The sequence below is a fragment of the Catenovulum sp. 2E275 genome, from assembly GCF_025515275.1.
Lineage (GTDB): Bacteria > Pseudomonadota > Gammaproteobacteria > Enterobacterales > Alteromonadaceae > Catenovulum.
In genome coordinates this window covers 1-57671 of the sequence record NZ_JAOPFU010000020.1, presented here as the reverse complement: position 1 = coordinate 57671, position 57671 = coordinate 1, and the positions used below count along the sequence as shown (strand labels likewise).

The window sequence follows — 57671 nt, the reverse complement described above, 5'->3', positions numbered from 1 at the left end:
AGCATCGGCTGTTTGCTGATAAAAATTGGTACGGCTGGTTGCTAAAATCATATCAACAAAACGGCGGATAATTCGGTCATCATCTAAATTCGCGACAGCATCTAACTCAGTATTGATTTTAGCGGTGAGTTTTTCCTGCTTGTCTTGGCTGAATTTTTTATCTGGTGAAAATCTTAACTTAAATAATTCAATTAACTGATTCGCTAAATGCGGGTAACTTGAAAAAGTATGCTCAATATAACTTTGGCTAAAACTGGTGCCAATTTGGCGCATATATTTAGCATAAGCCCGTAAAATCGAAATTTCGCGGCCAGAAATCCCAGCTTGTAAAACCAAACGGTTAAAACCGTCATCTTCCAATTCGCCAGCCCAAACGGCATAAAAAGCCTGCTGAAATAACTCACGGGTATGCGCAAAATCACCAGATTCATCTATTTGCATCGACATAGAAAAATCCAAAATCCAATTTACTTGGGTGTGTTCATCCGTTAGTTTACTGCTGATTTGGTACGGTCTTTCATCAATTACTCTTAAACCAAAGTTTTCAAGCATCGGCAAAACATCAGATAAGTAAATGGGTTTATCCAGATGAAAAAGTTTAAGCCGAATTTGGCTAGCATCCTGCTGCGCTTCTTGCGGTTTATATAAAATCATACTCAAAGGGCAAGCTTGATTTAAGCTTTCCAGCTTTTCAATATCAACCAGCGCTGTGTTTGGCAGTTCATTTTCTTTATAACTACGCGAAAATGCCTGCTCATATTTTCTGGCGATAGCTTTACCTTTTTCTTCACCATATTGAGCTAATAAACTGCGCTCTAGTTTATCTTCCCAAGATTTGGTCAGCTCAATCATATTGGTTTGCAGTTCAAACTCATTAATATCAAAACTATTATCTGCCACTCTCACCATATAATGTGTTCGAGCCAATGGCGATTCAGATAAATAGGTATAAAATTCAACCGCTTTGTTTGAGCCAAAATAATCTTTTAATAATTTTTGCATCTCCATTCTAAGCTTTGTGCTATAGCGATCTCTTGGCACATAAGCCATGCACGAAAAATAACGTCCAAACATATCTTTGCGTACAAATAAACGCGCAATGCCCCGCTCCTGCATTTGCATTACCCCTAAGGCTATTTGGGTAATTTCTTCCTCGGTTGCATGCAGTAACTCTTCTCTTGGATAGGTTTCTAAAATATTTAAAATAGCTTTGTAAGCATGTGAATTGGGTTTAAATCCAGTTTGGTTTAATACTCGATTTACTTTATCTTTAATCAGCGGTATATCAAACGCGCTGTCATTGTAAAAATCAGACGAATACAAGCCAATAAACCTGTGTTCACCAATCACTTTACCGCTTTTATCAAACTGTTTAATCCCGACATAATCTAAGTGTGCGCTGCGATGTACCTCTGATAATGCATTAGTTTTAGTTAAAATCATTAACCGATTAGTCAATGCCAGTGCTTTTGCATTAGCCGGTAAACTCGCCAGCATTCGGCTATCATCTCCTGTACTGCCTCGCATTAATCCTAAACTGGTTTGTTGCTTGCGACTTAGCTGATAGCCGCCTTTCACTGCATCAAGTTGATACTCCCGATAACCTAAAAATGTAAATTTGTTATCTGCTAACCAATTTAAATACGCCAGCGCTTCTTTTTTTTCTGCAACATCTACGACTGTCGCCGGTAGTTTATCGACTTGCTCAATAACCTGATGGCATTTATCTAACATGCTCTGCCAATCGGTCACGGCTAAATCAACCTGACTAATTACCCGACAAATCTGAGCTTTAACCTCATCAATAATCCGGTTGTCAGACTGGCGATCTATTTCGATAGAAAAAATAGTATAAGTTTCAATAGTGCCTTGTTTTCGGCTTGGATTAAGCGCGGTAATTTGGCGGGATTTATCACGTTTAACTATCACGGTTTGGTATAACAACCAATGTGCCGTAATACCTAAACGATTCAACGCCATACGAATAGAGTCAACTAAAAACGGCTGATCATTTGTCACAATTTCAACTATGGTATGGCTGCTTTGCCAGCCATGCTGGCTTAAATCTGGATTAAATACCCGAATCTGGGTATTTTGCGGCATATCGTCCGTTTTAGGCTGCGCAGAACTCCCCGTTGCCGATAAAGTTTGCCACAAGCTCATCACCGCGCCATATAAATCACTGTCGTTCCGGTTGATTAAATCATCTGCCGCAATATCCCGATAAATTAAGCGGGCAAATTGACTAATTAAGTTAGCTTGATCTTGCGTTAACTTTTTATGAATAAGTTTATCGACATTTTCAAGTAACACAGATTGGCTTTTATGGGCTTGTTCCATTTAAATCCACCTTTGGCTTTTAAAGATAAACATTGTGACGATTTAACCTAAGTTGCACATAATAAAATTCAACTGTTGATAAATTTACATCAACATTTTTTATACGCAGCTAAGATTATTTAAGGTTAGATTAAGTTTAGGAAAAGATTAAGATTTTTGAAGTAGGTTTAGTTAATCCATGCGAATGCTTCCCCAAAAATCACCCTTTATCTCGCATATTTTTATCTGCTAGAGCTTAGCGTTAGTACCAAATCATTTGGATGGATTTTGAGCACAATGTATTTTTTTTAAACTTTTTAGCATTAAAATATTGACCTGTATAAAAAACCAGTATACTGTATATCCATACACACAACACTGTATGGATAACTGATTATGAATACTTACATTTTGACTGATGCTGTAAATAAAACTCGTTTTTTCTCAACAAATTCAAACACTAATGAATTTGAAATGCGTTTTTGGCAAGCTATTGCAAGATTGCAGGAAAGTAACCGATGGTTATGTGTTGTCGCACCAAAACGTATGCCGAATAAACAGCTATTAACTGAAGCAGGTATAGAGCTGAATCGTATGTTAGTTATCCATACGCATGCTGGTGACGATGTAGCAAAAATTACTCAAAAAGCCTTAAAGCTTGGTAAATGCTGTGCGGTAGTGGCTTGGTTTGATCAATTAGATAAACAAGAAAGAGAAACCATTATCAACACAGCCGCAGATTCTAAAGCGGCTTGTGTCATGGTAAAACCAACCTATGTTGGCATTAATAATACAAAATCGACAATTAAAGTTGCTTAATAAAAACTAAATAACCTGCAAGTTGATCACAAGCTAAGTTAACAGATATAAAGCTTAACACCCTTGGGCCTTCGGGCCCTTTTTTATTGTAACTCTACTTTTTTCGGTCGTTATTTATGGCAAAAATTTCAAGTCTGTTATTACCCACTTGAGATAACAATGCAAATAGCAACCTTTTCCTTTATAACACACCGAGTTCTTTTAGCCTTTCCATTAAATAGCTATGGGCGGTATAGCGTTCTGACAATTTTACATTTGGGTTAGCGTGTAAAAACAAAGGCATAGAAATTCTGGATTTTGTTTTATCTGCGCCGCTTGGGTTAATCACTCTATGTGTCGTTGATGGAAAATAACCATTTGATGCTTCCTGCAACATATCGCCAATATTAATAATTAAATAACCAAAATCACTGGGAACTTCGAGCCATTCACCCTCCAAGCTTTTTACTTGTAACCCAGGCTCATTGGCTGCGGGTAAAATGGTTAATAAATTAATATCTTCATGAGCGGCTGCTCGAATTGCGCCTAATTTCTGTTCCGTTGGTAATGGTGGATAATGCAAAATTCTAAGTAGCGTATTTTCGCAATTTTTAATCATGCCGGATAAAGGCTGTGAATAATATTGAGCGACATTTGCCGGTGAATATTGTTCTACCCAACTTAATAATAATTCAGCTAACTGGTTAGCTTGTTGATAATAGCTTTGTGTAATTTCACGCAGTTCAGGCGGACATTGACCCCAAGGATAATAATGAAAATATTCTTTTAAATCCTGAACATTTGCCCCTTTGGCTTTTTCTGCTTTGTGGGTAGAAAAGAAACCATCCTGCTTCGGTTGAGTAAATTCAAACTTAAATTTATCGTTTGAATCAAAAAAGCATTGCCAATTCTGATATAAATTTTCAACTAAGCTTTGTGATAGCGGATGATTTTTTAAAACGCCAAATCCGGTTTGTTTTAGCGACTCAACAAATAATTCTGCTGCATCTTCACGGTTAAAATCAATTGCGTTTAGCATTCACAAACTCCATTAAATTAAAGCAATTGCTACACTATCCCCAACCAATAGGTATTGAGCAAATATAAACAGCCCCACGCCATAAAACCAGCAATTACATCGTCGATCATAATACCAAAGCCGCCATGCATATTTTTATCAAACCAGCTAATAGGCCAAGGTTTTAAAATATCGAAAAATCTAAATAAAACAAACCCTAAACTAATCAAAATCCAGTGAGCCGGAAACATAAATAAAGTGATCAGTAAGCCAACAATTTCATCCCAAACAATAGCTGGATGATCATGTACATTAAGTGATCTGGCCGCATAGCCACAGATCCAAGGGCCAATCAGCATAAAAAACAAAGTAACGGCAAAATAAACCCAAACAGAGCTTAAACTTAATAATAAAAAAAGTGGAATAGCTGCCAGTGTGCCAAATGTACCGGGCGCTTTAGGTGATAAACCAGAGCCAAAACCAAAAGCTAAAAAATGAATAGGTGAAAAGCAGTTAATTTTTTTCAGTTCGGGACGAATCGAAAATTTAGACAAAATGCTGGTATCCTGTTTGACTGAATTGGATAGGTTGTTGATTAAGTGTCACGGTAAGTTCAGGGGTTGCAGTTATCTCACCAATGCAAGTGACGGCTAAATTAAGTGACTGAGCATGCTGTTGCAATAAATCGAGTTTAGTTTGTTCAAGCGTAAAACAAAGCTCATAATCATCGCCACCGGTTGCGGCCAATGTACGGGCTTGCTCAACACCAAACTGTTCAATTAAAGGCGCTGAACAAGGCAGTTTTTCAAGCTCAATTTGAGCACCACAGTTTGACGCTTTTAAGATATGAGTTAAATCAGCTAATAAACCATCCGAAATATCAATTGCACTGTTTGCTAAACCGGATAAAGCTTGGCCTAATTCGACTCTGGCCGTTGGATAATTAAACCGACTTAATAAAGCTTGTTCAATAGCTGGTGTTTTTGGCTGCGCCGTTGCCAATAACAATGCTAAAGCACCGGCAGCATCACCTAATGTGCCCGAAACACATATTTTATCACCCGGCTTTGCCCCACTACGTTTTAATGCGGTTTGATGATCAACTTCCCCTATTGCATTAATTGTAATACTCAGCGGCCCTGATGTGGTATCGCCGCCAATTAAATGAAATTGATGTTGATTAGCTAACTCAAACAAACCGCGGCTAAATTCAGCCATCCAGTTTTCATTTTGGCTGATTTCTTTGGGTAAACAAAGCGCTAAACTAAACCATTTAGGGTTAGCCCCCATTGCGGCTAAATCACTTAAGTTAGTCGCTAAGGCTCGATAAGCTAGAGCATGAGGTAAAATATCGGGTAAAAAATGGGTACCGGAAACTAAAGTATCCGTGGTAATCGCAAGTGATGAATTTTTGAGGGTAAAATTTGGGACAACCAAAGCACAGTCATCCCCTTTATCCAGTTTTACACACTCTGGCGTGTGGCCGAGATTAAAATAGCGATTAATTAAATCAAATTCGGCCATTGAATACTTGAGCGTTATTTACCGTGAGGACGAAGCACTTTAACGGCTTTATCTAAAACACCATTAACAAATTTATGGCTATCGTCAGCTGCAAACGTTTTTGCAATTTCAATCGCTTCGTTAATCACGACACGATATGGTACATCAGGACAATGAACCAGTTCATACGTTGAAACTCGTAAAATTGCCTTTTCAACCATATCTAACTCGTCAATATCACGAGCTAAATAGTCTTTATAAGCTTTGTCTAAGTCGGCTGCATTTTGAGCCGTGCCTAAAACCAAAGTACGGTAAAAATTAACGTCAAAGCTATTTAAATCCACTTCTTCAAGGGTTGATTCAATAATATCTTTGATCATATTTTTAGAGATTTGCCAGCCATAAATTGACTGAGTTGCTAACTCTCTTGAACGTCTGCGATGTGAAGGTTTCAAGCTAAACTCCTAACCGGCAATTATAACTGGCTAACCAGATTAACCATTTCTAATGCACTTAATGCAGCTTCGCCGCCTTTGTTACCCATTTTGGTACCTGCGCGCTCAATTGTCTGCTCGATTGAATCAGTTGTTAATACACCAAAAGCAACCGGAATGCTGTACTCTAAAGAAACCTGAGCTAAACCTTTGTTACACTCGTTAGCAACAAAATCAAAATGAGGCGTACCACCACGAATAACCGCACCTAATGCAATAATTGCATCGTAGTTTTTACTTTCGGCTACTTTTTTAGCCACTAAAGGTAATTCATAAGCACCTGGGCAACGAACAATGGTAATGTCTTTTTCGTCAACTAAACCATGGCGTTTTAATGTGTCTATTGCACCTTCTACTAAACTTTCAACAATAAAGCTGTTAAAACGAGAAACAACAATAGCGAACTTTTTACCTTGTGCTGGAAATGCACCTTCAATAACTTGCATTCGATTTTACCTTAAATTCTGCTCTAAAATATTGAGCGTTATTCTAACAAAAATTTTGTCTAAGCTGTGAACGATAAATTGCAAAAAGCGAAAATAAATTACAGATCTCCGCTTTTTGCGGCTTAATTTGAATAAATCTTACTCAAATTGTTTATTCATCAAGATATTCAACTACTTCCAAACCAAAACCCGCTAATGAGTGATATTTTTTCTGTGAGCTTAATAAACGCATTTTTCCCACATTTAACGCAGCCAGAATTTGTGAGCCCACTCCAACAGTGCGTGATGTTTCGCGCCATGTATCTTTTTTAGGTAACGTTTTACCTTGCTCCTGTAACTGATAACCTTTTACTTTAGCAATCAGTTCATCTGGTGTTTCATTTTTACCCAATAACAATAATACTCCGCCCTCTTGTGAAATACGCTCAAGCGACTTATGCAAAGTCCAACTTTTGCTTTCATCACGGGTAGAACCAAGTAAATCGGCAAAGGTATCTTTAACATGCACTCTCACTAAACTAGGTACGTCCGGCGTTAAATCAGTATTTTTTAGCGCAAAATGCACCTGTCCATCAATGGTGTCTCTGAATGTGACTAAATCAAATTCACCAAATTGAGTCGGTAATTTACACTGTGCGATTTGCTCAATGGTGGTTTCTGTATTGTTGCGGTATTCAATTAAATCGGCAATTGTGCCAATTTTTAAACCGTGCTTTTCAGCAAATTTTTCAAGTTCTGGACGACGAGACATTGAGCCGTCTTCATTTAAAATTTCAACAATGACCCCCGCAGGCTCTAATCCGGCTAAACGGGCTAAATCACAACCTGCTTCGGTATGACCGGCGCGGTTTAATACCCCACCATCTTGCGCCATAATTGGAAAAATATGTCCAGGCTGTACTATGTCTTCCGGTTTAGCATCACGAGCGACCGCAGCGCGAACCGTAGTTGCTCTGTCGGCAGCAGAAATCCCAGTAGTCACACCTTCAGCCGCTTCAATTGACAGCGTAAAATTAGTGCCAAATTGCGCTTGGTTACGATCAACCATTAACGGCAGTTCAAGTTGTTCACATCGCTCTCGGGTTAAAGTTAAACAAATCAAACCTCTGCCGTGGGTTGCCATAAAATTGATGACTTGCGGGGTACAATGCTGCGCAGCAACAATTAAGTCACCTTCATTTTCTCTGTCTTCATCATCCATTAAAATAACAATTTTGCCCTGACGAATATCGTCAATAATTTCTTCTGCTGAATTTAATTTCATCAATGATAAACCTTATTTAATAAACCCGCTTTTTGCTAATAATTCCATAGTCACACCAGATTCTGGCTCACGTTGTGCTGTCATCAAACGTTCTAAATAACGGGCAATTACATCCACTTCTAAATTTACTTTGCTACCAATTTGCCAATCACCAATGGTGGTTTTTTCTGTGGTATGCGGAATTATGGTTAACCTAAACTCATGTTGTTTAATTTCATTCACGGTTAAACTAATTCCATCAACCGTAATTGAGCCTTTTTCAGCAATATATTTAGCTAAATCTTTAGGTGCACTAATCCAATAATCGGTCGCATTGGCATTTGGTAAAATACGGGCAACCTCACCAACACCATCAACATGCCCACTCACAATATGCCCACCCAAACGGCTGGTTGGTAAACAGGCTTTTTCTAAATTTATTTTGGAGCCAACCGATAAATCAGCCAGTTTAGTCCGGCGAATTGTTTCAGCCGAAACATCTGCCGAAAAATGGCTATTGGTAAAATGGGTTACGGTTAAACACACCCCAGATACGGCAATGCTGTCGCCGAGTTTAACATCAGTCAAATCCAGTTCATTGGTATTAATTACCAATTCAAAATCGCCAGCTTTTGCATTAATTGCGTTAATATTGCCAACTGCTTCAATAATACCTGTAAACATAAATTATTTTGCTCTTAGTGTAATTCTTAAATCTGGGCCAATTTGGCGAACGTCTTTATATTGCCATTCGATTGCTTGATTTAGCTCAGTTAAATCAGCAATATCTAATAAACCTTTGGTATTTTCACCTAATAATTTAGGTGCCTGATAAATAATCAGCTCATCGACTAAATTTTGTTTAATTAATGCGCCTGCCAATTTAGCGCCCGCTTCAACCCAAATCTGGTTAATTTGTAATTTAGCTAATTCTGCCATCACCGCTGTTAAATCAACTTTATTTGATTCACCGTTTAAATGAATAAAATGGGTATTTTCACTCCAGTTATGTTCAGCGGCATATCTTTGTTGCTTATTACCAACTAAATAAACACAAGCGTTATCATTAAAAATATTTAAATCCGGCGTTATTTTAGCTTGATTATCAATCACAATTTTAACTGGTTGTCTGAGTTTATCAGCCGGATAATCTGGTTGATAAAAATCACTTTCGCGAACATTTAAGCTTGGATTATCCGCTAACACTGTGCCAGATCCGGTTAAAATAGCACAAGCTTGCGCTCGGTAATTTTGCACATCTTTTCTGGCCTGATAACTGGTAATCCATTTACTTTCGCCCGATGCCATTGCAGTGCGCCCATCTAAACTGGCTGCCAGTTTAAGCTGAACAAATGGCCGCTTATGGTTCATTCGCTGATTAAACCCCGGATTGATTTTTTGGCAAGCGTCTTCTAAACAACCTGCATGCACCGCAATCCCAGCATCTCTTAACATTTCAATACCGCGCCCGCTCACTAAAGGATTTGGATCTTCCATCCCTACAATCACTTTAGCAACTTTGGCATTAATTAATGCATTGGCACAGGGCGGCGTTTTTCCGGTATGGCTGCAAGGTTCTAAAGTTACATAAGCGGTTGCCCCTTCTGGGCTTTCACCATTAGCTTTAACTTGATTCAATGCATTAATTTCAGCATGAGGACCACCAGCCTGAATATGAAAACCTTCACCAATAATCTGCCCATGTTTAACAATAACACAGCCAACACAAGGGTTAGGTGAAGTGGTATAACGGCCTTTTTCTGCAAGTTTAATCGCTCTGGCCATGTATTTTAAATCATCGGGGTAAAATGCACTCATAAGTCGCTTTTCTGCAATTGAAATTTAAGTGTACTTAGCTTAGCTCTGTTTAACCGATTTATCATCCAAACCAGCAATGGCTTCACCAAACTCTTTAATATCCTGAAACGAGCGATAAACCGATGCAAAACGAACATAAGCAACTTGATCAACTTGTTTCAGTTTTTCCATTAATATATTACCGATTAACTTACTTTCAACCTCGCGTTCACCGGTTGCGCGCAGTGCCGACTCTAATTGGTTAATCAGCGTTTCGATTTGTTCGGTACTAACGGGGCGCTTTTCGAGCGAGCGCATTAAACCTGCTCTGAGCTTGTTGTCATCATACGGTTCACGTGAACCATCGGTTTTGATAACCCTTGGCATCACAAGTTCTGCGCTTTCAAACGTGGTGAACCTTTCTAAGCAGTCAAGACACTGACGACGACGCCTAACCTGATGGCCTTCTGCAACCAGTCGGCTATCAATCACTTTAGTTTCTTGGGTGGCACAAAATGGACAATGCATAAATCATTCAGCTTGATAAAAATCAGGCCGCAAAAGCGGCCTGATAAAATGTTGTCATGCGTTTAGTTTAGCGATTATGCGTAAACCGGTAAACGCTTACAAATATCTAATACGTTTTGTTTAACAGTATTAATTGTATCTTCGTTTTCGATATTATCTAACACATCACAAATCCAACCAGCTAATGCTTTTGCATCATCCGCTTTAAAACCACGGCGCGTGATTGAAGGCGTACCGATACGTAAACCAGAAGTCACAAACGGTGAACGAGGATCGTTAGGAACCGAGTTTTTGTTCACTGTGATGTTAGCACGGCCTAAAGCTGCGTCTGCATCTTTACCTGTGATGTCTTTGTCGATTAAATCAACTAAGAATAAATGGTTTTGAGTTTTACCTGAAACCACTTTGTAGCCACGCTCTTGTAAAACAGCAACCATAGCTTGTGCATTTTCAACAACTTGTTGTTGATAAGCTTTAAACTCATCAGACATAGCTTCTTTAAATGCAACCGCTTTTGCTGCGATAACGTGACATAAAGGACCGCCCTGACCACCAGGGAAAACAGCGCTGTTTAATTTTTTGTAGATTTCTTCATCGCCTTTAGCAGACAAAATTAAACCACCGCGAGGACCAGCTAATGTTTTGTGAGTTGTTGTAGTCACTACATCAGCAAAAGGCATAGGTGACGGATAAACACCAGCTGCAATTAAACCAGCAACGTGAGCCATATCAACTAATAAATAAGCGCCAACTTTGTCTGCGATTTCACGGAAACGAGCCCAGTCAACAACTAATGAATAAGCCGAAAAACCACCAATAATCATTTTTGGTTTATGCTCTAAAGCTAACGCTTCAACTTGTTCGTAATCAATCTCACCCGTTTCTGGGTTTAATCCATACTGGATTGCATTGTAATGTTTACCAGAAAAGTTTACGTGAGCACCATGAGTCAAGTGACCACCATGAGCAAGGCTCATCCCTAAAACGGTATCGCCCGGTTGTAATAAGGCTTGGAAAACTGCACCGTTGGCTTGAGAACCTGAGTGAGGCTGAACATTGGCATAGTCTGCACCAAACAATTCTTTTGCACGATCAATTGCTAATTGCTCAACAACGTCAACATGCTCACAACCACCATAATAACGTTTGCCTGGGTAGCCTTCAGCATATTTGTTAGTTAATTGAGAACCTTGAGCTTCAAGAACACGAGGGCTAGCATAGTTTTCAGAAGCGATTAATTCAATATGTTCTTCTTGGCGAACTGTTTCGTCTTGAATAGCTTGCCATAATTCAGCATCAAAATCTGCAATGTTCATGTCACGTTTTAACATGGTTTCTCCTGTTAGAAAGCGCAGTAAATCATAAAAGTGCGCATTGTATAATTTTCTTCGCCGGATGCCTACTGTTTGTTAAGTGTTTTATTACAAGCATTAGCTGAAAAATATTCAATTAAACAAAAAAGCCCTAATGTTTGCACATTAGGGCTTTTTTACATCAAAACAAGTTAAAAGATTAAACTTATAAACCTAACTTTTGTAATTCTTTTTCAGCAATTTTAGCTGGTAGGGGAATATAACCATCTTTTTCCACTATATACTGCCCAGGTTTTGATAAAACCATAGTTAAAAATTGGGCGGTTAATGGGTCAAGTGGCTTGTTTGGGTGCTTATTTACATACACATATAAAAAACGGGCTAACGGATATTTACCAGCTACCGCGTTTTCCATCGTTGCTTCAACATAATCATCACCACGTTTGGCTAAAGGTACAGCTTTAACCCCAGAGGTACGATAACCAATACCAGAATAACCAATTGCATTTAATGAAGATGATACGGATTGCACAACTGATGCTGAACCCGGTTGCTCGTTTACATTATTTTTGAAATCACCTTTACATAACGCATGTGATTTAAAATAACCATAAGTACCAGATACAGAGTTACGACCAAATAATTGAATATCTTTACGTTGCCAGTCACTGGTTAAGCCTAAATCACCCCAACGATCAACACTGGTATTAGCACCACATTTTAACGTCGATGAAAAAATTGCATCTACTTGTTTAACCGATAAACCTTTAATTGGGTTATCTTTATTTACAAATACTGCTAAAGCATCAATTGCGACTCTAACCGCGGTTGGTTTATAGCCAAATCTTTCTTCAAACGCTTCAATTTCTTTTGATTTCATCGCGCGGCTCATTGGGCCAAATTGCGCAGTACCCTCGGTTAATGCTGGTGGCGCAGTAGATGAACCGGCAGCCTGAACCTGAATAGTGACATTTGGGTATAATCTTTTATATTCTTCTGCCCAAAAGGTCATCATATTTGCCAGAGTATCAGAACCAACAGATGAAATTTTACCTGAAATACCACTTACTTTTTCATACTCTGCGAGGTTTTGATCTAAAGCGCTTGCTTGAGTGCTAAATATTAGAGAAGCTGCAACACCAACAACTTTAGCTAAATTTTTAATTTTCATACATGCTCCATGGCAGTTTCTTAAATTTGTACCAACCCATCTTATGACACATTTATTTCATAAATATGACAGACAATAAAAACCACCGTATTTTAACTTGTGGTTTTTATAAAAGAAGTTTTTAGAATTTATGCTCTAACCCAATTGCTAAAGTATTGGTATCTTCTGTAGGTAAATTACCTTGGTCTTGACGAGTTAACCAAGCAAATGCTTTTGTTGCACCGCCTAATTTATAGTCAATACCAATTGAGGTAGTTGCTCTGTCCGAGTCATCATTAATAATTTGATGTTGTACTTTATATGTAAACTCACCCTGTTTATAGGCCGCATTAAAGAGTGCGCCATTAGCTGAAATGTCTGTATCAGTATTTTCTTGCCTTTGGATAATAGTACCAACTGTAAATTGGCCTAGTCGTTTATTTAATACCAAACGAATTCTATCTTCGCCTTTTACATCACTGTCGTAAGCCAAAGCACCATATAAGCTGTTCGATTTTAAACCTGAATCGCCATACATCACAGCAAATGATGCACCGGCACTGTCTAGCTCAGCCGGATCATTCTCTTCTTGTGAAATGTAAGTGACTCCAAATGAAAAATCACTAAACTTAGGTGAAATATAAGTTACTGTGTCATTTGCGCGGATTTCACCTGAATAAAGGTTTTTAATATCTGCAATATAATCGTTAAATAGATCGACTTTTCCCTGAGCCATTTTAAACGCAGTATCCATTCGGCCTAGTCTAATTTGACCAAAATCACCTTTTAAGCCGACAAACTGATTCCTGCCTGTAATATTCTCTGCTTTGGATTCATCTGAGAAATCAACACCAAATTCAGCTTGATAAATAGCGACTAAACCATTTTCCAATTCAACTTCGCCTTTAACCCCAAATCGTGAATTATTGCTTTTTAAATCAGTTGCAGATTCATCTGAGTCTGACAACTGAAAGCTCACATTCGCTTTACCATAAAGGGTTAACAATTCAGATTGAGCTAATACAGGAGAGCTGGTTAAAGCAACTGACAAAGCTAAACTTGTGTACTTAAATTTATTCATATGTGAGTCCCAAAAGTAACTACTAACAGCTAATAGCCTAGACCGAAATAGATAATTATCAATCTGACTAGCAAGGTAATTCATAATAAAATTACAATATGAGATACATTATATGAATCTTATATTACAGTTTTATTTCAAACTGAAATAAAACTGTAATTAATAATTCATAAAAATAGAGACAGTTAAAATAAATTGGTTAAGTTATTGATACTCTGATTAATTAATCAGGCTTTTTTAAAGATAGCTTTTTTCTGCCATTTTGAGTTTTAGCGGTCTTTGAAGTTTTAGGTTTAGCAACTTGAATAAATACTTTTTCTTTTTTAATTTGAGGCTGAGCAGTTTGCACTTGCTCAAATGCGGTTTTAGATGAGCCAGATACCGCAAGATTAATTGCCTGCATTTCAGCTTCGGTTAAATCACGCCAGCGCCCTTTTTCAAGATCGCCCAAGGCCACATTCATAATCCGAATTCGCTTTAACCGGGTAACTCGATAACCTAAATATTCACACATCCGCCTAATTTGACGGTTTAATCCTTGAGTTAAAATAATTTTAAATACAAAACGGCTTATTTTTTCTACTTTACATGGCAAAGTAACCGTATCCAAAATAGGCACGCCCGACGACATATTTTGAATAAACTCAGCCGATACATTTTTATCAACGGTAACTATATATTCTTTTTCGTGGTTATTACCGGCTCGCAGAATTTTATTAACTATGTCGCCATCATTTGTTAAAAAAATCAAACCTTCTGATGGTTTATCTAATCGCCCTATCGGAAAAATACGTTCGCGGTGGCCGATTGCATCAATAATATTATCTTTCACTTTATGTTCAGTGGTACAAGTAATACCAACTGGTTTGTGATAGGCGATATAAACTCTGTCTGATTTGCTTTTAGGGCTGGCATAAATCGGCTGGCCTTTAACCGCCACTTTATCCCCCGGCATCACTTTTGTCCCCAATTCTGGAATTAGCCCGTTAATAGTCACATGCTGATTTTCTATTAATTTATCTGCTTCTCGGCGAGAGCAATAACCAGAATCACTGATAAATTTATTTAAGCGAATACCGTCTGTTGAATTCAAAGTGTTACCTGTTACATCTTTTTTAAATCGGGTTATTAACATTAAATGTTAACCTAGTGGGCTACGTCCTACCTACATTAAACTGAGCATTGTAGATCGCCCTTTAAAGCAATTTAATTATAGGCTAGTCCGATCTACATTAGGCAGCAACCCATGTAGATCGTATTTAAACTAGGTTAATTATGCATCCGGGTCATAATCAAGATTAGGTGCAAGCCAGCGTTCGGCTTCAGTTAAGGTCATGCCTTTACGTTGAGCATAACTTTCCACCTGCTCTTTTTTAATTTTACCAACTGCAAAATATTTAGTATCCGGATGGGCAAAATACCAACCACTAACCGACGCGCCTGGCCACATTGCACAGCTTTCGGTTAAGTTCATCCCGATACGGTTTTCAACATCCAATAACTGCCATAAGAGTTGTTTTTCAGTATGTTCAGGACAAGCAGCATAACCCGGAGCTGGACGAATCCCTTGATATTTTTCACGAATTAACATCTCGTTATCTAGGTTCTCATCTGGTGCATAGCCCCAATATTCTTTACGAACTTTAAGGTGTAAATATTCAGCAAAGGCTTCCGCTAAACGATCAGCTACCGCTTTAACCATAATGCTGTTGTAATCATCATGCTCAGCTAAAAATTCATCAGCCCATTCATCTGCACCAAAGCCGGCGGTTACCGCAAAACCACCAATATAATCTTTAATATCAGAGTCAGCATCTGCTAAATAATCACTTAGAGCACGGTTATAAAGTCCGTCTTTTTTAGCGCCTTGATTACGTAAATGGTGAACCCGCATTAACTCTTGGCTGCGCGATTCATCGGTATAAATCGCAATATCATCATCCATCCGAGCCGCTGGGAATAAACCAAATACGCCTTTGGCTTTAATTTTTCCTTCACGCTCAATCGTATCTAAAATGTCATTCGCATCTTTAAATAACTTTTGAGCTTCTTCACCAACTAACTCGTGCTGTAAAATAGCCGGATATTTACCACTTAACTGCCAAGTCATAAAAAATGGCGTCCAGTCGATATAATTTCTTAGCTCAGCCACTGAAACATCTTGTAACTCGGTTATACCCAGTTTATTTGGGGTAACTGGCGTATAGTTTTCAAATGACAATGGAAAACGATTAGCTTTGGCTTCTGCATAACTCACTAATTCAGAGCGTGGACCACGATTAGCGTGTTGCTCACGCACTCTGACATATTCTTCATTTAGTTTTTCGACAAAAGCAGGTTTTAACTCTTTGCTTAATAACGCAGAAGCCACCGATACACTGCGTGATGCATTCGGTACATACACCACGGGTTCATCATATTGTTGCTCGATTTTAACTGCGGTATGCGCTTTTGAGGTAGTTGCGCCACCAATTAACAGAGGCAATTTAAAGCCTTGGCGCTGCATTTCTTTCGCAACATGCACCATTTCATCAAGCGATGGCGTAATTAAACCGGATAAACCGATAATGTCGCATTTTTCTTCAATTGCCGTTTTTAAAATTTTATCTGTCGGAACCATTACCCCAAGGTCAACAATTTCATAGTTATTACATTGCAGCACCACGCCTACAATATTTTTACCTATGTCATGTACGTCGCCTTTAACGGTAGCCAATAAAATCTTACCATTGGTTCGGCCTTCTTCTTTTTCAGCCTCAATGTAAGGTTCAAGATAAGCAACAGCTCGTTTCATTACCCGTGCCGACTTAACCACCTGCGGCAGGAACATTTTCCCTTCACCAAATAAGTCACCAACTACATTCATGCCGTCCATTAACGGCCCTTCAATTACATGCAGAGGTCGTTCAGATGCAAGCCGAGCGGCTTCGGTATCTTCTTCAATAAAATCGGTAATGCCTTTAACCAATGAATATTCAAGGCGCTTTTTAACGTCCCAGCTACGCCATTCTAATGCCGCCGGATCTTCTGCTTTTGCGCCACTACCACGATAATTTTCAGCAATCGCTAATAGGTTTTCAGTCGCATCATCATGTTTATTTAATACAACGTCTTCAACCGCATCTTTTAATTCTTTTGGGATATCATCATAAATCGCAAGCTGACCTGCATTTACAATCCCCATCGTCATGCCATTTTTAATTGCATAATATAAAAAGACAGCATGAATCGCTTCACGAACCGGATCATTACCACGGAACGAGAAAGAAACGTTAGATACCCCACCCGAAATCATCGCATGTGGTAAATTATCGGTAATATCTTTACAAGCTTCGATAAAATCAACCGCATAATTATTATGTTCGTCAATCCCAGTTGCTACCGCAAAAATATTCGGGTCAAAAATAATATCTTCCGGTGGAAAACCAACCTTATCAACCAAAACTTGATAAGAGCGTTTACAAATTTCAAATTTGCGCTCGCGGGTATCCGCCTGACCCACTTCATCAAACGCCATAACAATCACGGCTGCGCCGTATTTACGTAGTAAGCTAGCTTGCTCAATAAACTTATCTTCACCTTCTTTTAAGCTAATTGAGTTAACTATGCCTTTACCTTGAATACATTTAAGACCAGCTTCTAAAATTTCCCATTTAGAAGAATCGATCATAATAGGCACACGAGAAATATCCGGCTCAGAAGCAATTAAGTTCAAAAATCGAACCATAGCTGCCTGCGAGTCGAGCATGCCTTCGTCCATGTTAATGTCGATAATTTGTGCGCCATTTTCAACTTGCTGACGCGCAACATCCAAGGCTTCATCATATAAGCCTTCTTTAATTAAACGTTTAAATTTGGCTGAGCCAGTAATGTTGGTACGTTCACCAACGTTAACAAATAATGAGCTTGAATCTATCGTTAAAGGCTCTAAACCAGATAAACGACAGGCGATTTCGCGTGGTTTAATTTCTCTTGGTGTAACCCCTTCGACTGATTTAGCAATTGCGCCAATATGCTCAGGGGTAGTACCACAACAGCCACCAACAATATTAAAGAAGCCAGATTCAGCCCACTCTTTAATATGAATTGCCATATCGTCAGGAGATAAATCGTATTCACCAAATGCATTTGGTAAACCCGCATTAGGATGCACAGATACAGCAAAATCAGAAACCCGCGCTAATTCTTCAACATATTGGCGAAGTTCAGCCGGACCTAACGCACAGTTAAGACCAATAGAAATAGGTTTTAAGTGACGTAATGAATTATAAAAAGCTTCTGTTGTTTGGCCTGATAAAGTTCGACCTGAGGCATCGGTAATTGTACCCGAGATCATAATTGGCAATTCAATGCCTGTATTTTCAAACGCTTGCAAAACAGCAAAACCTGCCGCTTTTGCATTGAGCGTGTCAAAAATAGTTTCAATTAAAATTAAATCAGCGCCGCCTTCAATCAAAGCTTCGGTCGATTCAGTATAAGCCTTTACCAGAGCATCAAAGGTAATGTTACGAAATCCCGGATCATTTACATCTGGTGAAATAGAAGCAGTTTTACTGGTTGGCCCGACTACACCGGCAACAAACCTTGGTTTATTTGGATTTTGCTCAGTAAATTTATCAGCAATACGACGAGCTAATTTAGCCGATTCAACGTTAATTTCGCGGCTTAAACTTTCCATTTCATAGTCAGCCATTGAAATGGTAGTCGCATTAAAGGTATTGGTTTCAATAATATCAGCACCGGCAGCAAGGTAACCGGCATAAATATCTTCGATAATATCCGGTTGAGTTAAACTCAATAAGTCATTATTGCCTTTAATATCCAAATGCCAGTTGGCAAAACGCTCACCCCGATAATCCTGCTCTGTTAATTTGCGGTTTTGGATCATAGTGCCCATACCGCCATCTAAAACCAGAATACGTTCTTTTAATAAAGTGCGGATGGTTTGGCCAACCTGACTTTGTTTACTCATACAATACCTTCTAAACTTTTCATTCAAACCGTTATGCCTCTAACGATTTGTCAAAAATGGCGCTTAAATACCAGCCATTGATCATCTTTAAATACAATTAATTGCCGGTATTTTAATGGATTCGTTATAAAACAAAAGCGCCAATTGGCGCTTTTATAAATCACTAAAGTGATATGGGCTTATTTTTGCCCGGATAACTGAGACAAATCATAAGGTGTCGCTTGATACACATAATGATTTAACCAGTTACAAAACAATAAATTACCATGACTTCGCCAAATATTACTTGGCTCAGCATTCGGATTATTATCCGGAAAATAATGCTCTGGAATATTTGGCTCGATTCCGGTTTTTAAATCCCTGAAATATTCATCTCTTAATGTTGTCGCATTATATTCAGGGTGGCCGGTAATAAATACACAGCGTCGGTCTTTACTCGCCACCAAAAATGCACCGCCTTCTTCGCAGCTGGCTAATACATTTAATTCAGGGTGCGCTTGTAAATCTTCAATTGGTACCTGAGCATAACGTGAATGCGGCATATTAAAATAATCATCAAACCCTTGAGTTAATGGCTCAAGTGGATCTAAAGTTTGATGTTTAAAAACGCCAGATATTTTTTCATCACGGATCATGCGATTTAAACCGTAATGATGATACAAAGCTGCATGTGCCGCCCAGCATAAATATAAAGTAGATTGCACATGCTGGTTTGCCCAGTCCATAATTTCCTGCATTTTATCCCAGTATTTTACCTCGGTATAATCAATTAAACCTAAAGGCGCACCTGTGATAATTAAACCGTCGTAATTTTTTGTGCCTTTAATATCATCAAATAAATGATAAAAAGCGGACATGTGAGACTCTGGCGTATTTTTAGAAACATGCATATCAATGCGCAGCAAATCAATATTAACCTGCAAGGGTGAGTTAGCTAATAAACGCATTAACTGTACTTCAGTTTCTATTTTATTTGGCATTAGATTCAGAATGGCTAATTCTAACGGACGAATATCCTGACTTTGCGCACGGCTGTCAGACATCACAAAGATGTTCTCTTCACTCAAAACTTTGATCGCAGGTAACTGATCGGGAATTTTGATAGGCATCTTTTAGCTCCAAACTGAATTTAACGAAAGAGGATTGTTGCCGGAAATAGCTAAGTTGTCAAATTATTTACGTCTAGACGTCTAAACGGCCAAAATGAAATCAGGAAAAAGATTAAATGTGATGGTTTTTATCACGCTTGTACAATAACTTGAGCGAACCAAACAAAAAATTAAATATCATAACAAGATTAAAACATCTCTTATTGATTGTACCCACTTATGCCTATAGTATGTGCTGTTACGGTCTTAATTATTAATGGTCGCGCCGTACATAATATAGCCAGCTTAAATCAGTACAGGTAAGACTTTTCGAGGTAAACATGACTCAAACAAACCTATATGACTATTCTTCAGTTAACATTCGTCAACAATTTACAGTGCGTTTTGATTATCCGGTTTTGTTTACCCGCCAAAGCTTTAACTTAGACAACCCAACCTTGATCGATTTAATCAATAATTTAGATGAATCCCCTAAATTATTGCCGGTCATAGATTCAGAAGTTGTTAAAAGCCATCCGGATTTAGTGAATCAAATCCACGATTATTTTGAAACTCAGGCTGTTCCGACTTTACCGGAAATAATCATTCAGGGCGGCGAAGCCTGTAAAAATGATGATACTTTACTAGATACCATCTATCAGGCTGTTGAAACTCATGCAATTGATCGCCACTCGTATATTTTAGTGATTGGCGGCGGTGCGGTTGTGGATGCGGTAGGTTTTGCTGCGGCAACCGCACACAGAGGTATTCGTTTAATTAGAATGCCAACCACAGTATTAGGCCAAAACGATGCTGGTGTCGGTGTTAAAAACGCGATTAATTATCACAAACGTAAAAATTATTTAGGCACATTTGTACCACCATTTGCGGTTGTTAACGACTTTTCGTTATTAAATACCCTGACGCAACGTGATAAACGTTCAGGCATTTCAGAAGCAATTAAAGTTGCTTTAATTAAAGATCAGCCATTTTTTAATGAGTTATATCAGCAGCGTCATTTATTAGCCAAATTTGACGATAAAGCTATGGAAAATATGATAATAAAAGGTGCTAAATGGCATTTACATCATATTGCAACCAGTGGTGATGCATTTGAATTTGGCTCTGCCAGACCATTAGATTTTGGTCACTGGTCAGCTCATAAATTAGAAGAGTTATCTAATAATGAGTTACGTCATGGTGAAGCTGTCGCGATTGGCATTGCAATGGACAGTATTTATTCTCATAAACAAGGCCATTTAAGTGAGCTTGAATTAAAACATATTCTGGTATTACTCAATACCTTAGGCTTTGAGCTTAACCACCCTGCTTTGCAATTATTAAATGTAGAGCAAGCCTTAGCTGAATTTAAAGAACATTTAGGCGGCCGCTTATGCATTACGTTATTAAACGGAATTGGTGATGGGTTTGAAGTTAACGAAATCAATACTCAAACTATGATTGAGTCGGTACAGGCGATTCAAAATAACCAAATCAAACAGTATGTAGAGCAAGTTGCCTAATGACAAAAGCATTACTTCAACTGGTTCGGGCACCAAATGGATTAACGGCTGTCAGTAATATTCTGGCTGCCGCGGTTATCGCCAGCTCAGGCCAAGTTAATTTTTCGGTCGGTATTTTAATTATCGCCAGTTTAGCTTTTTATTATGGCGGGATGACGTTAAACGACTGCTTTGATTACCGTGAAGATTTAGCCGAGCGCAACAAACGCCCACTGCCCAGTGGTCAAATTAGTTTAACTTTAGCATGGCTGCTCGGGTTTGGTTTGTTAGCAGTTGGTTTAGGTTTGAGCGCATTTTTTGCTTGGCCAAATTTAACCGCCTTATTTATCGGGCTAGCACTGAGTTTAAGTATCATTTTATACAATAGTCTAATTAAAAATGGCTTAACCGGCTCAATTATGATGGGCTTATGCCGCTATTTTAATTGGCTATTAGGGGCAAGTTTTGTATTAAGTTTAACGCCAGAAATAAATGGAGAGCTAAACCCCTGCGTATTTTTACTTGCATTACCTATTTTGCTTTATATCACGGGTTTAACTTATTTAAGCAAACAGGAAACCCACGCCACCGATAAAAAAGCTTTGCTGTTAACCTCATTATTTATGCTGGCTACCGCAGTTAGCCAAATTATTTTGCTGTTTACTGTGCTCACCAACCATTTAACCACCCAGATTATTGGCACTGTACTGGTGTGTATTTGGCTGGCTTTGTTATTAAAACGTCTGATTCCGCTTTGGTTTAATTTTACCCCAGATAAAATTCAAGCCATGATAATGTATTTAATTATTGGCGTTATCCCGCTGGATGCGCTTATGCTGGCTATTTCTGGCTATTATTTATGGGCACTTGTCGTGATTGCGCTATTGCCACCCTGCCGAGTTTTAAGTAAACATTTATACATGACTTAACCATGCAAATAACTAACGACATTAAATTAATTGAAAAACAATTAAATCAATCACAACAAGACTGGCTCATACAAGCGCTGGCTAAACTTAGCAACTGTCAGCAAAATGCAGAAGATATCGAGCTGGAATTATTGAATCAATCTGTGCTGGTTAAGCGTTTATTTAGCCAAACTATTAGCTTAAACTCGCCTTATAAAGAGTTTGAATTAGCTGATTTTATTCGTTTAATCTTATTAAAAGCCGCGCTTGAAATATTAAGCTCAATTCATTTAAATGATGCAGAGCAATATCAGCAAGCGATTAAAACCTTACTAAAAAATTATTACCAGTATGGTGATGAAAGCGAAAAATGTGCTTTGCTAAAATCACTGAGCTTTATTGATCATCAAGGCTTGGCTGTGCAAACTGCGATTAAAGCGTGTCGCTGCAATAGCCTGAATGAATACAGTGCCATTGCGCTTAATAACCCGTATCCGGCAGCGTATTTTCCTGAGCTTAATTTTAATCAATTAGTATTAAAGTCATTATTTATGGGGTTAAATATTGAACAGATCACAGATTTAACCAAGCGGCTTAATCAAAAATTATCTAATATGTGTTTTTCGTATGCGATAGAGCAAGCGTTGGCTGATCGCATCCCGCCAGACTCTATCTGGCAAGGCATTATTTTTGATCAACTAGATGACGAAAATAAAAGCCAATTAACACATTATTTAATGCATTTTAAGCAACAAAATCACGCACACGACACACAAATACAAAAAGCATTAACTGAGCAGAACGCATTAAATTTGCTCGTTTAAAAATTCATTAAGGATCCAATATGAATTATTTTGACCCACACATTCACATGCTTTCACGCACCACAGACGATTACCAAAATATGGCTGCGGCCGGTATTGTTGGTGTGATTGAACCGGCTTTCTGGCTTGGTCAACCGCGTACTCAGGTTGGCTCATTTATTGATTATTTTGATACCTTAATTGGTTGGGAGCATTTTAGAGCTTCACAATTTGGCATTATGCATTTTTGCACTATGGGGCTGAATCCTAAAGAGTCTAACGATGTTGAGCTGGCCGAAGCCGTTATGAAAATATTGCCTCGTTACTGCCAAAAAGAAAATGTAGTTGGTGTGGGTGAAATAGGCTACGACGATATGACGCCGGAAGAAGACAGATTTTTAATGGAGCAATTAGAACTGGCTAAGAATTTAAATTTACCGGTTTTAATTCACACACCACACCGCGATAAAGTCAACGGCACTAAACGCACTATTGCTGCAATCAAAGAAAGCGGAATAAACGAAGAAATGGTATTGGTTGATCATTTAAATGAACAAACTTTACCACTGGTATTAGAAACAGGTTGCTGGCGCGGGCATAGTATTTATCCAAATACTAAAATGTCTGAACCAAGAATGGTTAACCTGTTAAAGCAATATGGCACCGAAAAAATGATCATTAACAGCGCGGCTGATTGGGGGATTAGTGATCCATTAAAAGTGCCTAAAACGGCGCAGCACATGCTGGAATCGGGTTTTAGCCAACAGGATGTAGAGGTGGTCACCTTTAATAATCCAATTAACTTTTTTGCACAAAGTGGCCGGATTTCAATTGATATGGTTAAAAAACCATTAATTGACCAAACCAAAACCTTTAACGACAACCGGGTTACCCGAGGTCAAGATCCAATCATTGAATCTGACTAACCTAAACATAGCTAAAAATAATATGCAGCTTAACTTTATTAAGCTGCATTTAACCCAACAACATCAGCAATTCTGATAAATAAGTTACGCTTATGCAGCCAATATTTCAGTGGCAAAAACACCAACTTGCCTATTGTAGTAATCTTCATCCGGGTAGCGAACTGGCTCAAGTTAATGCCAATATAAAAAATTGGTTTAATCCTGTGATGCAAAAACGCCAGCTTACTAATATGGCCTCAGGTTTATGGCTTGCAAGTCCGGTGGCCCAAAGCCTGACTGACAATAACGATTTATTAGCCGACTTTAACCAGCTACTTAATCAGCAAAGTGTCAATTTAACTAGCTTAAATGGTTTTCCGTTTGGAAATTTTCATCAAAAGGTGGTTAAACAAAAAGTCTATCTACCCACTTGGGCTGAACCAGAGCGTTTAACTTACACCAAACAATTAGCTGACATTTTAGCCAGCCAACTTAGCAAAAATGCTAATGTCATTTTAAATAATCAATTAACCGAAATTAAAACCGGCGCTATTTCGACACTACCCTTAGCTTATGCCAAAAACTGGACAGTACAGCAACACAACCAAGCAATCCATCAGTTAATTGAATTAGCGATATTTTTAAAAAATCTTGAAGCTAACACACAAGTTCGCATTCAGTTAGGTTTAGAAATGGAGCCAGACTGCGTACTGGAAAATACTCAGCAGTTAATTACATTTTTTACCGAAGATTTATTACCCGCAGCGATGCTACAAGGGCTTAATAAAGCAGATATTTTAAATTATATTGGCTGCTGCTTTGATACTTGCCATCAGGCAGTTATGCATGAAAATATTCAACAGTCACTAGCTAATATTCAAGCTGCGGGGATTCAAATTTGCAAAATCCAAATCTCTAATGCCATTTCAACCGAGTTAACATCAGAGCAAGATGTAGCAGAGTTAACCGCCTTACTTAAAGATGAAAAATTTCTGCATCAATGCAAATTAAAAGCAGGCGAGCAATACATAGCGTTAGATGATTTAACTGAAACGCAATTATTATCTGCTTATCAAAGCTTATCCGCCAGCCTCAATCAAGCCGAGCCAATTATTTGCAATGTGCATTATCATGTGCCGATTCATTTAACTGCGTTAACACTTAGCAATGGCAAACAAATAAATACGACACAACCGGCTATTTTAGCTTGTCTCGATTATTTAAAAACGCAAACCCAAGGTAAACCTTATTTAGAAATTGAGACTTACAGCTGGCTTGAATATTTAACCAGTCAGGATAAAAACCAAACACAATTTGACTTAATCAGCGGACTGGCAGATGAATTTAACTGGTTAGAAACAGAGCTGAAAAAACGGCAATTATTAAGCTGAGTTCACTATCAGACAACTATTTAAAGAAAAATTTAAAGAGATAAATCATGTCATCACTTATCGTTATCAATGTCGTTGGACTCAGCCCATATATGCTGGGTGAGCACACGCCAAATTTAAATAAGCTCCTTAACAAAGGCTATCATGCACACCCGTTAAAAGACGTATTTCCAGCAGTGACCACCACAGCACAAAGCGCAATGGTAACAGGCAAAACGGCTGATCAGCATGGTATTGTGAGTAATGGCTGGTATTTTAAAGACTTAGCCGAAGTTGGCTTTTGGAAACAAGCAAATCAACTGGTACAAAGTGATAAAATTTGGGACAAACTCAAACAGGATAATCCTGCATTTAAAGTCTCTAAATTGTTCTGGTGGTACAATATGTACGCCAATGTAGACAATAGCATCACCCCTCGCCCGCATTATTTAGCAGACGGTGGTAAAATTTTTGATTTATATTCATCGCCTAACGGTCTGCATCAGGCGATTGAAGATAAAATTGGTATCTTCCCGTTTTTTAATTTTTGGGGACCAAAAGCCGGTATTGGTGCAAGCCAATGGATAGCGAAAGCAGCTATTGAAGAATTTAAGCAAAACCAGCCCGATCTACAATTAGTTTATTTACCGCATTTAGATTATAACCTGCAAAAACTTGGGCCAAATCATCCAGATATCGGCAAAGATATTGCAGCCATTGATGCCGTTGTCGGCCAGATTATCGACGAATTATCGACCTATTCAGCCCAGTTTTTAGTTGTCTCCGAATACGGTATTACTCAGGTTGATCAAGTTATTCCGATTAACCAAATTTTACGCCAGCATAATTTTATTAACGTGCGTGAAACCAAAGGATTTGAAAATTTAGACTGCGGCGCATCCGATGCATTTGCGGTCGCGGATCATCAAATTGCACATATCTATATTAATAATCCGGCGCGACAAAACGAAATCAAACAGCTATTGCTCAATACCCCAAATATCGAAAAAGTATTGGATAAAACTGAGCAAGCCTCGTTAAATATTAACCACGAACGCAGTGGTGATTTAGTCGCTATCTCAACTGAAAATGCATGGTTTAGCTATTATTATTGGCTGGATGATAACAAAGCACCGGATTTTGCGCGCACTGTCGATATTCATCGCAAGCCTGGCTATGATCCGGTTGAAATGTATCTTGATCCCAATATTAGATTGCCAACACTCAAAGTGATTGGCAAATTAATCAAGAAAAAACTGGGTTTCAGAATGCTAATGGATATGATTCCGCTCGACCCAACTTTAGTCAAAGGCAGTCACGGCAGATGTGTCGATAACCCACAGCAAGGTCCAATTTTAATTTTGCCAGCCGAGTTGGATACAGCCGATAAAAACTACCAAATGACAGATGTTTACGAATTAATTTATCAATATTTTAATCGCTAAACAAAAGCAATCTATCCAACAACCCCGGCATAAATCATGTTGGGGTGGTCAATCCAACGGTACAAAAGCAATAACGACAAAAAAGATAAACTTTGAGGTTTTTCGTGCTAAAGCACGACCTACACAAGAAAATGAATGCCTTATCTAACAGCGAATAGAAAAGGCAAAATTGATATTAATGTATATCTCGGCGGTGATTTTCCATGCTGGATAGCTGATTTTTTAAAATCTGCGCCATTGGATCTTTCGGACATTGCTCAATAAAAAATTGATAATCCGCAACGGCTAATTTATCACAATCCATTTGCTGCAATAAAAAGCCACGGTCGCGTCTTTCGTACGGATTATCCGGATCAAGTTCCAGTAGCGTTTGTGAAACCTGAAAGGCATGGTCAAACATTCCAAGTTCAATCAATTCAGCTTTAAATAAATTAAGTAATAAAGCATCTATTTCTTTATCATCGGCAATGGTTAAATCTGAAGGGCCTTTGATTTTTTCCTGATCTTTTTCCGTTAGGCCTAAATGCAGCTCAACTTCGTGCCAGTCAAAACTTGCACCGTCGTCGGCTTTAATAAAAACAAACTGGTTATCGGCTAATCGAATACGAACAATTGCACCTTGTTTTGCCATAATAGGTTCAGCCTCTAAATCAGCCTGACGCAATAAATCAACCAAAATAACCGCTAAAACCGGCGTGGCTGCACAGTGGTATAACAACCCTGTTGCTAAGTTATAACCAACATCATGTGGCTGATTAACCGACAAACAAAATATTTGTTCAAAATAAAAAAAGTCCAGAATAGCCTGCACTTTGTCTACCGGATGATTTAATCCTGCAATTTCGGCTTGTAAATCAACGGATATCTGGTGGAATTTAATTTCTGCCTGTTCAACTTCTTGTGGGGGTAATACGCTGCGTAATAAATCTAACTGGGAATAAACAGGAGAATGCAATTGGAACCTCAAAACACTAATTTTACTTCACAAATATCATGGGGATTAAAACGATTAATTTCAACTCTTCAATCGAAATTAATTGGATTTTCCTAATATAGGTTTGAGTTGATATGGTTCCAAAAAATATAGATTTTATGAAAAGATATTTATGAAGTTAACCAATTTAGTGCACTATTGGTTAACTGCTAGTGCATAAGTACGATTTAATTAGTTTCAAACTTGATTAATTATTGACCTTTAATGACAAAAAATTCTATGTTTTACAAAATTTAGAGAAAATTTAAACGGGGACTATCCTAAATATACAAGACTAATCCCCACACACCAAAAACAAAAAATATATATAAATAACAATAATTTATATTATAACAAATACACAGTTAAAACTCATTCCGACCAAATTGAATTAAAATTTAAGCTATTTTATTGATATTAAAATTGATTTATTAGCCTGCAAAGACAAAGCAAACTGAAGTATTTGGCACATTGATTGCAATTCTGACACTAGGTATCAATCAACTATTTGATTGATACATCGATTAGTAAGTATCAAAGGAGATATTTTCTTGTCTAAAGTGACCAAAATTGCGGATCACATGATTATTCCGACAACTGAACAAAAAGGCTTTTCAGCTGAACAGAAGAAATATCTGGCTGAGATGTTGGTAAAACTTAATATCCACCTTGCTGTAGGTGGAGGCCAGCAGGCGGACCAAGAAGAACCCCCACAAACGTTTTGGGGAACACAGGTTGAAGACCTCAGTAAAGAAGAAAGAGCTAAATACGAAACACATGTTTTAGACATCTGGGATGACATTGTTAAACACAATGACGCCAACAAAATTGCCGAAGGCATTACCCAATTTATGTTTCGCCATTACGGTATTTTTAACGTAGAGCCTAATAGCCCTGGTTATATGTGCCGTTTAAGAATTCCTTCCTGTAAATTACGCGGTGATCAATTAGCTAGATTAGCCGATGTAGCGGCTGATATTGGCGGTGGTTATGCCCATGTAACTACACGCGGTAACTTTCAAATTCGCGAAATTGCCCCCAACCGAGTACTCGATTTATTTGCCGCTTTATATGATATGGGGCTTTCCTGTAAAGGAACAGGTGCAGACAGCGCGCGTAACATTACAGCTTCTCCTACCGCAGGTTTTGACCCAGTTGAGTTAATTGATTTACACAAATATGGATTAGATTTAAGCCATCGTATTTTAAATACTCGCGATATGCACGGGTTGCCACGTAAATTTAATTTCTCGTTTGATAACTCTGGCTCTATCTCTTGCGTTGCCGATACTAATGACGTTGGTTTTATTGCAGTTAAAGTTTTAGAAAACGATCAAAATGTCGAGCCGGGTATTTATTGTCGCTTGATGTTAGGTGGTATTACTGGCCATAAAGATTTTGCCCGTGATACCGGATTTATTTGCAAGCCAGAACAAACACCTGAAATATCGATGGCAATTTTAAGAGTGTTTTTAGAACATGGCGACAGAACAAACCGCAAAAAAGCCCGATTCAAATATGTTTTAGACGAACATGGATTTGACTGGGTTTGCAAGCGAATTCAGGAAAAATTAAACAGTTTTGGCAACGGTGTTGAACTGATTCCATTAGCTGAAAAATTTGATGCCCCTCGCCCACCAGTTAACCGCCAAGGTCATATTGGCGTGCATCCACAATCACAACCGGGTTTAAATTACATAGGGGTTGCGCTTAAATTAGGTTATTTAAGCCCAGAGCAAATGCACGGCTTAGCAAAAATAGCTCAACAATATGGCCAAAACGATGTGCGTTTAACCGTTTGGCAAAACCTGTTAATTCCCCATGTAGCGGATGAAAATGTTGCTGCAGCTTGTCAGGCAATTGAAGCTTTAGGTTTAGGGGTTTCAGCCACCTCTTTTGCCGCTGGTGCCGTAGCTTGTACTGGTCGCTGGGGATGCAAACTCGCTAACGCTTACACTAAACAAGATGGCACCGCAATTGTCGAACATTTAGAAGCTCGATTTGAATTAGATCAACCCATTAATATCCATTTAACCGGCTGCCCTAACTCATGTGCTCAACATTATATCGGTGACCTAGGGTTTATTGGTACAGCAGCGCCCGACGGCAGCGAAGGTTATAACATCTTTATCGGTGGTGGAACAGATACAGATCGCGGTTTAGCTCGCTTTTTATGTGGTCCAATCGCCGCACGAGATGTTTGCAGTTTAACAGAAAAAATAGTTGGAAATTATCTGGCCACCCGCAAAGAAAGAGAAGCATTTTTAGCTTTTAGCCGCCGCCATGACGAAACACAACTTCAAACCATTCTTTTAGCAGATTAATTATCAGGGGAATACTATGTCAAACTCACTCCTCACACAACTTTCATCCGTCATCGGCACGCATGCTGGAAGTGGTTCAATCGTAGAGTTACCAGAAAACTCACCATTTGATGCAGAACAGCGTCAATGGTTAAGTGGTTTATTAACCGGCATTAGCACAATCGCATCAGCGGCCAACGCTGGAGCAAAAGAAGAAATACCAGGTACACCTTTAGCTATTTATTACGGCTCTCAGTCTGGTAACTGTGAAGTTCTGGCTAAAGATATGAAAAAATTTGCGGCAACCCAAGGGTTTGAAGCCAGCATTGCTGAACTAGACAGCATTACCCCAGCAGATTTAGCCAGTTTGCAACACGTATTAATTATTTGCTCTACTTTTGGTGAAGGTGAGCCACCTGATAATGCCAAAGCATTTTACAATGCCATTATGGCAAGTGATGCAGCAGCAATCCCTGCCAGCGTTAATTTTAGTGTATGTGGTTTAGGCGACTCAAGTTATACCCACTTTAATAAATGTGCAATTGATTTGCATCAACGTTTAGTTGAATTAGGTGCGACGCCTTGTTACGGCTTAATGAGTTGTGATGCAGCATTTGAAGACGATTACGCCCAGTGGAAACAGGATGTATTTAAAACCGAAGTTTTTGCATCTGCAGCAGGAGCAGGCTCCACCAGTACAGCCAGTAACGACGAAGAAGATGAACCGGTTTACACAAAAAATCACCCATTTATTGCTAATTTAATTGCGGTTGAACAATTAAGCGACGAAGCCTCGGCAAAATGCGTTAACCACATTGAAATATCATTAGCCGGTGGCGGTGAAGATATGCATTATGCAGTTGGTGATGCTTTAGGGGTTTGGCCACTAAACTGTCCGCAAGAAGTTAAAGAGTTACTCAGCGCTTCAGGTTTTAGCGGTAAAGAAATTGTCGAATTAAAATCTGGCCGTGCAGCTTTAAAAACCCTACTCCAAACCAAACTAGATATTCATACGGTTAATGCAAAAGCACTGGAAACTTGGGGCTTAACACAAGCACCAGAAGGTGCGCAAGTATACGATGTACTGGTTCAACTTAAACCAGAAATTGATGCTCAAACGTTTGTTAACGGTTTGCGTCCACTTCAACCAAGACTATACTCGATTGCCTCTAGCCCTAAAGCCCATCCGGGAGAAGTGCATTTAACAGTTGGTGAAGTTCACTACAATTTAGCAGACAAAGCGCGTAAAGGTGTCGCATCTACTTGGTTGGGTAAGCGTTTGGCTGAAGGTGGAAATTTAGGGGTTTATGTTCAGTCGTCTGCTCATTTTCACATTCCGGCAAACGATGATGCACCATTAATTATGATTGGTCCGGGCACTGGAATTGCGCCTTTTAGAGCCTTTTTAGAAGAGCGAGAAATGCGTGAAGCTAAAGGAAATAACTGGCTGTTTTTTGGTGATCAGCATCAAGCAACAGATTATTTATACCGAGAACAAATAGAAAACTGGCAAACTCAGGGGTTATTAACCAATTTAAGTTTGGCATGGTCTCGTGATACAGATAAAAAAGTATATGTACAAACACTGATCCTTGAACGCGGTGAAGATTTTTACCAATGGCTTGAAAACGGGGCATATATTTATATTTGTGGTGATGCATCTCGGATGGCGTCTGATGTAGATAAAGCCATACGTGAAGTCATTGCAATACACAGCGGTTTAGATGAAACCGGAGTTAATGATTATATGAATAAACTTATTAAAGAACATAGATATCAAAGGGATGTCTATTAACCTGAGCTTCTAAAATTTATAAAGCAACAATTAAACTCGAGTAAAAACAGCCTATGATTTAGGCTGTTTTTTTATTTGGGATATTTTTAACCGATAACTATCGTATTCTATATATAACTATGTAATTTAAAGAAGGATAAATAACTTAGTTAATGGTGATGACCATGTCCCTGAAGCATTTCACCGTTTTGATTATAAAATCCGGTTGCTCCATGCTCAATGAATCCTTGATTGATCATTTTGGCTAAAAACGGATCATTTTCATTGTCGCCGACATCAGCATAATCTGTAGTTTGATATAAATCCCACTGTTTAAATTGTTGATTAATTAAAGTTTTATCTGTATTTTTTGAAAGCAGTTTAATCTCTCTGGCATATTGCCCTTGGCTGATTTGAATAGATTGAGCTAATTGCAGTTCTGGTAACCAGTTAACTTTAATTTTAATGTTTTTATCTGCAAATTCTAACAACTGTGATTTATCACAACCCTGCCCTTGCTCAGAAACTAATTTCATTTTATCAATCAGTTTTTTGTCTAATAATTGGTATTTAGCACTCCAGCTTTGTTTACCCGTAACTTCTGACGGCTGATACTCAATGCCACGTTTATGTTCGGTAAAATAGCGAATGGGTCTGATTTGATTATTTTTTAAATGTTGCCACAACTCAACTATGTTATCGCTTTGATGCGCAACTTGCTCACCGTTACGCCATAAAGTTAGCTCGCGGCTTTGTTGATGATTTTGCTGGCTTTCTGTAATTTGGTACTGGGCTTTAATCTGGCTGGATGACTGCACACAACTAGAGTTGGTATTCGCATAAAGATGATTGCTGACTAACATCACGGCAATTGTAATTAATTTTTTCACTGTATCACTCACAAAACTTAAAATACAAAATCACCCGTGTTAACACGGGTGATTCTTCTTCAAAAATCCAAAAATAATTATTCAGTTACGACTGCATCAGCACTCGAAACTAAATCAGATGCAAAATCCATTACATGGAAAATTAAGCTTTGCTCATTTGTCCCTGTTACTAAATGTGCACCTGGGCCACTTGCATAAACACCAACATCTTCACCAGCGTGAGTTTCTGAGCCAAGTGGTACTAATGATTCCTGATGGAAACCTGGGGCTTGAGTATCAACGCCAGTTAAATCTACTCGGCCAGTTACAGCAGGTTCTAAGTAAGACATTTCAGCATCCGTTTCATCACCTAAATCTCTGAAACCTAAACCGTTTGTATAGCCAACAGTAGTGTAAGGCATACCATCGTCAGCTAATGATGGTTCATCAGAACCAACCGGAACCACTTTACCTAAAATTGGATTACCACGTTTAGGATAACCAGCAATAGTAAATACATGGCTGTGATCGGCTGTGACAATAATCAGTGTTTCTTCAGCATTGGTATTATCTATTGCAACCTGTACTGCTTTAGCCAGTTCAACCGTATCATTTAATGCGTTATAAGCATTACCGGCATGGTGAGCGTGATCAATACGACCCGATTCAACGGTTAAGAAAAATCCGTTATCGTTATTATCTAAAATATCAATCGCTTTAGCTGTCATTTCAGATAACGATGGCTCACCGGCAATATCATTAGCTCGATCAGCTTCGTATTGCATGTGTGACTCGTTAAATAAAGCAAATACTTTAGATGCATCTGTTGCAATGGCATCAAAACCGGTTTTGTCCATTACATAAGTACCTTGCGGATACTGAGTTTGCCACTCTGCCGTTAAATCTCGGCTATCCGTTCTATCACCTTCAACTGAGCTAACCGCATCGGCTGAATTAAACGCAGCATCTTTAGGTAAAAAGTGACGTCGACCACCGCCCATCACCACTTCAATCCCGTTAACATCTAAGCCGCTGAATCTGGCTTCTAAATTAGCTTCAAAGTTAACTAACTGAGCTGCAATATCTTCACAACCTGCATCAATTGCAGTTTGTGGCATATCGTCATTATCTTCCCAGTTCCTGTCCGGTGATTTAGCATAAGTGGCCGCAGGGGTCGCATGAGTAATACGCGCCGTTGTTACAATACCGGTTGATTTACCGGCAATTTCAGCCAGTTCTAAGGCGGTTACTAATTCTTGCCCGTCTACAGAAGCACAATCGCCGCGTTCAACGCCTTCGGCAACACCAATGACACCAACATCCGTTTTTACACCTGAGATCATCGCTGTCATCGTACCGGCTGAATCTGGCGTTTGTGCATCTACGTTATAGGTTTTAGCAAAACCTGAATATGGCATCATTTCAAAACTTAACTGGTGCTCTTCACCTTGTTTACCGTTAAGTTGACCAGCAAAAATACGCGCAGCCGTCACAGTTGAAACGCCCATACCATCACCCACAAAAAGAATCACATTTTTAGCTTTACCTGATTCTTTTGCGACTGTTTCACGATTTGTCTGGCTGCTTGATACTTTTGCCTGTGCATCTTTAAACCATTGATTATTGGTTAAGCTGGCTAGTTGCTCGCTAGATAACGACGTTTCTGGTGCATTACATTCAACCTTTGTATCTTCAATTTCGTCTGCATCTAACTCGCCGTTGTCATTGGTATCATCACCAGATAAAGTTTGTGTACCACCGTTAATACATAGCTCTGAGCCAACTTCTAACTGAGTTGCGACTGTTAAAGTTTCGTTGTCTGAATCAGTTGAAAAATCAATTGAACAGCCCGTTAAACTGGTTAAAATTGCCAGCGGAAGTAATTTAATTTTATTCATTTTGGTCACCATTATTCTGTTAGTTCTAGCGCTTGGTCGATAATGTGGAATACAACATTTTGCTCAATGACACCTTGAGCTAAATGAGCACCTGGGCCTGTGGCGTGCAGTGAAATATCTTCACCAGCATGCGTTTCAGAACTAAGCGGTACGGTAACTTCCTGATGGTAACCCGGTGTTTGTGTATCAACACCGTCTAAATTAATACGCCCGGCTACAGCAGCTTCATTATAAGCAGCATCTGCGTCAGTTTCTGCTCCTAAGTCTCTAAAACCTAAGCCATTTGCATAACCAACTGTGGTATAAGGCATGCCGTCGTTAGCCAGTGTAGGCGTATCTTCACCCACAGCAACCACTTTACCTAAAATAGGATTACCACGTTTTGGATAACCAGCAATAGTAAATACATGGCTGTGATCGGCTGTTACTAAAATTAAAGTTTCTTCTGGATCTGTACTGTCATAAGCAGCCTGCACTGCTTTAGCCAGTTCAATTGTATCGCTTAAGGCGTTATAAGCATTACCTGCGTGATGCGCATGATCAATACGGCCAGATTCAACCGTTAAGAAAAAGCCTTTTTCATTTTTAGCTAATACATCGATCGCTTTAGTTGTCATCGCAGATAATGATGGCTCACCCGCCACATCATTAGCTCGATCGGCTTCATACTGCATGTGAGATTCATTAAATAAAGCAAATACTTTGGTTGTATCATCGGCAATCGCATCAAATCCGGTTTGGTCTGTTACATAAACCCCTTGCGGATATTGTTGTTGCCATTCAGCAGTTAAATCACGGCCATCAGTGCGATCACCCTCAACTGAGCTTACAGCATCATTTGAGTTATAAGCTTCGTCTTTTGGTAAAAAGTGACGACGACCACCGCCCATAACCACGTCAATGCCATCAACATCTACACCCGCAAAACGAGCTTCTAAATTACTTTCAAAATTAACTAATTGAGAGGCAATATCTTCACAACCAGCGGTAACAGCTGTTTCTGACATATCAGAAACGTCTTCCCAGTTTCGGTCTGCTGATTTTGCATAAGTGGCCGCTGGGGTCGCATGAGTAATACGTGCAGTTGAAACTAAACCAGTAGCTAAACCTCTAATTTCAGCGAGTTCTGTGGCAGTAACTAATTCATTACCGGCAACAGTTGAGCAATCACCACGGACAATGTCTTCGTCTACCCCAATCACACCAACATCGGTTTTTACACCTGAAATCATCGCTGTCATCGTACCGGCAGAATCAGGGGTTTGTGCATCTACATTATAAGTTTTAACCTGTGCAGAGTACGGGAACATCTCAAAGCTTAAATAACCTTCTTCACCCGAGTTTCCGTCCAACTGACCTTTTAAAATACGTGCCGCAGTTAAAGTTGAAATCCCCATGCCATCACCAACAAATAAAATCACGTTTTTAGCTTTTGTTTTGATTTCTGTTTGTGAGCCTGCAACTTTGTCTGATAGCTTAGTTTGAGCGCTGGTATACCATTCACTTTGTGATTGAGCGTCTGGCAGTACACTGGCAAATGTATGAGCAGAAAGCGCAAGGGTTAACCCTATGGCTGACGCAACTTGTTTTATTTTCATAGTCCATTCCTGTTGTTGGCATTAAATTAAAAATGAGACACAATCTCATTTGTTTAAAAACTAACAGTCAGATATGACGATAAACCGAAAATTAAGTGACACTTTTATTGAAGAAAAATGAAAAAAGGGCATAACAGCTAAACCGTTATGCCCTTTTTCTAAAAATAAAAGCGTTATCAGGGTTATCTTAACAATTGCTTACGCTCAAACTCTCGAATACGCTCAACATAATGTTGTAACGTTTGGCGGGTTAATAAATTGCGCTGGCCGTCTAACACTTGCCCGTCAAATTCTGCGGCAATTTTTTTCGCGGCGTTATGCATCATATTAAAAGTCGCGGTGGAATCTGCGGCAACCGGCAAGCTTAAAAATAATGAAATCCCTTGAGTCGTAAATTGCTCAATATTATCAATATCAAACGTGCCCGGATTAAACATATTAGCTAAGCTGAATAATACTTCGCCCTCGCCAGATTCATCTTCATGGCGATGGAAAATATTATATTCACCAAACTTAAACCCTAAAGTTAATAAGGTTGGCAATAATACCGCACCAGACATCACCTGACCTTCGGCAGCGACTACATTTAAAATTAAAACTTCTTGTGGTTGAGCGCTGGTATTTTGTGCTTTAGAGTCTGATTCTGCAATGTCCGCGCTATTGTCTGATTCAGCCTGTTCCAATAAATCTGGCTGCTCCTCAAGCCCGGATTCGCGCTCTAATAATTGCTCAGAAATATCAACTTCTTCATCAGCCGCATTAAAAGATTCAATGCTTGAATCATCTTGCGGTAAATTCATTTGCAGTTGAGTGTCACCAAAATCAGGTTCAACTCTTTCTTTTTCAACCGGTTTATCAGTTTTAATCCGGTTGATTCCATCTTTTAACGAAAACTTTTTATTTGGATTAGATGAGTTGCTGTCAGCCTCAGTTTCAAGCTTTGCTGTTGCAGCAGTTGATGGCTCTGCACTGTCACGGCGACCAACAACCCGAGCTTTCGACACATATTCAACCTCATCTTCCGGTGCTGATTGTGGTTCATAATCAGGCTCGGCGGCCTTTTTATTTTTACGTACAGTATAAAAACCATGTACAACTAAAGCTATAATGGCAATTAAGCCTAACACCATAAAAACAATACGTAATTCTTCAGCCATTTTTTACCTATTTTTATTTGAGTTGTTTTATTTAACTAGCCCAGTTCAGCTAATTCAATTGCTTTATCTATATCTACCGCAACCATACGCGAAACACCCGGTTCTTGCATAGTCACGCCCACTAAATGAGTCGCCATTTCCATTGCGATTTTATTATGTGAGATAAAAATAAACTGCACAGATGATGACATTTCTTGCACCAAACGGCAAAACCTTCCCACATTCGCATCATCTAATGGTGCATCTACTTCATCCAGCATACAAAATGGTGCCGGATTCAGCCGGAAAATTGCAAAGACCAATGATAATGCGGTTAGCGCTTTTTCTCCACCGGAAAGTAAGTGAATTGTACTATTTCGTTTACCCGGAGGTCGAGCCATTATTGTGACGCCGGTTTCCAATAAATCATCATCGGTTAATTCAAGCCAAGCTGCCCCACCGCCAAATACTTTAGGAAATAGCTGCTGCAAGTCTTGGTTAACCGCTTCAAATGTATCACGAAAACGTGATTTAGTTTCCCGATCAATTTTACGGATCGCATCTTCCAAAGTCGTTAACGCAGAAATTAAATCCTGATGCTGAGCATCTAAATAATGTTTACGCTCAGCTTGATGCTCATATTCTTCAATGGCAGCTAAATTAATAGCCCCTAAGCGATTAATTGCTTGTGTGGTTTTATCTAACTCTTGCTGCCACAGGGTTTCTTCGGCATTTTCATCCAGCGTTTCGAGTACCTGTTTTAAACTGGTATTTAAATCGTTTAACACCTCTAAAACAGAGCGAGCTCTTACTCTAAAGCCTTCCTGTTCCAGCTGTAAACGGTTAATTTCATCTTTTAGATTTTGCTGCTTTGAAAACAAACCATGCTGGCCTTTTTCAATCTCTGCCAGTAATAACTCAACCTCGGCCAGTTTGTCGGCAAATTCAGTTTTTTGTAACTCAGCTTGTGCTTTTTGTTCAATTAATAACTGTGCGTTTTGTTGCTCAGTTTCTAGCGGCATTTCAATTTCGACAAGCTTTTCTGCAATTTCTTCCTGATCTTGGATGATTTCAGTTAACTTTTGCTGATAATTATCTTGTTTTACCTGATGTGTTTGAATTTGATGCCTTGCCTGCTCTAGTTTAAGTTTGCTTTGATATTCAAGCTGTTGCTGGTTTTCTCGCTGCTTTTGTAAGTCTGACAATTTGTGTTGTGCAGCTTGTTTATTGGTTTCATTGGCTTGATGATTATCTTCAAATTCAGCTAGTTTTTGGCTGGTTAACTCAATTTCTGCTTCTAAATCCAGCAGTTTTTCGCTATCCATTTCAATTGAAACTTCAATATTTTCAATATCCTGTTCAAGTTGAATTTGCTGCTCCTGCTGGTAATTTATTTTATTTTTTTCACTGTCATAACGGCTCTGTAAACTAAATAAAGCCTGTTGAGTTTGCTGTAAATTTTGATTTTTCTCGGCTAAGGTTTGCTCTAATTGCTGAGTATTTTGTTGGTTTAATTCAAGCGCTTGTTCTAAATCGTCAATTTGCTGCTGCAAAACATTTGTCGCCTGATAAAGCTGCTCTAACTCTTGTTTAAGTGCAAAAATATTATCCTGCTCTTGCGCTGAAAAAACCTGCCAACCGCGCCCGTACCAGTTACCTTTAGGATTGATAACAGAGCTAAATTGCGTTTGTTCTGCTGAGTTAATTAATTCGGCAACTTGGTTATAGGATTGCTCGTCATCCACCGCCGCAATATGGGCCAGCATAGTTTTAATCGCCTTTGGCGCATTTATCTTTTCCGCTAAACTTGCATGTTGGGATGCATCAGTTAATTCAAAACTTTTACTTGCCAAGTTTAAAGCATCATCTTGCGAAACAAGATATAAAGTTTGTGGCGGTGCTTGCTCGGCTAATAAAGGTAAACTGTGTTCAGTTAACAGCGCTTTTTGCCAATTGCCTAATACCGTTTCTAGTGCTAATTCCCAGTTTGGTTCTACTTCTATTTTTTGAAATAACTCGTCTGGCTGCAAAATATTATGCTGATTTAGCCATTGATTAATTTCACCATGATTTTGTTTGGTTTGTTTAGTAATCAATAAATTTAATGAGGCAATTTGACCATCGAGTTTTTGTAACTCACCGGTTAATTGTTGCAGTTGTCGCTGTTTTGTTCTGCCATTAGACAAATCAGTCTGTAGTTGATCTTGCGTCTGTGTAATTTGTTCCTGTATTGCTTCGAAGCGAGCTTGCGCAATACTCTTTTCTTCTGAAATTTGTTCAAGGTGACCACTTTGCTGTTGTTGCGTTAAATTTGTAAACCTGCTTTTACTGACATCTAAACGCTGTTTTTCGCTTATCAACTTTTGCTCAATTGCCTGATACGATTGCTGCTGGCTGCTGAGTTGGGTTTGTACCTGATAAAAATGTTTAGACTGCTCAGACCAAAGTTGATTTGCCTGATTATAAGTTTGCTCAGCTAAAATAATATTATGCTCAAGCTCTGCTAATGTTTGATGACAAAACTCTAACTCAGGCTCAAGTTCCACTAATGCTTGCTGGCTTTGCGCTAAGTTTAATTCCCCTAGCCTAATTTCATCCTGAAGCTGATTCAGCTCTGATACATTTTTATTTTGTTGTTGAATTAACTGAGTTTTTTGCGCTTTTAAATGCACCAAATTTTGCTCTGCCCGGCTGATTTCCTGAGCATGTTTAAATAAGGTTTGGGTGATATCTTCAACTTTTTGCCTTGCCTGAAACTGCTCAATTTTAAGTTGATTTAACCGGTTTTCATCACCGCGCTGACTCGACATTAATTGTTCTAATTCAAGTTCAAGTTGATTAATTTTGCCATTGAGTTGATCGGCTTGAGCACTTAATCGTTGCCACTTTAAAACATTCAGCTCAGCTTTGTATTGGCGTTCTTTTTGTTTTAAATCTTTATAGCGCTTTGCCGCAGCGGCCTGACGTTGTAATTTTTCAAGCTGCTGTTGTAGCTCGCTAATTACATCTTCTAGTCTTTCAAGGTTTTCTCGGGTATGACGAATTCGATTTTCTGTTTCTCGTCGTCTCTCTTTATATTTTGAAATACCGGCAGCTTCTTCAATAAACAGCCTTAAATCCTGAGGTTTGGATTCAATGAGCCGAGAGATCATGCCTTGCTCAATAATAGAATATGACCTAGGCCCCAAACCCGTGCCTAAAAATAAATCCGTAATATCTTTTTTACGACATTTATTGCCGTTTAAATAATATTGAGCGGTCGGATCTCGATTAACACTGCGTTTAACCGCAATTTCATTATATTTGGCATATTCGCCATCTAAACGACCTGAGCTATTATCAAAAATAAGTTCAATACTGGCTTGAGAAACGGGTTTGCGAGCGCTGGAGCCGTTAAAAATAACGTCAGTCATGGCATCGCCACGCAAATTTTTGGCCGAGCTTTCGCCCAGCACCCAGCGAACCGCATCAATAATATTAGATTTACCGCATCCATTTGGTCCAACAATAGCCGTCATCTGAGCAGGAAAAGGCACTGTAGTTGGATCAACAAAAGATTTAAAGCCAGCCAGTTTTATTTGTTTTAATCGCATTGGCGGTTAGTTAGGTTCACTGAGTATTAAAATAAAAGCAGAACATACCAAAAGCTTAGCCAATACACAATTTAGATATAAAAACTCATCAACTACTATTTCTAATTCATCTTGAATCACAGATTTGATAAATCACAAAGCGGCTTAAACGCTCTAAAATTTTATGGAAACAACATTAGCGGTTAATTTAACCATTTTGGCAAAAATCATAATCCACCACGGCTTTATCCGTCATCACACTAACTCAATTAAGGTTTGGGGTTTAAGCCTTAATTAAGGTACATTTAGCTTTATTTACCACGATTATAAAACTGAACTTTTAGTTGGTTTTTTCGTTCCAATGATCTGAATATAAAAAGGATAATTATGAGCTCAGGTGTGCAGTGCTTCTTTGATGGCTTTTCATTAATTAATAAAAAAGGGATCCGGCGTTTTGTTTATATCCCCATTTTAATTAACTTGGTGTTATTTGGATTAACGTTTTGGTGGCTGCTAGGCCAAACAGATCTGATTTCACAATGGGTTATCGGCTGGGTACCTGACTGGTTGTCATGGTTAACCGTATTAATTTTACCTGTGATGATTGTTGGTTTTTTTGTGCTATTTATTTTTTTATTTACCAGCATTTCAAACTTTATCGCTGCGCCATTTCACGGTTTACTCGCGAGTAAAGTTGAGATGATGTTATCACCGCAACTGGCGCAGCAAGCAGACAGTGAATTTAAACTCACTCAAGAAATTGGCCGTACATTAAAGCGCGAATGGCAAAAACTGGCTTATTACCTACCACGGGCATTAGGCTATTTTATTTTGTTTTTATTTTTACCGGTTGGCGGGCAAATTATCTGGTTTTTATTTATTGCTTGGATGATGGCGATTCAATATCTGGACTTTCCGTTTGATAATCACCAAGTCTCTTTTAGCCAAATGCGGGATCAACTTTGGCGAAAAAAATCATCCAGCTTTAGTTTTGGGATAATAGTGAGTTTGTTTTCAATGATCCCGATTATAAATTTAATTGTGATGCCGGTTGCTGTATGCGGTGCAACTAAACTTTGGGTTGAAAAAATGCATCAAGGCATTAAATGATTAGAGCTAAATTAATATAAATAGCGATAATCAGCTGGAGATAAAAGCCATTTAGGCAAGGCAAGTTGGCACAGGCATAGTGGTTCTCGATAACTGCTCCTGCGTTATACTACCTCCCGCATCCATGCGGTCGTACGTCAAGCCAACTTAACGCAGAATAAATGGCTTTTAACCCAGCCTTTCAGGAGCCTCACAGACAGCCCACTTCTGTGTTGTATCATTTTGAAAGGTACCTACATTCCTGCAATGATACGCCTTGAATTGAACTGTCTGTGATGGCTCTGATACTCGCAATTTATATTGATTTAGCTCTAGCAAAGATAAAATACTGATTTATTGCTGTTTTTATTAGAAATGACTCAATAAAGCGCAATAAATCAAATTATTTTGTGGATTTGACAAAAAACGATTTACTTTTTAATCATTTTGTCATATTCATTTGTTCTACTGCTTTGAAATGTTTAGAACATTTTATTTTATTAATTTATAAAGACTTATTTAAAGAAACAAAAGGAGCATTTTTATGCGAAGAAAACTAAATGCTGCCGGTGCTGGCAGACGTAAAACCATGTTGAAAAAAATCCATACTAAAGTCATTAACCGCAGAAAATATTTTGCCAATATGCAAATGGAAGATACTGCGCTGTAAGCTTATCTTCCCCCCCTTTCTTTCATCCCCGATTAAACCGCGCTAAAAAACTCACGTTAAAACTTAATTTTCACGCTCCACTGTTTAATTATTCTTTATCCGTTTGCTCATCTGAATCGTTTAATACTTTAGCCAATTCTGCTTTTTGCTGTTGCTTTATCGTATCCCAACAACCACCATTTTCAATGGTATCCAAACGTTGCTGGTACTTAACTAAACAGCGGTTAATAACATTAACTAAGCTTGCCTGATTTTGTTTTTCTAATTGCCCAATTAAATTTAAATAATTCCATAATACATCGGCTAATTCATCTTCCAAATATGCTCGTCTTGCCATTTTTAGTTCATCAGCAACTTCAATTACCTCGTTTTGTAAACCGGACAGATAAGTTTCAACCCCCTGATACCAAGGGTTTTGCTTATCAAATTCAACTTTGCGTTCGATGAGTTTTATTAATTGCAAAAAAGTTTCTGCCTGCTGCATTAACTATCCTTATTTTGCGCTAATTGTATTTGCTCTGCCTGTAATTTTTGAGCCTGCTTGTGGGCTTTTATTTCTGCGCGGCGGCGTTTAAAAAAATCAGAAATTTGACTACTGGCTTGTTCAGCCAAAATGCCAGAGGTGAGTTCGAGCTGATGGTTTAATTTATCGTTTTCAACTAAGTTAAAAACGCTGCCACAAGCGCCGGTTTTTAAATCATGCGCAGCAAATACTAAACGTTTAATTCGGCTGTGTACCAATAATCCGGCACACATGGGGCAAGGTTCAAGCGAAACATATAAAGTACAGTCAACCAAACGGTAATTTTGTAATACTTCACCAGCCTTTCTGACGGCCAAGACTTCGGCATGGGCTGAGGCATCATGCAACTGGATAGATTGATTATACCCGCTGGCAATCAGTTGATTATCTTTAACCACAATGGCCGCTACCGGAATTTCGCCTTCTGCCTCCGCTTGTTTGGCTAGTTCAATGGTTTTAGCCATCCAATATTCATCGGTTAATTGCATTGTTATTTGCTGCTACCACACGAGCGTCTAACCACTAAAGTGGCTGGTGTTAAGCTAGGTTTTACTTCTAAGTTGTGAATTAAATTCACCACAGCTTCAACTAACATTTCACCGGCTAAACGAGTATTTTGCTGAATGGTTGTTAAAGGTGGATTCGTAAATGAGGCAATTGGAATATCATCAAATCCAACAAAAGCAACATCATTTGGAATATGTAAACCTGCGTCTAATACTTCGCGCATACCACCAATTGCAATTAAATCAGATGCACAAATTACCGCATCAAACTGAGCACCAGTTGCCAATAATTTTTTAGCGGCTTCGCCACCAGAGGTTTCGGTTGAAATAGCATCAACTTGCCATTCAGGATGAATCTCTAAACCAGCTTCTTTTAATGCCTGACAATGCCCTTGATATCTTGACCAAAACTCAGGACAGTGATCCGATGCACCGCCTAAAAAAGCAAAATGCTTACGGCCTAAATCAATTAAATGTTTGGTTGCTAAATAGCCGCCTTCAAAATTGTCACAGCCAAATGAGATGCCAGGTTGATTCTCTGCAACTGCGCCGTAACGAACAAAGTGAGTTCCCTGCTCATCAAGCTTAATTAACTTTTCTTCGTAATCTATGTAGTCGCCATAACCTAGCAAAATAATGCCATCCGCTTTTGAAGCATCTTCATAATCGGCATGCCAGTCGTCACTGAGTTGTTGAAATGAAATTAATAAATCATAGCCTTTTTTAGCCGCGGCGCGGGTGATACTGCCAAGCATAGATAAAAAGAATGGATTGATGAGCGAATCATCCATAGTAGGATCTTCAAACAATAATAAAGCTAAAGTGCCAGTATGCTGAGAACGTAAATTACTGGCATTTTTATCAACTTTATAATTAAGCTCTTTCGCAATAGCATGGACTTTTTTACGGGTTTCTTCATTAACTAACGGGCTGTTTCTGAGCGCTCTGGATACAGTAGACTGAGAAACACCCGCTTTGTATGCAATATCAAAAGAAGTGGCTTTATACTTCATATTTTCACCTCAAAGGCTAATCAACCTGAGCTTAAACTCAGCACATTTAGTTAACTCTGTAATTGAGCAATCATTCAGTTAACTATATTTGCGAATATTTTATCAGTTAAAATATCCGCCAGAGGTTCATTATCCTTATGGTTTATTTAGCTTTTTTTACCAGCCAAGATAAACATCAGAAAAGTCTGTATACATCATCCGTGGGTTGCTCAGCTTTATACCTGCGTAGCTTCAAGCTGCACAGGTATATTTAATCTCACAAAATCAGTCGCTAAGCTGGATATAAATATCACTGAATTTACAATGATTGAGTATAAAAATACCACAAAATGACAACAAAACAATAACTTAAACTAAGTTTAAATGATTAAACCTCTATTCCGGCCTGTAACATTAATTGCACTTGTGATTTTCCGCGAAAATGATTTACATCAAGCTGAAATGCCGCGTGAATCTGAGTGTTTTTACCAACTGTCCAAAATTTAGGATTGTAATTAAACCAGATAGCATCCACTGCTAACCCAGATTTATGAATTAAGACAAATTTAAGATGTTTGTCATGCAGCACTTTTTCTTGAGCGACCATAAAAATATCGTCAAACACAGGTGCTTCAAAACATTGTCCCCAAGGCATCGCTTTTTTCAGTAAATCTGCAACATCGACCGTTAATTCATCTACACTTAATTCCCCATCCGACAAAATAGAGTTAGTTAATAAATGCGGTTGAATTAATGAGTTAACGACTTTTTCAAAGGCTTGTTTAAAGTCATTATAATCGGCTTTGTTAATTGATAAGCCTGCCGCCATAGCATGGCCACCAAATTTAATGATTAATCCCGGATGTTGCGATTCAAGCGCTTCCAGCGCATCACGAATATGAAAACCCGGAATTGAGCGGCACGAACCTTTTAAAATATTGTCGTTATCTTCGGCAAAAATAACCACAGGACGATGAAAACGCTCTTTAATTCGTCCGGCTAAAATGCCGATAACGCCCTGATGCCAATCGTCCTGAAATAAACAAATTCCAGCCGGAATATCGTCCAGATGAATGGTATCCATGGTTTGCATCGCCTCAACCTGCATACTGGCTTCTATCGCGCGGCGCTCTTTGTTTAATTCATCCAAACGGCTAGCTAAATGTAATGCGTGGGTATAATCCGGTGCTAATAAACAGCTTATCCCTAAACTCATATCATCTAACCGACCAGCTGCATTTAAACGCGGCCCAACTGCAAAACCAAAATCGGATGATACTAATTGTTTATGATCTTTTTGGGCAACATCTAACAGCGCTTTAATTCCGGGTCTGCAATAACCCTGACGAATCCGGTTAATCCCTTGCTGCACTAAAATTCGGTTGGTTTCATCCAAAGGCACCACATCGGCAACAGTTCCCAATGCAACTAAGTCTAATAAATCTGCAAAGTTAGGTTCTTTTATTTGATACTGCTCAAAATAGCCTGTTTGTCGTAAATGGCTACGTAGCCCCAGCATTAAATAAAAAGCAACCCCTACACCGGCAATGGCTTTGCTTGGAAACGGGCAGTCTTTACGATTTGGGTTAATAATGGCATCGGCAGCTGGTAAAGTTTCGCCCGGCAAATGGTGATCGGTCACCACCACCTCAATGCCCAACGATTTGGCTCTGGCAACGCCAGCTACACAGGCAATGCCGTTATCTACGGTAATAATAAGCTCTGCGCCCATTTGCGCAGCCACATCAACCAAAGGCTCAGATAAACCATAACCGTAATCAAATCGGTTTGGCACTAAAAAGTCGATTTGCTGACAACCAAGTTGTTTTAACGCGCTATAAGTTAATGCCGTGCTGGTTGCGCCATCTGCATCAAAATCACCTACGATAATGATTTTTTTATGATGTGTAATTGCCTGCTCCAGCAAAACAACAGCTTTATCTATATCTGCCAGATTAGGTTTGGGTAATTGTTTAGCAGATAAATCTAAAGCGGCAGCATCCACTAAATTGCGCCTGAGCAATACTCGGCGTAACAGTGGATGTATGTGCGAGGGTAAGTTGTCTGCTAATTCGGTTTGTCGCCGAACTATCTGCATTTTAACTACCTTGTAAAACTTTAAGCATATCCGCAGGCGGGCGATAACCCGGTACTAATAACCCGTTATCTAATACAACAGCCGGTGTCCCTGTAACGCCCATTTGGCCACCCAGTTTATATTGCTCCGCCACTGTGTTTTCACAGGTTTTAGCAACTATTTTATTATTCATTTTAGCATCGGTTAATGCTTGTTTAGTGTCGTTAGCACACCAAACACTAACCATATCGTTATACGATTTACTGGCTAATCCGCCACGAGGAAACGCTAAATATCTAACGGTAATTCCTAAATCGTTATAACCTTCAATTTCGTTATGCATTTTGCGGCAGTAACCACAAGTAATATCGGTAAAAACGTTAATTGCGTATTTTTCATTTTTGGCTTTATAAACAATAGCGTCATCTTTAAAGTCAGCAATCGCCCCCGATCTCACTTTAGTCATTTCGGCTTCGGTTTCGTTTTTAATGCCGTCTTTTAAGTTAAATAAATTGCCGTGAAATAAAAATTTAGCATCGTCAGATACATAAAATAACCCACGATCAGTCACCACGGTTGCAAATCCAGCAACTGGTGATGGATTAATGCTTTGCACACTTAACCCTAATTGACTTTGTACAGTTTGTTTAATCGCAGCTTGATCGGCTTTTGCCATAACCGCAGATGAAAATGCAATAGCTGCGGCAGACATTGCAATAAAAGATTTTTTAAACATAGACAACTCTATAATTTTTATAAATGAATATTTAACAAGGCACTGATATACCCTAAGGTAAATAACCTGAGCTACAGGTTAAATAATATGACCCTGAATTTACGCTAAAAGTTACAGTTTAATTTGTGGTTTTGCAATCTTGGCAAGCCGCTTAATTTAAACTAGAGTACAAAAATCCCATTTTCCCTTATATATCAGAGATATTTATGTTTGAGCAAGATATTGAAAAACTGCAAAAATATTATGATTTAGTCATCGAATATTTAGTCACTTACAGCTTCCAGTTAGTTGGCGCTTTAATTATTTTTATTTTATTTTTATGGCTAGCGGCTAAATTTTCTAACTGGTTTAAAGGCTTTTTATTAACTAAAAGAGTCGATATTACGCTCAGCCAATTTTTAGCCAATATTTTAAAAGTGGCTGTATTAGCCATTGGTATTGTCATTGCGCTAGGTAAAATTGGGATTAGCATTACCCCACTGGTTGCCGCAATTGGTGCGATTTCATTAGGCGCTGGTTTAGCGCTGCAAGGTATGCTGTCTAATTATGGCGCAGGTTTAGCTATAATTTTAACCCGCCCATTTAAAGTAGGTAATACCATAACCATTCAAAATGTCACAGGTGTCGTTAAAGAGGTACGTTTACCAAACACGGTATTAGTAAACGAAGAAGAAGAAGATATTATTATTCCTAACAAGTATTTAATTGGCGATATTTTACATAACTCTTATGAAAACAAACTGGTCGATATGTCTATTGGAATTAGTTACGACTCTGATCCAAAACTGGCGATAGCAACTATCAACCATGTGTTAGCTGGCTTTGATTGGGTTGATTCGTCTAAACCAGCACAAATCGGGATTGACGAATTTGGCGACAGTGCTATCAACATTGGTGTGCGTTATTGGGTACCGACAACTCGTTTTTTTGAATTAAAGTATCAGGCTAATCTGGCTATTTTTGAGCAACTTAAAGCCAACGGAATTAAAATTCCATTCCCGCAACGCGAGGTTCGTTTATTGCAGTAAAACCATAAACTAGCACCATAAAATGCAGTTTTATGAAATTAAAACTGCATTTTCCCTGTCTGATAAATCATGTATTGAAATTGGATATGCATAATGAGAATTGTAAAATCGAATCGCAGTCAATTTAAAGATCACCAGATTACAGATGAAACTGTTTTTAATAACAAAAGACATTTTTTAAAAAAGCTTGGTTTAGTGAGCACAGGGGCTTTATTAACCACCCCTAGCCAAGCAGGTTTATTTGACTGGCTAAAAGACGACGAAGCACAACCGGCTAAACCACCAGCTCCCCTTAAACAATTAAGCTATCAACCAGTTAAACAGTCGCAAAAAGATCAACTGGAACTGACTCCACAAGATAAAGTCACCAGTTATAATAATTTTTATGAGTTTGGCACAGCTAAACAAGACCCGAGCGAACATGCTCATCAATTAACGGTTGATCCTTGGCAATTAACAGTCTCCGGTATGGTGGAAACACCAATCACCTTAAATTATGACGATTTATTTAGCTCGTTTGCACTGGAAGAAAGAGTTTATCGCCTGCGCTGTGTTGAGGCTTGGTCTATGGTGATCCCTTGGGTTGGCTTTTCTCTGGCTGATTTATTAAAAAAAGCTGGGGTAAAAAGTGATGCAAAATACGTTGCGTTTGAAACCCTGTATCGTCCAAATGAAATGCGCGGACAAAAAAGCCGGTTTATCGGCGGCTCTATTCCCTACCCTTATACCGAAGGGTTAAGAATTGACGAAGCCATGCACCCGCTCACGTTATTAGCGATTGGTTTATATGGCAAAAGTTTACCTAATCAAAATGGTGCGCCTGTTAGATTAGTAGTCCCTTGGAAATACGGCTTTAAAAGTATTAAAAGCATTACCAGTATTAAATTAACTAACCGACAACCAAAAACGACATGGAATATATCAGCGCCAGACGAATATGGTTTTTATGCTAATGTGAACCCAAATGTTGATCATCCAAGGTGGAGTCAGGCCAGTGAGCGCATCATTACCTCAGGCGGGTTATTTGATCAGCAAAGAGTGAAAACCTTGCCTTTTAATGGCTATGCCGATCAAGTTGCCGCTTTATATAAAGGCATGGATTTAAGCAAATATTACTAATGAAAATTCAGACTAAAGTTTTACTGAGTAAAATTCTTATTCATTTTTTTGCATTAAGCCCGCTGCTATTAAATTATTTTTGGTCGATAACCGATCAAAATGGGGCTGATCCCGTTAAAGCGATTATTCATTTTACCGGAATTGGCGCGCTCAATTTGCTGTTAATCACGTTATTAATTTCACCCTGCGCCAAATTTTTAAAACAAGGCTGGTTAATGCAATTAAGGCGTTTAATTGGGCTTTACAGCTTTTTTTATGCACTTTGCCACGTAATTAACTTTTGGTTATTTGAATTAAATTTTCAGATAAGTTTATTTTTACAGGAGTTAATTAAGCGCCCTTATATTTGGCTTGGGATGGCTGCATTCACTATTTTGCTATTACTGGCGGTTACTTCAATTAATTATTTAAGACGCAAATTAGGCCAAAACTGGCAACGGCTGCATTATTGGATTTACCCAGCTAGTTTGCTAATTTGGATACACTTTTATTGGTCGCGTAAAGCGGATTTAACTGAACCTTTTATTTATTTAGCGCTCATTATTATCTTGTTGGCATGTCGGCCTAAAAAATTAAAAAACTGGCTTTTATTTAAATAACCTCAGGTTAAATAATGACAATTATTTGCTCAAATTAGCTAAAGTTTTAGCTGGCAAATCCGATAGCTTAATCAAGTCAGGACGCTTCGGGTTTGTCATTATGAGTCATTTATTTACGCAGTTAAAACAACTTAAATTAACCACTACTTTATTAATCAACTCTGCCTTTATTTTAGTCTGTAGTCAGTTAAGTGGTTGTAATCAGGCTTCTGCTTACCAGTTAAATGATAATAATCAAACAGCTCAACAAGCTATTCCAAAAACCGTTGTGCAAAATGTACAGCGTACCTTTCAAGCTAAGTTTGTTTATGGTGACTGGCGATTCTCTGAAACCCGAGTCATAAAAAACAGTATTAATGCTTTTATTCAAATACCGGATAAATTGAATATGAGTAAAGAGCAGCAACAAAATTATATTAGCCAAATGATCTGCCCGGCTAAACATAACAGTGATTTTTGGCAACAAGTTGCCCCACATGAGTTATGGGTACATTTATACACCCACGACAAACGTTATTCGGTGTATTCTAAATGTGATAATCCGTATGCTTAATTCGTGCCCAAACTCAATTCGCTTGGGCTAATTTGGTTTTAATAAAATCACTGTGGCCTAAGCCGATTAACTCACAAATACGGCGAATAATATGCTCTTCATGCGGATCTAAGTTGCCATCGGCATAAGCAATTTGCCATAAACCCTCAATTAATTGCACCCGCTTATCGTACTCCATTGCTTTCACCACATGGGTAAACTGAAATAGATCACTGGCTTGCTTAACCTGATTTTTAGCAGTTTCAGCTAACTCGTTTAGCTCACTGTCTGACATTTCAAAACTCAGTTTTAAACGGGCAATAAAGGTATGCCATTCTTTTTCATCAAACTCATTGTCAGCAAAAATTACTTCGGCCAATAAACAAGCTATTGCTAACTCGTCTGTTACTGGATTTTCTGGTGAATGGGATTTCAGATTTTTTTCAAAAAACTGGCGAATTCCTGATAACATAACTTTATCTCTTATTTTTATGACTGAGTTTATGACTAATAAAACTGTGCTGATCACAGGCTGTTCATCCGGCATTGGCTTTTATTGCGCCAAAACCTTGCATCAAGCAGGTTATCAAGTTTTAGCAACCGTGCGAAACCCGAATGATGTTAACAAGTTAACAGACTTAGGGATTTTGTGCCATCCCCTTGATTTAGCCGATCCAAGCAGTGTAGAAACTGGATTTAACTGGGCAGTTGCACAAGCCGATAATCATCAGATAGATGTATTATTTAATAATGGTGCTTATGCCCTGCCCGGTGCACTTGAAGACATTAGCCGCGATATGTTGCAAACCCAGTTTCAAACCAATGTATTTGGCTGGCATCAACTCACCCAACTTTGCATAGCCCACATGCTGCCGTTTAATTCGGGTCGAATTATTCAAAATAGTTCCGTTTTAGGCTTTGTTGCGATGCGCTTTCGAGGCCCTTATAATGCATCCAAATTTGCGATTGAAGGACTGACGGATACGCTCAGACTTGAGCTAGCCGACACCCAAATTCAAATTAGTTTAATCGAACCTGGGCCTATTTTGTCTCGATTCAGAGCTAATGCTTTAGCTCAGTTTGAGCAAAATATTAATCTGAATAACAGCCGGTTTAAGCATACTTATCAAAATATGTTATCCCGATTAAAAAAGGAAGGTCCGGGCATGCGTTTTACCCTTGGCCCAGAAGCAGTATACGATAAACTCATTCATGCAATTGAAGCTAAACGGGCAAAACCCAGATATTATGTAACATTTCCAACCCATTTAATGGGCGTATTAAAACGTATTTTGCCAACCTCGTGGCTGGATGCGTTATTAAAAAGATCTTAAGGTAATAAAAGTGGCAAGAAGTAAGTCAGTAAAATCAAAAGGTTCAACCGGATTAAACAAAAAAAACTCTGAAGCCTTTCTCGAAAAATTTAGCCAGCATCCAGACACGCAACAAACTGGCTCAGGTTTATTATATAAAATAATTGAGCAAGCCGACGGCGCTTTAGCAACCGAGTTTGATACCGTTGTGATAAACCAGCGTATTCGCCTCGCCGATGGCAGTGTAATTGCCGACAGCTACAAAGCTGGATTACCGGAAGAATTTGCCTTAGCAGAGGCAATAGAAGGCTTACGCGAAGGTATTTTATTAATGCCAGTCGGTTCAAGATACGAATTTGTCATCCCACCAGAATTAGCTTGGGGCAAAAAAGGCAATAGCGGCAAAATCGGTCCAAATGCCGTATTACATTTTGATGTGCGTTTAATCAGAACAGAATAACTTTTTGAAAATTAATCCGCTGAGTTTATAAAATAAGCGCTTAAAGGCAGAATATAACAAGCAAGTTAGCTTCTGCCTTTTAAATAACCATTCTGGATAAGTAACTAACCGACTTATTTCGGTAAAACTATATCAGCGCTAAACTAATTTGACTGGCATATAATACTGCGACATAACGTAAAAATTTACCAATCCCCACCAACAATATAAAAGGTAAAATATGCACACGCATAATACCGGCTATCAAGGTTAATACATCGCCGCCGAGTGGCAGCCAAGCAAATAATAAAGTCCAAACACCATACTTGCCAAACCAGTTTTGCGCTTTTTCAATTTGAGCATCTTTAAAATAAAACCATTTTTTATGCTTAAATTTTAATAAATAGCGGCCTATGTACCAGTTAATGACTGAACCGAGTGTATTACCGGCGGTAGCGACTAATACCAATAACCACGCAGGTTCTCCCTGTTTTATCAGCGCGAATAAGATAAATTCGGAATAAAACGGCAAAATGGTTGCCGCCAGTAGTGAAGATGAAAATAAAACTAAATAAGACAAGGTAAACCCTTATGAAGTTGGCTTGGTTAAGTTGACTTAGTTAAACTGTGCTTAACCAGCCAGTTAAATAATCGACGCTGCGATTTTAAATATAATAAATATTCGGGATGCCACTGCACCCCAATAATATTTTTTTGCTGATGTTCTATCGCTTGGGTAAAACCATCTAAATCCTGTCCGGTTTGATTAAAGCCCTCGCCTATTTTGTTAACTGCCTGATGATGTAAACTGTTCACTTTAATCTGGTTGGTATTAAAAAGCTGAGCCAGTTTACTAGCCGTTGTGAGTTGCACTTGCTTTTTTGGCAACAGTTGATTTTTATTTGAGGTAAGCTTGCGCTGCGATTTAATATCTGAGAATAAACTACCGCCAGCCATCACATTAATCAGCTGATAACCGCGGCAAATCCCCAACATCGGCAGGTTATGCTTAAATGCATATAAAATAGCCGAAGATTCAAGCTGGTCCCGTGCTTCATCGTAATAAATATCCGGATCAACCTCTTCACCATATAATTCAGGGTGAATATCATCGCCGCCGCTAATCACAATTGCGTCTAACTGCTCAAGTGGATACTGGTGCACAATGCTTATCCGCTTTGGTTTAGCACCCGCTAAGATAAGCCCTAATTTAATACACCACCAAGACGGCGAAAACCATTTGTGATTTCCGGTTACGCCGACAATAGGTTTTGTCTGATCTGATCTAATGTGTCGTGCCATGACGGTGTTTTTATTTGTACTAATGAGTCTGAATCCTGCCAGAGTTGAATCATTTCAGTTAATAATTCTGGGTGATGTGCCAAGTATTCAACCACACACCAAATATTCCAACTATTTGCTAAAGACCATTGTGTTTGATCTATTTCACAATTGGGTAAACGGTAATGAAAAGTCGGCCTAGTATTAACTAAATTATCTTTAATTTCTTGATTTATCTTATCTTTATCTAAAAACTTAAATAAAGGTAATAAATCTAATGCACGGTTTCGAGTCGGGTTAAACTGTAAATAATCACTAATAAGCTGATCGATACTCACTTGATCCGTGTAGTTAAATACCGTTTTTATATAATCATCCGGATATAAATCTATATACGGCGTCACTCGTCTGATTGGGTCAACCTGATGTGCTTTAACCAGCCAGTCTTGAGCAATACAAAAAGCTTTAATATAAGCGGCAATCGTGGGGGCAGATAAATCCGGTAACTCTGGATTGATATGAACGCCAAAAGCATAAAAAACTGATTCTTCTGTGCCAAGCGCCCCAGCATCGGATAATGCATTCACAACCGGCTCAAGCTGGTATAAATTTTCAATTTCAATCGGCGGACAAACAATTTCAACCGGCACAACCTGACTGGCAATTTTAGTTAACCAGTGAGTAAACTTATCATCTTCTTTATCTTGGCCATATTCCTGTGCGCGTTCAGCTGCCGTTGTTTTTGCAAATTGCCAGTCTAATTCAACTTTAAATTTACCTAACGTTGGGCTAATCACTAAACATTCAGCTTGAGATTTTGGCTCTAACTCGGCATTTAATTGCGCTTTTAAAATATCGACCACCTGCGCAATTTGTAAACCAGCAAACTCAAGCTCATAACCAACTTTGCGTTTTTGGTTGTCTTGATTATTTAAATGTTCGGGTAAAATAAACTTAGATAACGTATTTTGCATTATCTCCCTCCTACTTATTTTTATACGACTATTTGTGTGGGCTATTTTTCTAGTTTGTGCGTGTCACAATTCGGGTTAATGTAGTCCAGCCCATGCATTCGGCAGTCACTAAAGCGACGGTTAATAAAGGTACGGCTAAAATTGCCCCTGCAGCGCCCCATAACCATCCCCAAAAAATAACCGATACAAATACAATTATCGGGTTTATTCTTAAACGCATGCTATGCACAAGCGGATCAACAATAAAACCAAATATGGTAGATAACCCCATAAAAATGCCCAGTGGCATAAAGGTTTCGAGTAAAGTATCAAAATGAGTCATTGAAACTAACACCAGCAAAATTGCAATTAAACCAATGCCAACATAAGGGACAAATCTTAAAAAAGTGACCAACACTAACCATGTCCAAGCCAGCGGAACATCCAAATACCAAAAAACTAAACTGGTTAAACAACCCAAGGTTAAGTTAACTAAAAACGCAGCCCCTAAATATTGCCCCACTTCGCGCCGTAAGCGCTGGAATAGCATAATATAACGTTTGCGCTTTTTAGGCTGACTAGATAACCGCACCAAATTAAGCACCAGTTCATTACCGCTAATTAATAAAAACAGAGTCAGCGCAAAAATTAATAAGGTTTGGCTTAGCCCTTTTTGTAAGCTGGCTAATAAACCAGACGACCAGCTTTCTTGCTGAATAACTACCTGAGTTTGTTGCTCGGACTCTTCCTCTATGCCGATTTTTTTAACCGCGTCATTTACTTTTTTAGAGGTTTCCTGAAGCTTATCTATGGTTTGCTGAATTTCTTCGTCTGTGCTGAGTCTTTGCTCTATTTTTTCTGGTGCAGCCGACATCCATTTAGCAACACCCGGCGTCACCAGCCAAATTGCGCCAACTAATACCGCACAACTCACCAACAACATGGTAAAACTAGCTAAAACCGACGGAATTTTAAGTCGCATTAAAAAGCGCACTGCGGGTGATAAAATAAGGCTTAATAAAAAGGCTAAAATAATCGGTAAAATAAAATCTTTAGCGAGTGATAAACAAACAATCGCTAATACAGTGATTAAAAATGGATAACCCCAAATTTTAACGTTTTTTCGGGATTGCGTGGCAAGGTTAGACAATGTAAAGCTCCTTGATTATTATTGTTATCGCTTCCATACCGCTAAATAAGCTGTATTTTTGGACGCTTTATTTAACCATAAGGTTTAATTATCAAAAAACAAGGGAACTAAAGCTGATTCAGCGTAAATATAACAACTGGCTAAACAAATGTATTAAAAATAATAGCTAACCAGTTGCTAAAATTATTATATTTAATCAATAAAAATTGACCGTGCGGCATTATATTCGTGAATAAAATCATCTTCTGATAAATAATCTTCATCTGGGATAATACCTTTTTCAACATACCGACCCAAAAATGCGTCTTTAGTCTCTGTAATATACATAACTCCAGTATGAACAGCTGCAATTCGGACAAAGTCTATATATGAAATATTATCGGTTTCATACCTGCGATCATTCCAACGTTCTACTACGGTTATAAATTCTTGACTAAACCCCCAACTTCTCATGATAGAACCACCGACTCGACCAGATAAACGAGCAATAGCACCTTCAATAAAATCAGGGTTTGCAAACACTTCACTATGGCGTTCAGCTTCAGTTAAAATTGGTAAAACCCCAATATTATGTACCATAGCAGCTAAAGTAATGGTATCTAAATCTAAGTGGCTATGCTTATTTCGCTGTTTATATAGTTTCATTAAGGCCATAGAGGTTGCCGAAACGTCTACCGTATACAGCCAAACTTTATCTAAAAATGACTTAACCACATCATTATTAGACACAAACAACTGCTCCATTGCCAAAGCAGTCGCAATATTTTTAATATAACGTAAACCAATTCGAGTCACTGCTTGATGTAAAGTTTCTACTTTAACGGTTCGCCCTAAATAAGCGCTATTCGCAATTTTTAGCATGCGGGCAGATAAAGCCGGGTCATGCGAAATAACCTCAGCCATTGCATGTAAATTAATATCTGGATCTTCAGCTGCTTCCCTAACTTGCAATGCGATTTCGGGTAATGTAGGTAAAACCAGTGAGTCGTTTCTAATTTTTTCGGCTAAGATAGTTAACAGGGCATTTTCGGTAGACATAAAATTCCTTACATCATAGATGTAGCTAAAATCAGGATCTAAATTCAATTTAGTCTGCTCTTTAAATTTGGCAAGCCCAATACAGCATGAAGAAAGATTAAACGAGTTATTTAATCCGAATGAAAAAAATAATGAAACCAAACAATTAAATGTAAAGTTTGAAGCTAACTGTTTGATGAAATTTCATTTTATTTAAAATTAATCAATTTTGTAGTGTTTGACAAGTGTTAAATAAATTTTAACAAAAAATAGAAGCCGCGGTATAAGCCGAACCATTGAAGCTAGAATCTCTTATGTGTTTCTGCACTTTCTAGCAGAAATTCACTAATTTCTTTACGTAGCTCTAGGTTGCTACACGTACGAGCATTTTCATCTGCCCTACTTGCCCATGTTATCGCTTCACTTTTATTACCTGCTTCCAAGAAGCGCTCCGCAACTGCAAATTGGGAAGAAGCCACATATTCGCTTAAATTTAAGTTTGTTGCGACCTCTATTGCAATTAAATAGATATTTAAAGCTTGTTCGATATTTCGTGTGTAATCCGCAAGGGCTTCCCATTGAAGCGGATGATCTTTGCTAGTTCCTTTATGTAATTCACATAGTTCATTTAGTTTTTGATAAGCATGCCAATAATTTTGAGTCAACTCTGCACTGGAAGAATTAACCAACTCACATGCTAAATCTAAAACTGAATTGTAAATTGACTGATCAACCATAAAAACACGTAACGAGACTGTAGAAAAACCTGTTTTAAAGCTCCGGTTTAGTCACAATCTGCTTAATAATTAATTTGATATTTACTTTTACCTATTTTTCTCAA

General features: G+C 38.6%; 51 protein-coding genes (1 of these 51 running past the window's edge). 17 read left to right on the top strand and 34 right to left on the bottom strand.

From position 1 onward, the window contains the following. Positions 1-2340, bottom strand: the beginning of a protein-coding gene (locus N7931_RS11085) for an NAD-glutamate dehydrogenase (RefSeq protein ID WP_262794069.1). It extends 2547 nt beyond the left edge of the window; only the first 2340 of its 4887 coding nucleotides appear in the window; its start codon is at positions 2338-2340; its stop codon lies off the left edge, out of view. Positions 2341-2715: 375 nt separating this feature from the next. Between N7931_RS11085 and N7931_RS11080 the strand changes: the two genes are divergently transcribed. After that, a complete protein-coding gene (locus N7931_RS11080) occupies positions 2716-3138 on the top strand; it encodes a SulA-like leucine-rich domain-containing protein (protein WP_262794067.1) in 423 nt (140 codons plus the stop codon). A 181-nt stretch (positions 3139-3319) separates the two neighbouring features. On the opposite strand, the gene N7931_RS11075 is transcribed toward N7931_RS11080, so the two are convergent. The 15 genes from N7931_RS11075 to metA form a co-directional block, all read right to left on the bottom strand. Then, a complete protein-coding gene (locus tag N7931_RS11075) occupies positions 3320-4156 on the bottom strand; it encodes an isopenicillin N synthase family dioxygenase (RefSeq protein WP_262794065.1) in 837 nt (278 codons plus the stop codon). Between the two features lie 29 nt (positions 4157-4185). Further along, the gene (locus tag N7931_RS11070; RefSeq protein WP_262794085.1) at positions 4186-4692 is read right to left on the bottom strand and encodes a phosphatidylglycerophosphatase A; all 507 of its coding nucleotides are present in this window, start codon (positions 4690-4692) and stop codon (positions 4186-4188) included. Then, positions 4682-5659 (bottom strand): thiamine-phosphate kinase, encoded by a 978-nt coding sequence (gene thiL, locus N7931_RS11065; protein ID WP_262794063.1) that lies wholly within the window; start codon positions 5657-5659, stop codon positions 4682-4684. Before thiL ends, N7931_RS11070 begins: the two co-directional genes overlap by 11 nt. Before the next feature lie 14 nt (positions 5660-5673). Further along, positions 5674-6093 (bottom strand): transcription antitermination factor NusB, encoded by a 420-nt coding sequence (gene nusB, locus N7931_RS11060; protein WP_262794061.1) that lies wholly within the window; start codon positions 6091-6093, stop codon positions 5674-5676. Positions 6094-6113: 20 nt separating this feature from the next. Beyond that, positions 6114-6578, bottom strand: a complete 465-nt coding sequence (gene ribE / locus N7931_RS11055; RefSeq protein WP_262794059.1) for a 6,7-dimethyl-8-ribityllumazine synthase — start codon at positions 6576-6578, stop codon at positions 6114-6116. A 151-nt stretch (positions 6579-6729) separates the two neighbouring features. Continuing rightward, positions 6730-7842 (bottom strand): bifunctional 3,4-dihydroxy-2-butanone-4-phosphate synthase/GTP cyclohydrolase II, encoded by a 1113-nt coding sequence (gene ribBA, locus N7931_RS11050; RefSeq protein ID WP_262794057.1) that lies wholly within the window; start codon positions 7840-7842, stop codon positions 6730-6732. A gap of 12 nt (positions 7843-7854) precedes the next feature. Then, positions 7855-8505 carry a riboflavin synthase gene (locus N7931_RS11045; protein ID WP_262794055.1) on the bottom strand — a complete coding sequence of 217 codons (651 nt, stop codon included), beginning with the start codon at positions 8503-8505 and terminating at the stop codon, positions 7855-7857. A gap of 3 nt (positions 8506-8508) precedes the next feature. After that, positions 8509-9639 (bottom strand): bifunctional diaminohydroxyphosphoribosylaminopyrimidine deaminase/5-amino-6-(5-phosphoribosylamino)uracil reductase RibD, encoded by a 1131-nt coding sequence (gene ribD, locus N7931_RS11040; protein ID WP_262794053.1) that lies wholly within the window; start codon positions 9637-9639, stop codon positions 8509-8511. A gap of 39 nt (positions 9640-9678) precedes the next feature. After that, entirely contained in the window at positions 9679-10146 is a 468-nt protein-coding gene (nrdR, locus tag N7931_RS11035) for a transcriptional regulator NrdR (RefSeq protein ID WP_262794051.1), read from the bottom strand. A gap of 74 nt (positions 10147-10220) precedes the next feature. After that, the gene (gene glyA / locus N7931_RS11030) at positions 10221-11477 is read right to left on the bottom strand and encodes a serine hydroxymethyltransferase (protein ID WP_262794050.1); all 1257 of its coding nucleotides are present in this window, start codon (positions 11475-11477) and stop codon (positions 10221-10223) included. Positions 11478-11664: 187 nt separating this feature from the next. Then, entirely contained in the window at positions 11665-12630 is a 966-nt protein-coding gene (locus tag N7931_RS11025; protein WP_262794049.1) for a PstS family phosphate ABC transporter substrate-binding protein, read from the bottom strand. A 121-nt stretch (positions 12631-12751) separates the two neighbouring features. Next, positions 12752-13690: a porin gene (locus N7931_RS11020; RefSeq protein ID WP_262794048.1), complete on the bottom strand. Its 939-nt coding sequence runs from the start codon at positions 13688-13690 to the stop codon at positions 12752-12754. Between the two features lie 223 nt (positions 13691-13913). Further along, a complete protein-coding gene (gene rluF, locus N7931_RS11015; RefSeq protein WP_262794047.1) occupies positions 13914-14825 on the bottom strand; it encodes a 23S rRNA pseudouridine(2604) synthase RluF in 912 nt (303 codons plus the stop codon). A gap of 138 nt (positions 14826-14963) precedes the next feature. Then, positions 14964-18662 (bottom strand): methionine synthase, encoded by a 3699-nt coding sequence (gene metH / locus N7931_RS11010; protein ID WP_262794045.1) that lies wholly within the window; start codon positions 18660-18662, stop codon positions 14964-14966. A gap of 179 nt (positions 18663-18841) precedes the next feature. Beyond that, the gene (gene metA, locus N7931_RS11005) at positions 18842-19771 is read right to left on the bottom strand and encodes a homoserine O-succinyltransferase MetA (RefSeq protein WP_262794043.1); all 930 of its coding nucleotides are present in this window, start codon (positions 19769-19771) and stop codon (positions 18842-18844) included. 320 nt (positions 19772-20091) lie between these two features. Between metA and N7931_RS11000 the strand changes: the two genes are divergently transcribed. The 6 genes from N7931_RS11000 (at position 20092) to N7931_RS10975 (ending at position 26683) form a co-directional block, all read left to right on the top strand. Then, positions 20092-21273, top strand: a complete 1182-nt coding sequence (locus N7931_RS11000; protein ID WP_262794042.1) for a 3-dehydroquinate synthase — start codon at positions 20092-20094, stop codon at positions 21271-21273. Beyond that, complete coding sequence (locus tag N7931_RS10995) at positions 21273-22181, top strand: UbiA family prenyltransferase (protein WP_262794040.1); 909 nt, start codon at positions 21273-21275, stop codon at positions 22179-22181. Before N7931_RS11000 ends, N7931_RS10995 begins: the two co-directional genes overlap by 1 nt. 2 nt (positions 22182-22183) lie before the next feature. Beyond that, a complete protein-coding gene (locus N7931_RS10990) occupies positions 22184-22984 on the top strand; it encodes an EboA domain-containing protein (protein ID WP_262794038.1) in 801 nt (266 codons plus the stop codon). A gap of 20 nt (positions 22985-23004) precedes the next feature. After that, positions 23005-23889 carry a TatD family hydrolase gene (locus N7931_RS10985; protein WP_262794036.1) on the top strand — a complete coding sequence of 295 codons (885 nt, stop codon included), beginning with the start codon at positions 23005-23007 and terminating at the stop codon, positions 23887-23889. A 92-nt stretch (positions 23890-23981) separates the two neighbouring features. Beyond that, entirely contained in the window at positions 23982-25259 is a 1278-nt protein-coding gene (eboE, locus tag N7931_RS10980) for a metabolite traffic protein EboE (protein WP_262794035.1), read from the top strand. A gap of 47 nt (positions 25260-25306) precedes the next feature. Further along, positions 25307-26683 (top strand): alkaline phosphatase family protein, encoded by a 1377-nt coding sequence (locus N7931_RS10975; RefSeq protein WP_262794034.1) that lies wholly within the window; start codon positions 25307-25309, stop codon positions 26681-26683. A 175-nt stretch (positions 26684-26858) separates the two neighbouring features. Here N7931_RS10975 and N7931_RS10970 read toward each other — a convergent pair whose 3' ends face one another. Continuing rightward, positions 26859-27638 (bottom strand): tetratricopeptide repeat protein, encoded by a 780-nt coding sequence (locus N7931_RS10970; protein WP_262794033.1) that lies wholly within the window; start codon positions 27636-27638, stop codon positions 26859-26861. A gap of 578 nt (positions 27639-28216) precedes the next feature. Here N7931_RS10970 and N7931_RS10965 point away from each other — a divergent pair. Both N7931_RS10965 and N7931_RS10960 read left to right on the top strand, forming a co-directional pair. Beyond that, positions 28217-29980, top strand: coding sequence for a NirA family protein (locus N7931_RS10965; RefSeq protein WP_262794083.1), 1764 nt, complete (start codon positions 28217-28219; stop codon positions 29978-29980). Between the two features lie 16 nt (positions 29981-29996). Then, the gene (locus N7931_RS10960) at positions 29997-31754 is read left to right on the top strand and encodes a sulfite reductase flavoprotein subunit alpha (protein WP_262794031.1); all 1758 of its coding nucleotides are present in this window, start codon (positions 29997-29999) and stop codon (positions 31752-31754) included. Positions 31755-31903: 149 nt separating this feature from the next. Here the strand turns inward: N7931_RS10960 and N7931_RS10955 are convergent, their stop codons facing one another. From N7931_RS10955 to smc, 5 genes are all read right to left on the bottom strand, one after another. Continuing rightward, entirely contained in the window at positions 31904-32623 is a 720-nt protein-coding gene (locus N7931_RS10955) for a hypothetical protein (RefSeq protein WP_262794029.1), read from the bottom strand. Positions 32624-32700: 77 nt separating this feature from the next. Then, positions 32701-34500: an alkaline phosphatase gene (locus tag N7931_RS10950; protein WP_262794027.1), complete on the bottom strand. Its 1800-nt coding sequence runs from the start codon at positions 34498-34500 to the stop codon at positions 32701-32703. A gap of 11 nt (positions 34501-34511) precedes the next feature. After that, positions 34512-36098, bottom strand: coding sequence for an alkaline phosphatase (locus tag N7931_RS10945; protein WP_262794025.1), 1587 nt, complete (start codon positions 36096-36098; stop codon positions 34512-34514). Between the two features lie 182 nt (positions 36099-36280). Then, entirely contained in the window at positions 36281-37255 is a 975-nt protein-coding gene (gene zipA / locus N7931_RS10940; protein ID WP_262794023.1) for a cell division protein ZipA, read from the bottom strand. A gap of 35 nt (positions 37256-37290) precedes the next feature. Then, positions 37291-40827 (bottom strand): chromosome segregation protein SMC, encoded by a 3537-nt coding sequence (gene smc / locus N7931_RS10935; protein ID WP_262794021.1) that lies wholly within the window; start codon positions 40825-40827, stop codon positions 37291-37293. Positions 40828-41193: 366 nt separating this feature from the next. Between smc and cysZ the strand changes: the two genes are divergently transcribed. After that, on the top strand, positions 41194-41916 hold the full coding sequence (gene cysZ, locus N7931_RS10930; protein WP_262794020.1) for a sulfate transporter CysZ: 723 nt from the start codon (positions 41194-41196) through the stop codon (positions 41914-41916). A gap of 523 nt (positions 41917-42439) precedes the next feature. Continuing rightward, the gene (locus N7931_RS10925) at positions 42440-42565 is read left to right on the top strand and encodes a hypothetical protein (RefSeq protein WP_262794019.1); all 126 of its coding nucleotides are present in this window, start codon (positions 42440-42442) and stop codon (positions 42563-42565) included. Between the two features lie 88 nt (positions 42566-42653). Here the strand turns inward: N7931_RS10925 and N7931_RS10920 are convergent, their stop codons facing one another. The 5 genes from N7931_RS10920 to dsbC form a co-directional block, all read right to left on the bottom strand. Further along, positions 42654-43049 (bottom strand): MazG nucleotide pyrophosphohydrolase domain-containing protein, encoded by a 396-nt coding sequence (locus tag N7931_RS10920; RefSeq protein WP_262794018.1) that lies wholly within the window; start codon positions 43047-43049, stop codon positions 42654-42656. Next, the gene (tadA, locus tag N7931_RS10915) at positions 43049-43576 is read right to left on the bottom strand and encodes a tRNA adenosine(34) deaminase TadA (protein ID WP_262794017.1); all 528 of its coding nucleotides are present in this window, start codon (positions 43574-43576) and stop codon (positions 43049-43051) included. The genes N7931_RS10920 and tadA overlap by 1 nt, the downstream gene beginning before the upstream one ends. A 2-nt stretch (positions 43577-43578) precedes the next feature. After that, complete coding sequence (locus N7931_RS10910) at positions 43579-44607, bottom strand: LacI family DNA-binding transcriptional regulator (protein WP_262794015.1); 1029 nt, start codon at positions 44605-44607, stop codon at positions 43579-43581. A 367-nt stretch (positions 44608-44974) separates the two neighbouring features. Continuing rightward, the gene (recJ, locus tag N7931_RS10905) at positions 44975-46684 is read right to left on the bottom strand and encodes a single-stranded-DNA-specific exonuclease RecJ (protein ID WP_262794014.1); all 1710 of its coding nucleotides are present in this window, start codon (positions 46682-46684) and stop codon (positions 44975-44977) included. Between the two features lies 1 nt (position 46685). Beyond that, positions 46686-47399 (bottom strand): bifunctional protein-disulfide isomerase/oxidoreductase DsbC, encoded by a 714-nt coding sequence (gene dsbC, locus N7931_RS10900; protein ID WP_262794013.1) that lies wholly within the window; start codon positions 47397-47399, stop codon positions 46686-46688. Between the two features lie 206 nt (positions 47400-47605). Here dsbC and N7931_RS10895 point away from each other — a divergent pair, with 206 nt between their 5' ends. From N7931_RS10895 to N7931_RS10880, 4 genes are all read left to right on the top strand, one after another. Further along, positions 47606-48427, top strand: coding sequence for a mechanosensitive ion channel family protein (locus tag N7931_RS10895; protein ID WP_262794012.1), 822 nt, complete (start codon positions 47606-47608; stop codon positions 48425-48427). Positions 48428-48520: 93 nt separating this feature from the next. After that, positions 48521-49546: a protein-methionine-sulfoxide reductase catalytic subunit MsrP gene (gene msrP / locus N7931_RS10890; RefSeq protein WP_262794011.1), complete on the top strand. Its 1026-nt coding sequence runs from the start codon at positions 48521-48523 to the stop codon at positions 49544-49546. Further along, positions 49546-50145 carry a sulfite oxidase heme-binding subunit YedZ gene (locus N7931_RS10885; protein WP_262794010.1) on the top strand — a complete coding sequence of 200 codons (600 nt, stop codon included), beginning with the start codon at positions 49546-49548 and terminating at the stop codon, positions 50143-50145. Before msrP ends, N7931_RS10885 begins: the two co-directional genes overlap by 1 nt. A gap of 100 nt (positions 50146-50245) precedes the next feature. Further along, positions 50246-50698 carry a hypothetical protein gene (locus N7931_RS10880; protein WP_262794008.1) on the top strand — a complete coding sequence of 151 codons (453 nt, stop codon included), beginning with the start codon at positions 50246-50248 and terminating at the stop codon, positions 50696-50698. 13 nt (positions 50699-50711) lie between these two features. Here the strand turns inward: N7931_RS10880 and N7931_RS10875 are convergent, their stop codons facing one another. Next, the gene (locus N7931_RS10875; protein ID WP_262794007.1) at positions 50712-51149 is read right to left on the bottom strand and encodes a TerB family tellurite resistance protein; all 438 of its coding nucleotides are present in this window, start codon (positions 51147-51149) and stop codon (positions 50712-50714) included. Positions 51150-51180: 31 nt separating this feature from the next. Here N7931_RS10875 and N7931_RS10870 point away from each other — a divergent pair, with 31 nt between their 5' ends. Beyond that, positions 51181-52011 carry an SDR family NAD(P)-dependent oxidoreductase gene (locus N7931_RS10870; RefSeq protein WP_262794006.1) on the top strand — a complete coding sequence of 277 codons (831 nt, stop codon included), beginning with the start codon at positions 51181-51183 and terminating at the stop codon, positions 52009-52011. Between the two features lie 10 nt (positions 52012-52021). After that, positions 52022-52450, top strand: a complete 429-nt coding sequence (locus tag N7931_RS10865) for an FKBP-type peptidyl-prolyl cis-trans isomerase (protein WP_262794005.1) — start codon at positions 52022-52024, stop codon at positions 52448-52450. 127 nt (positions 52451-52577) lie between these two features. On the opposite strand, the gene N7931_RS10860 is transcribed toward N7931_RS10865, so the two are convergent. The 6 genes from N7931_RS10860 to N7931_RS10835 form a co-directional block, all read right to left on the bottom strand. Further along, the gene (locus N7931_RS10860; protein WP_262794003.1) at positions 52578-53009 is read right to left on the bottom strand and encodes a YqaA family protein; all 432 of its coding nucleotides are present in this window, start codon (positions 53007-53009) and stop codon (positions 52578-52580) included. A 26-nt stretch (positions 53010-53035) separates the two neighbouring features. Further along, positions 53036-53731 (bottom strand): gamma-glutamyl-gamma-aminobutyrate hydrolase family protein, encoded by a 696-nt coding sequence (locus tag N7931_RS10855; protein ID WP_262794002.1) that lies wholly within the window; start codon positions 53729-53731, stop codon positions 53036-53038. Next, a complete protein-coding gene (locus N7931_RS10850) occupies positions 53683-54684 on the bottom strand; it encodes an amidoligase family protein (RefSeq protein ID WP_262794000.1) in 1002 nt (333 codons plus the stop codon). The genes N7931_RS10855 and N7931_RS10850 overlap by 49 nt, the downstream gene beginning before the upstream one ends. A gap of 49 nt (positions 54685-54733) precedes the next feature. Next, positions 54734-55813: an AI-2E family transporter gene (locus N7931_RS10845; protein WP_262793999.1), complete on the bottom strand. Its 1080-nt coding sequence runs from the start codon at positions 55811-55813 to the stop codon at positions 54734-54736. A gap of 192 nt (positions 55814-56005) precedes the next feature. Beyond that, positions 56006-56851 carry an HDOD domain-containing protein gene (locus tag N7931_RS10840; RefSeq protein ID WP_262793998.1) on the bottom strand — a complete coding sequence of 282 codons (846 nt, stop codon included), beginning with the start codon at positions 56849-56851 and terminating at the stop codon, positions 56006-56008. Between the two features lie 281 nt (positions 56852-57132). Then, the gene (locus N7931_RS10835) at positions 57133-57567 is read right to left on the bottom strand and encodes a hypothetical protein (protein ID WP_262793996.1); all 435 of its coding nucleotides are present in this window, start codon (positions 57565-57567) and stop codon (positions 57133-57135) included. Positions 57568-57671 lie beyond the last annotated feature (104 nt).

Coding starts and splice junctions, on each gene's coding strand:
- N7931_RS11075 (WP_262794065.1), bottom strand. CDS start 4,156: ATGCTAAACGCAATTGATTTTAACCGTGAAGATGCAGCAGAATTATTT.
- N7931_RS10975 (WP_262794034.1), top strand. CDS start 25,307: ATGTCATCACTTATCGTTATCAATGTCGTTGGACTCAGCCCATATATG.
- N7931_RS10855 (WP_262794002.1), bottom strand. CDS start 53,731: ATGGCACGACACATTAGATCAGATCAGACAAAACCTATTGTCGGCGTA.
- N7931_RS10885 (WP_262794010.1), top strand. CDS start 49,546: ATGAAAATTCAGACTAAAGTTTTACTGAGTAAAATTCTTATTCATTTT.
- ribBA (WP_262794057.1), bottom strand. CDS start 7,842: ATGAAATTAAATTCAGCAGAAGAAATTATTGACGATATTCGTCAGGGC.
- N7931_RS10985 (WP_262794036.1), top strand. CDS start 23,005: ATGAATTATTTTGACCCACACATTCACATGCTTTCACGCACCACAGAC.
- N7931_RS10840 (WP_262793998.1), bottom strand. CDS start 56,851: ATGTCTACCGAAAATGCCCTGTTAACTATCTTAGCCGAAAAAATTAGA.
- N7931_RS10925 (WP_262794019.1), top strand. CDS start 42,440: ATGCGAAGAAAACTAAATGCTGCCGGTGCTGGCAGACGTAAAACCATG.
- ribD (WP_262794053.1), bottom strand. CDS start 9,639: ATGAGTGCATTTTACCCCGATGATTTAAAATACATGGCCAGAGCGATT.
- N7931_RS10835 (WP_262793996.1), bottom strand. CDS start 57,567: ATGGTTGATCAGTCAATTTACAATTCAGTTTTAGATTTAGCATGTGAG.
- N7931_RS10880 (WP_262794008.1), top strand. CDS start 50,246: ATGAGTCATTTATTTACGCAGTTAAAACAACTTAAATTAACCACTACT.
- N7931_RS10875 (WP_262794007.1), bottom strand. CDS start 51,149: ATGTTATCAGGAATTCGCCAGTTTTTTGAAAAAAATCTGAAATCCCAT.
- dsbC (WP_262794013.1), bottom strand. CDS start 47,399: ATGTTTAAAAAATCTTTTATTGCAATGTCTGCCGCAGCTATTGCATTT.
- recJ (WP_262794014.1), bottom strand. CDS start 46,684: ATGCAGATAGTTCGGCGACAAACCGAATTAGCAGACAACTTACCCTCG.
- nrdR (WP_262794051.1), bottom strand. CDS start 10,146: ATGCATTGTCCATTTTGTGCCACCCAAGAAACTAAAGTGATTGATAGC.
- N7931_RS10870 (WP_262794006.1), top strand. CDS start 51,181: ATGACTAATAAAACTGTGCTGATCACAGGCTGTTCATCCGGCATTGGC.
- thiL (WP_262794063.1), bottom strand. CDS start 5,659: ATGGCCGAATTTGATTTAATTAATCGCTATTTTAATCTCGGCCACACG.
- glyA (WP_262794050.1), bottom strand. CDS start 11,477: ATGTTAAAACGTGACATGAACATTGCAGATTTTGATGCTGAATTATGG.
- N7931_RS11020 (WP_262794048.1), bottom strand. CDS start 13,690: ATGAATAAATTTAAGTACACAAGTTTAGCTTTGTCAGTTGCTTTAACC.
- N7931_RS10995 (WP_262794040.1), top strand. CDS start 21,273: ATGACAAAAGCATTACTTCAACTGGTTCGGGCACCAAATGGATTAACG.
- metH (WP_262794045.1), bottom strand. CDS start 18,662: ATGAGTAAACAAAGTCAGGTTGGCCAAACCATCCGCACTTTATTAAAA.
- msrP (WP_262794011.1), top strand. CDS start 48,521: ATGAGAATTGTAAAATCGAATCGCAGTCAATTTAAAGATCACCAGATT.
- N7931_RS10960 (WP_262794031.1), top strand. CDS start 29,997: ATGTCAAACTCACTCCTCACACAACTTTCATCCGTCATCGGCACGCAT.
- rluF (WP_262794047.1), bottom strand. CDS start 14,825: ATGTTAATAACCCGATTTAAAAAAGATGTAACAGGTAACACTTTGAAT.
- N7931_RS10895 (WP_262794012.1), top strand. CDS start 47,606: ATGTTTGAGCAAGATATTGAAAAACTGCAAAAATATTATGATTTAGTC.
- metA (WP_262794043.1), bottom strand. CDS start 19,771: ATGCCTATCAAAATTCCCGATCAGTTACCTGCGATCAAAGTTTTGAGT.
- N7931_RS11000 (WP_262794042.1), top strand. CDS start 20,092: ATGACTCAAACAAACCTATATGACTATTCTTCAGTTAACATTCGTCAA.
- zipA (WP_262794023.1), bottom strand. CDS start 37,255: ATGGCTGAAGAATTACGTATTGTTTTTATGGTGTTAGGCTTAATTGCC.
- N7931_RS11025 (WP_262794049.1), bottom strand. CDS start 12,630: ATGAAAATTAAAAATTTAGCTAAAGTTGTTGGTGTTGCAGCTTCTCTA.
- tadA (WP_262794017.1), bottom strand. CDS start 43,576: ATGCAATTAACCGATGAATATTGGATGGCTAAAACCATTGAACTAGCC.
- N7931_RS10950 (WP_262794027.1), bottom strand. CDS start 34,500: ATGAATAAAATTAAATTACTTCCGCTGGCAATTTTAACCAGTTTAACG.
- smc (WP_262794021.1), bottom strand. CDS start 40,827: ATGCGATTAAAACAAATAAAACTGGCTGGCTTTAAATCTTTTGTTGAT.
- N7931_RS10945 (WP_262794025.1), bottom strand. CDS start 36,098: ATGAAAATAAAACAAGTTGCGTCAGCCATAGGGTTAACCCTTGCGCTT.
- ribE (WP_262794059.1), bottom strand. CDS start 6,578: ATGCAAGTTATTGAAGGTGCATTTCCAGCACAAGGTAAAAAGTTCGCT.
- N7931_RS10990 (WP_262794038.1), top strand. CDS start 22,184: ATGCAAATAACTAACGACATTAAATTAATTGAAAAACAATTAAATCAA.
- N7931_RS10920 (WP_262794018.1), bottom strand. CDS start 43,049: ATGCAGCAGGCAGAAACTTTTTTGCAATTAATAAAACTCATCGAACGC.
- N7931_RS11080 (WP_262794067.1), top strand. CDS start 2,716: ATGAATACTTACATTTTGACTGATGCTGTAAATAAAACTCGTTTTTTC.
- cysZ (WP_262794020.1), top strand. CDS start 41,194: ATGAGCTCAGGTGTGCAGTGCTTCTTTGATGGCTTTTCATTAATTAAT.
- N7931_RS10850 (WP_262794000.1), bottom strand. CDS start 54,684: ATGCAAAATACGTTATCTAAGTTTATTTTACCCGAACATTTAAATAAT.
- N7931_RS10910 (WP_262794015.1), bottom strand. CDS start 44,607: ATGAAGTATAAAGCCACTTCTTTTGATATTGCATACAAAGCGGGTGTT.
- N7931_RS11045 (WP_262794055.1), bottom strand. CDS start 8,505: ATGTTTACAGGTATTATTGAAGCAGTTGGCAATATTAACGCAATTAAT.
- eboE (WP_262794035.1), top strand. CDS start 23,982: ATGCAGCCAATATTTCAGTGGCAAAAACACCAACTTGCCTATTGTAGT.